The 56,971-nt window shown below is 58.7% G+C and carries 54 protein-coding genes (1 of these 54 running past the window's edge); 25 read left to right on the top strand and 29 right to left on the bottom strand.

All coding sequences use genetic code 11. The features are described 5' to 3' along the window. The 11 genes from AB6729_RS16290 to rimO form a co-directional block, all read right to left on the bottom strand. Nucleotides 1-1,435: the 5' end (the start) of a carboxypeptidase regulatory-like domain-containing protein gene (locus AB6729_RS16290; RefSeq protein WP_371082719.1), read on the bottom strand. Its footprint begins 1,649 nt before the window's first position; 1,435 of the gene's 3,084 nt are visible here — the first part of the coding sequence; it begins with the start codon at nt 1,433-1,435; its stop codon lies beyond the left edge, outside the window. Between the two features lie 49 nt (nt 1,436-1,484). Continuing rightward, a complete protein-coding gene (locus AB6729_RS16285) occupies nt 1,485-2,264 on the bottom strand; it encodes an SDR family NAD(P)-dependent oxidoreductase (protein WP_371082718.1) in 780 nt (259 codons plus the stop codon). A 107-nt stretch (nt 2,265-2,371) separates the two neighbouring features. Continuing rightward, entirely contained in the window at nt 2,372-3,952 is a 1,581-nt protein-coding gene (locus AB6729_RS16280) for an OmpA family protein (RefSeq protein WP_371082717.1), read from the bottom strand. A gap of 188 nt (nt 3,953-4,140) precedes the next feature. Beyond that, nucleotides 4,141-5,133 carry an NAD(P)H-dependent glycerol-3-phosphate dehydrogenase gene (locus AB6729_RS16275; RefSeq protein WP_371082716.1) on the bottom strand — a complete coding sequence of 331 codons (993 nt, stop codon included), beginning with the start codon at nt 5,131-5,133 and terminating at the stop codon, nt 4,141-4,143. Then, a complete protein-coding gene (plsY, locus tag AB6729_RS16270) occupies nt 5,130-5,765 on the bottom strand; it encodes a glycerol-3-phosphate 1-O-acyltransferase PlsY (protein WP_371082715.1) in 636 nt (211 codons plus the stop codon). The genes AB6729_RS16275 and plsY overlap by 4 nt, the downstream gene beginning before the upstream one ends. 361 nt (nt 5,766-6,126) lie before the next feature. After that, nucleotides 6,127-7,395, bottom strand: coding sequence for a competence/damage-inducible protein A (locus AB6729_RS16265; RefSeq protein ID WP_371082714.1), 1,269 nt, complete (start codon nt 7,393-7,395; stop codon nt 6,127-6,129). Between the two features lies 1 nt (nt 7,396). Then, nucleotides 7,397-8,440: an IPT/TIG domain-containing protein gene (locus AB6729_RS16260; RefSeq protein ID WP_371082713.1), complete on the bottom strand. Its 1,044-nt coding sequence runs from the start codon at nt 8,438-8,440 to the stop codon at nt 7,397-7,399. Nucleotides 8,441-8,482: 42 nt separating this feature from the next. Continuing rightward, complete coding sequence (locus AB6729_RS16255; RefSeq protein WP_371082712.1) at nt 8,483-9,061, bottom strand: phosphatidylglycerophosphatase A; 579 nt, start codon at nt 9,059-9,061, stop codon at nt 8,483-8,485. 7 nt (nt 9,062-9,068) lie between these two features. Then, complete coding sequence (locus AB6729_RS16250) at nt 9,069-9,272, bottom strand: DNA gyrase inhibitor YacG (protein ID WP_371082711.1); 204 nt, start codon at nt 9,270-9,272, stop codon at nt 9,069-9,071. A gap of 22 nt (nt 9,273-9,294) precedes the next feature. Then, nucleotides 9,295-9,723 (bottom strand): hypothetical protein, encoded by a 429-nt coding sequence (locus AB6729_RS16245; protein ID WP_371082710.1) that lies wholly within the window; start codon nt 9,721-9,723, stop codon nt 9,295-9,297. A gap of 152 nt (nt 9,724-9,875) precedes the next feature. Next, a complete protein-coding gene (gene rimO, locus AB6729_RS16240) occupies nt 9,876-11,744 on the bottom strand; it encodes a 30S ribosomal protein S12 methylthiotransferase RimO (protein WP_371082709.1) in 1,869 nt (622 codons plus the stop codon). Nucleotides 11,745-12,562: 818 nt separating this feature from the next. Here rimO and AB6729_RS16235 point away from each other — a divergent pair. The 3 genes from AB6729_RS16235 to AB6729_RS16225 all read left to right on the top strand — a co-directional run bounded on the left by AB6729_RS16235 (nt 12,563) and on the right by AB6729_RS16225 (nt 15,306). Continuing rightward, entirely contained in the window at nt 12,563-14,206 is a 1,644-nt protein-coding gene (locus AB6729_RS16235) for a M28 family peptidase (protein WP_371082708.1), read from the top strand. A gap of 130 nt (nt 14,207-14,336) precedes the next feature. After that, on the top strand, nt 14,337-15,059 hold the full coding sequence (locus AB6729_RS16230; protein WP_371082707.1) for a Stp1/IreP family PP2C-type Ser/Thr phosphatase: 723 nt from the start codon (nt 14,337-14,339) through the stop codon (nt 15,057-15,059). An 85-nt stretch (nt 15,060-15,144) separates the two neighbouring features. Further along, entirely contained in the window at nt 15,145-15,306 is a 162-nt protein-coding gene (locus tag AB6729_RS16225; protein WP_371082706.1) for a hypothetical protein, read from the top strand. A gap of 600 nt (nt 15,307-15,906) precedes the next feature. Here the strand turns inward: AB6729_RS16225 and AB6729_RS16220 are convergent. The 3 genes from AB6729_RS16220 to AB6729_RS16210 form a co-directional block, all read right to left on the bottom strand. Beyond that, on the bottom strand, nt 15,907-17,163 hold the full coding sequence (locus AB6729_RS16220) for a NupC/NupG family nucleoside CNT transporter (protein WP_371082705.1): 1,257 nt from the start codon (nt 17,161-17,163) through the stop codon (nt 15,907-15,909). A 91-nt stretch (nt 17,164-17,254) separates the two neighbouring features. Then, entirely contained in the window at nt 17,255-18,007 is a 753-nt protein-coding gene (locus AB6729_RS16215) for a glucose 1-dehydrogenase (protein ID WP_371082704.1), read from the bottom strand. A gap of 218 nt (nt 18,008-18,225) precedes the next feature. Then, nucleotides 18,226-18,960 carry an SDR family NAD(P)-dependent oxidoreductase gene (locus AB6729_RS16210; protein WP_371082703.1) on the bottom strand — a complete coding sequence of 245 codons (735 nt, stop codon included), beginning with the start codon at nt 18,958-18,960 and terminating at the stop codon, nt 18,226-18,228. 154 nt (nt 18,961-19,114) lie between these two features. Here AB6729_RS16210 and AB6729_RS16205 point away from each other — a divergent pair, with 154 nt between their 5' ends. The 4 genes from AB6729_RS16205 (at nt 19,115) to AB6729_RS16190 (ending at nt 22,511) form a co-directional block, all read left to right on the top strand. Then, nucleotides 19,115-19,882: a TIGR03435 family protein gene (locus AB6729_RS16205; protein WP_371082702.1), complete on the top strand. Its 768-nt coding sequence runs from the start codon at nt 19,115-19,117 to the stop codon at nt 19,880-19,882. A gap of 32 nt (nt 19,883-19,914) precedes the next feature. After that, the gene (locus AB6729_RS16200) at nt 19,915-20,910 is read left to right on the top strand and encodes an AraC family transcriptional regulator (protein WP_371082701.1); all 996 of its coding nucleotides are present in this window, start codon (nt 19,915-19,917) and stop codon (nt 20,908-20,910) included. A gap of 181 nt (nt 20,911-21,091) precedes the next feature. Next, nucleotides 21,092-21,898, top strand: a complete 807-nt coding sequence (locus AB6729_RS16195; protein WP_371082700.1) for a UDP-2,3-diacylglucosamine diphosphatase — start codon at nt 21,092-21,094, stop codon at nt 21,896-21,898. After that, the gene (locus AB6729_RS16190) at nt 21,795-22,511 is read left to right on the top strand and encodes a glycosyltransferase (RefSeq protein WP_371082699.1); all 717 of its coding nucleotides are present in this window, start codon (nt 21,795-21,797) and stop codon (nt 22,509-22,511) included. The genes AB6729_RS16195 and AB6729_RS16190 overlap by 104 nt, the downstream gene beginning before the upstream one ends. Here AB6729_RS16190 and AB6729_RS16185 read toward each other — a convergent pair. Together AB6729_RS16185 and AB6729_RS16180 are read right to left on the bottom strand one after the other, a co-directional pair. After that, nucleotides 22,508-23,842: a thymidine phosphorylase gene (locus tag AB6729_RS16185; protein WP_371082698.1), complete on the bottom strand. Its 1,335-nt coding sequence runs from the start codon at nt 23,840-23,842 to the stop codon at nt 22,508-22,510. The genes AB6729_RS16190 and AB6729_RS16185 overlap by 4 nt on opposite strands. Then, a complete protein-coding gene (locus tag AB6729_RS16180) occupies nt 23,839-24,300 on the bottom strand; it encodes a cytidine deaminase (protein WP_371082697.1) in 462 nt (153 codons plus the stop codon). The genes AB6729_RS16185 and AB6729_RS16180 overlap by 4 nt, the downstream gene beginning before the upstream one ends. 124 nt (nt 24,301-24,424) lie before the next feature. Here AB6729_RS16180 and AB6729_RS16175 point away from each other — a divergent pair, with 124 nt between their 5' ends. Next, nucleotides 24,425-29,227, top strand: coding sequence for a DNA glycosylase AlkZ-like family protein (locus AB6729_RS16175; RefSeq protein ID WP_371082696.1), 4,803 nt, complete (start codon nt 24,425-24,427; stop codon nt 29,225-29,227). After that, complete coding sequence (locus AB6729_RS16170) at nt 29,220-30,125, top strand: Fpg/Nei family DNA glycosylase (protein WP_371082695.1); 906 nt, start codon at nt 29,220-29,222, stop codon at nt 30,123-30,125. Before AB6729_RS16175 ends, AB6729_RS16170 begins: the two co-directional genes overlap by 8 nt. Before the next feature lie 493 nt (nt 30,126-30,618). Here AB6729_RS16170 and AB6729_RS16165 read toward each other — a convergent pair whose 3' ends face one another. The 4 genes from AB6729_RS16165 to gltX all read right to left on the bottom strand — a co-directional run bounded on the left by AB6729_RS16165 (nt 30,619) and on the right by gltX (nt 34,683). Next, nucleotides 30,619-31,236, bottom strand: coding sequence for an HAD family hydrolase (locus tag AB6729_RS16165; protein ID WP_371082694.1), 618 nt, complete (start codon nt 31,234-31,236; stop codon nt 30,619-30,621). A gap of 3 nt (nt 31,237-31,239) precedes the next feature. Next, entirely contained in the window at nt 31,240-32,415 is a 1,176-nt protein-coding gene (gene holA, locus AB6729_RS16160) for a DNA polymerase III subunit delta (RefSeq protein ID WP_371082693.1), read from the bottom strand. Nucleotides 32,416-32,508: 93 nt separating this feature from the next. Then, nucleotides 32,509-33,024: an LPS assembly lipoprotein LptE gene (lptE, locus tag AB6729_RS16155; RefSeq protein ID WP_371082692.1), complete on the bottom strand. Its 516-nt coding sequence runs from the start codon at nt 33,022-33,024 to the stop codon at nt 32,509-32,511. A gap of 117 nt (nt 33,025-33,141) precedes the next feature. Then, nucleotides 33,142-34,683: a glutamate--tRNA ligase gene (gene gltX / locus AB6729_RS16150; protein ID WP_371082691.1), complete on the bottom strand. Its 1,542-nt coding sequence runs from the start codon at nt 34,681-34,683 to the stop codon at nt 33,142-33,144. A 65-nt stretch (nt 34,684-34,748) separates the two neighbouring features. Between gltX and AB6729_RS16145 the strand changes: the two genes are divergently transcribed. After that, nucleotides 34,749-35,006: a type II toxin-antitoxin system Phd/YefM family antitoxin gene (locus AB6729_RS16145; protein WP_371082690.1), complete on the top strand. Its 258-nt coding sequence runs from the start codon at nt 34,749-34,751 to the stop codon at nt 35,004-35,006. Then, the gene (locus tag AB6729_RS16140; RefSeq protein ID WP_371082689.1) at nt 35,003-35,374 is read left to right on the top strand and encodes a type II toxin-antitoxin system VapC family toxin; all 372 of its coding nucleotides are present in this window, start codon (nt 35,003-35,005) and stop codon (nt 35,372-35,374) included. The genes AB6729_RS16145 and AB6729_RS16140 overlap by 4 nt, the downstream gene beginning before the upstream one ends. A gap of 7 nt (nt 35,375-35,381) precedes the next feature. Here AB6729_RS16140 and AB6729_RS16135 read toward each other — a convergent pair whose 3' ends face one another. After that, nucleotides 35,382-35,744, bottom strand: coding sequence for a hypothetical protein (locus AB6729_RS16135; protein WP_371082688.1), 363 nt, complete (start codon nt 35,742-35,744; stop codon nt 35,382-35,384). Nucleotides 35,745-35,812: 68 nt separating this feature from the next. After that, a complete protein-coding gene (ispF, locus tag AB6729_RS16130; protein WP_371082687.1) occupies nt 35,813-36,433 on the bottom strand; it encodes a 2-C-methyl-D-erythritol 2,4-cyclodiphosphate synthase in 621 nt (206 codons plus the stop codon). 135 nt (nt 36,434-36,568) lie between these two features. On the opposite strand from ispF, the gene ispD reads away from it, so the two are divergent. Continuing rightward, nucleotides 36,569-37,273, top strand: coding sequence for a 2-C-methyl-D-erythritol 4-phosphate cytidylyltransferase (gene ispD / locus AB6729_RS16125; protein WP_371082686.1), 705 nt, complete (start codon nt 36,569-36,571; stop codon nt 37,271-37,273). Between the two features lie 7 nt (nt 37,274-37,280). Here ispD and AB6729_RS16120 read toward each other — a convergent pair whose 3' ends face one another. Then, nucleotides 37,281-38,183: a TIGR03435 family protein gene (locus AB6729_RS16120; protein WP_371082685.1), complete on the bottom strand. Its 903-nt coding sequence runs from the start codon at nt 38,181-38,183 to the stop codon at nt 37,281-37,283. A 150-nt stretch (nt 38,184-38,333) separates the two neighbouring features. Then, on the bottom strand, nt 38,334-39,302 hold the full coding sequence (locus AB6729_RS16115) for an alpha/beta hydrolase (protein WP_371082684.1): 969 nt from the start codon (nt 39,300-39,302) through the stop codon (nt 38,334-38,336). A gap of 203 nt (nt 39,303-39,505) precedes the next feature. Here AB6729_RS16115 and AB6729_RS16110 point away from each other — a divergent pair, with 203 nt between their 5' ends. From AB6729_RS16110 to AB6729_RS16095, 4 genes are all read left to right on the top strand, one after another. Further along, the gene (locus tag AB6729_RS16110) at nt 39,506-39,868 is read left to right on the top strand and encodes an ArsR/SmtB family transcription factor (protein ID WP_371082683.1); all 363 of its coding nucleotides are present in this window, start codon (nt 39,506-39,508) and stop codon (nt 39,866-39,868) included. A 15-nt stretch (nt 39,869-39,883) separates the two neighbouring features. Next, nucleotides 39,884-40,336, top strand: a complete 453-nt coding sequence (locus AB6729_RS16105; protein ID WP_371082682.1) for an SRPBCC domain-containing protein — start codon at nt 39,884-39,886, stop codon at nt 40,334-40,336. Between the two features lie 123 nt (nt 40,337-40,459). Next, nucleotides 40,460-41,212: a DUF899 family protein gene (locus tag AB6729_RS16100; RefSeq protein ID WP_371082681.1), complete on the top strand. Its 753-nt coding sequence runs from the start codon at nt 40,460-40,462 to the stop codon at nt 41,210-41,212. Nucleotides 41,213-41,415: 203 nt separating this feature from the next. Continuing rightward, a complete protein-coding gene (locus tag AB6729_RS16095; RefSeq protein ID WP_371082680.1) occupies nt 41,416-42,456 on the top strand; it encodes an SGNH/GDSL hydrolase family protein in 1,041 nt (346 codons plus the stop codon). A gap of 26 nt (nt 42,457-42,482) precedes the next feature. Here the strand turns inward: AB6729_RS16095 and AB6729_RS16090 are convergent, their stop codons facing one another. The 3 genes from AB6729_RS16090 to AB6729_RS16080 all read right to left on the bottom strand — a co-directional run bounded on the left by AB6729_RS16090 (nt 42,483) and on the right by AB6729_RS16080 (nt 45,014). Then, nucleotides 42,483-42,938, bottom strand: coding sequence for an N-acetyltransferase family protein (locus AB6729_RS16090; RefSeq protein ID WP_371082679.1), 456 nt, complete (start codon nt 42,936-42,938; stop codon nt 42,483-42,485). 345 nt (nt 42,939-43,283) lie between these two features. Beyond that, nucleotides 43,284-44,456 carry a methionine adenosyltransferase gene (gene metK / locus AB6729_RS16085; protein ID WP_371082678.1) on the bottom strand — a complete coding sequence of 391 codons (1,173 nt, stop codon included), beginning with the start codon at nt 44,454-44,456 and terminating at the stop codon, nt 43,284-43,286. Nucleotides 44,457-44,552: 96 nt separating this feature from the next. After that, nucleotides 44,553-45,014, bottom strand: a complete 462-nt coding sequence (locus tag AB6729_RS16080; protein ID WP_371082677.1) for a helix-turn-helix domain-containing protein — start codon at nt 45,012-45,014, stop codon at nt 44,553-44,555. Between AB6729_RS16080 and AB6729_RS16075 the strand changes: the two genes are divergently transcribed. The 3 genes from AB6729_RS16075 to ahcY all read left to right on the top strand — a co-directional run bounded on the left by AB6729_RS16075 (nt 45,013) and on the right by ahcY (nt 47,903). After that, a complete protein-coding gene (locus tag AB6729_RS16075; RefSeq protein WP_371082676.1) occupies nt 45,013-45,225 on the top strand; it encodes a hypothetical protein in 213 nt (70 codons plus the stop codon). The genes AB6729_RS16080 and AB6729_RS16075 overlap by 2 nt on opposite strands. Nucleotides 45,226-45,236: 11 nt before the next feature. Then, nucleotides 45,237-46,337 carry a cellulase family glycosylhydrolase gene (locus AB6729_RS16070; protein ID WP_371082674.1) on the top strand — a complete coding sequence of 367 codons (1,101 nt, stop codon included), beginning with the start codon at nt 45,237-45,239 and terminating at the stop codon, nt 46,335-46,337. 132 nt (nt 46,338-46,469) lie between these two features. Then, nucleotides 46,470-47,903, top strand: a complete 1,434-nt coding sequence (gene ahcY / locus AB6729_RS16065) for an adenosylhomocysteinase (RefSeq protein WP_371082673.1) — start codon at nt 46,470-46,472, stop codon at nt 47,901-47,903. A gap of 213 nt (nt 47,904-48,116) precedes the next feature. Here ahcY and AB6729_RS16060 read toward each other — a convergent pair whose 3' ends face one another. Beyond that, nucleotides 48,117-48,542 (bottom strand): hypothetical protein, encoded by a 426-nt coding sequence (locus AB6729_RS16060; protein WP_371082672.1) that lies wholly within the window; start codon nt 48,540-48,542, stop codon nt 48,117-48,119. A 109-nt stretch (nt 48,543-48,651) separates the two neighbouring features. Between AB6729_RS16060 and AB6729_RS16055 the strand changes: the two genes are divergently transcribed. Next, nucleotides 48,652-48,933 (top strand): hypothetical protein, encoded by a 282-nt coding sequence (locus tag AB6729_RS16055; protein ID WP_371082671.1) that lies wholly within the window; start codon nt 48,652-48,654, stop codon nt 48,931-48,933. A 66-nt stretch (nt 48,934-48,999) separates the two neighbouring features. Here the strand turns inward: AB6729_RS16055 and AB6729_RS16050 are convergent, their stop codons facing one another. Then, complete coding sequence (locus AB6729_RS16050) at nt 49,000-49,692, bottom strand: DsbA family protein (protein WP_371082670.1); 693 nt, start codon at nt 49,690-49,692, stop codon at nt 49,000-49,002. Nucleotides 49,693-50,176: 484 nt separating this feature from the next. Between AB6729_RS16050 and AB6729_RS16045 the strand changes: the two genes are divergently transcribed. From AB6729_RS16045 to pyk, 5 genes are all read left to right on the top strand, one after another. Continuing rightward, nucleotides 50,177-51,706 (top strand): TolC family protein, encoded by a 1,530-nt coding sequence (locus tag AB6729_RS16045; protein WP_371082669.1) that lies wholly within the window; start codon nt 50,177-50,179, stop codon nt 51,704-51,706. 68 nt (nt 51,707-51,774) lie between these two features. Further along, nucleotides 51,775-53,124, top strand: coding sequence for an MFS transporter (locus tag AB6729_RS16040; RefSeq protein ID WP_371082668.1), 1,350 nt, complete (start codon nt 51,775-51,777; stop codon nt 53,122-53,124). Nucleotides 53,125-53,202: 78 nt separating this feature from the next. Further along, on the top strand, nt 53,203-53,976 hold the full coding sequence (locus AB6729_RS16035) for a hypothetical protein (RefSeq protein WP_371082667.1): 774 nt from the start codon (nt 53,203-53,205) through the stop codon (nt 53,974-53,976). Between the two features lie 271 nt (nt 53,977-54,247). Next, nucleotides 54,248-55,225: a YihY/virulence factor BrkB family protein gene (locus AB6729_RS16030; RefSeq protein ID WP_371082666.1), complete on the top strand. Its 978-nt coding sequence runs from the start codon at nt 54,248-54,250 to the stop codon at nt 55,223-55,225. A gap of 188 nt (nt 55,226-55,413) precedes the next feature. Next, a complete protein-coding gene (gene pyk / locus AB6729_RS16025) occupies nt 55,414-56,880 on the top strand; it encodes a pyruvate kinase (protein ID WP_371082665.1) in 1,467 nt (488 codons plus the stop codon). Nucleotides 56,881-56,971: the final 91 nt, after the last annotated feature.

The raw sequence follows: 56,971 nt of genomic DNA, 5'->3' as shown, positions 1-56,971 counted from the left end.
GCCCCGTCACGCTGATGGATCCGAAAGGCCTGCCGGAGACGAAAGACAACGAATCCGGGATGTTCTTGATGAAGGTGTATTCCAGCGTGTAGTACGAACGGTTATAAGCAACGCGTGCTGCGTTCACCAGGTGGTCGTTGAAGCTGTGCGTCATCTGGCCGGTCAGGTACTGCGTGCGCGAACGATTGTGCGCTTGAGAAATCTGCAGCGAATCCGGCGTGTATGCATTCGCGTTGTCAAACTGGTAGCGCGCGAACCAGTTGGTGCGTTCCGAATGCTGATGGTCGTAGCGCAGTACGAAAAAGTCTTCCGTGGTGCGATTGGTATTGGTGGTCTTGAAGTATCCCGTGCCATCGGTGAAGACCGTGCTGTTTGGCGTAGGGATGATCGCCAGAAACGGTTGTACGTTGGCCACGGCGGTGGCGCGTGCGGTGGCATTCGGTACCAGCGCGCTCGTGGTCACGCCCAGGTTCTGACGCAGACCTTCGTAGTTGCCAAAGTAGAAATCGCGTTTTGAAATGGGCCCACCCAGCGATCCGCCAAACTGGTTGCGGCTGAAGGACGGGATGGGCAGCGACGCAGAGTCGAAGTAGTTCTTTGCATCCATCGCGGAGTTGCGCACAAATTCAAATGCGCTGCCGTGCAGCTGCGATGTTCCGCTGCGTGTGATCTCGTCGATGACGCCACCGCCGGTGCGTCCGAATTCTGCGCCATAGCCGCTGACCAGCACACGGAACTGTCCTACGGAATCCACGCCCAGGATGGTGCCGCTGGCGCCGCCGGGTGTGTTGTTATAGGCATCGTTTACATCCGTGCCGTCCAGCAGGAATGCCACCTGGTTGGTGCGACGACCGGAGATGCTGATCTGCTTGCCCAGTCCCTGCGAATCCGGATTCAATCGGCGGGACATCACCACGCCCGGCGAAAGATACGTAAGCTGCGTTAGATCGCGGCCATTGAGCGGTAACTCGCGGATGGCGCGCGGACCTGTAACGGTGGACAGCGATGCATCCTCGCGTTCAATCTCCGTCTCCGGCGTTGTCTCTACCTGAACGCTGGCAGAGGCTTCTACCCGAAGCCCGGCATCCAGCGCTGCATGTTGTCCCACGGTCAGCGTCAGCTTCTGCTCCGTGGTGGCAAAGCCTGCGGACGTGATCTGCAGCACGTAATCGCCCGGTGCGATCTGCGGCAGCACATAAACGCCTGCATTGTTGCTGTCCACGCTGCGTACCGTGCCGCGGTTTGCATCGGTCAGCTTAATGTGAGCTCCGGGCACCACCGCACCCGTCTGATCGTGGACAATGCCGGACAGGGAAGCGTTGGCACCCTGTGCCAGGGCAGCACCGGGCAGCAGAACGCATGCAAGCGCCAGGGCAGGCGCATTCAAGCCACGCACACGGGCGGACAGTAATCTCTCATTGGTCAACATGCGCATGATATGCCGATTGGACGGTGATGGAGCCCGAAAGGACTCGTGCACTATGCTACGGATTCCGACGGTGAATTGTCACGGCATTCGCCTGGTCAATGGACGTCAGCAGGAGCGAAGAGACATTCACGTGCGCAGGCCGCGTCACGGCCCAGACAATGGCGTCCGCCACATCGTCCGGTATCAGCGGCGTGGTGTTGGCATAGACCTTGGCTGCGCGCTCTTTGTCACCGCCAAAGCGCACTTCGCTGAATCGCGTCTCCACCATGCCAGGATCAACGCTGGTAACGCGCACGGCCGTCCCCATCAGGTCAATGCGAATGCCCTCTGACAGAATCTTTTCCGCTGCCTTGGTCGCGCAATACACACTGCCGCCTGCATACGCCGTCCATCCAGCCGTGGAGCCAAGATTCACCACATGCCCGCGATTGCGTTCCACCATGCCCGGAAGAATCGCGCGCGTCACATACAACAGGCCCTTGGTGTTCGTGTCGATCATCTCTTCCCAGTGGTCAATGTTGTCGAGATAGAACTTCTCCAGGCCCCGCGCCAGTCCTGCATTGTTTACCAGGATGTCCACGGCGCGCCACGCTTCAGGAAGATGGGCAATGGCGTTTGCCACTGCGCTGCGATCGCGCACATCCAGCGCAAACGTATGCACCGCAGGCGCCCCGGCCTGCTGAAGTTCATCGCGCATGGCATCCAGTGCATTCGTGGAACGCGCGCATAGCAACAGCTTCGCGCCTTCTTTTGCGAGTGCCAATGCCGTTGACTTTCCAATACCTGCGCTGGCGCCGGTGACGAATGCAATGCGATCGCGAATGCTGATACCCATGTCCTTGAGTAAAACAGCCGTCGTGCTGCACCTGCAAGCAATCATCAGGGAATGCAAAACGGGCTACCTCCCAGGCAGCCCGTTTTGCGGTGGTTATGCGGTTGTCGTTAATGGGTGGGAGCTGGTTCTGCCTGCGTCTTCACGCCAATGGAGGGGCCGGAAACCACCATTTCAACGCGGCGATTCTGCGCTCTGCCGGCAGCGTTCGCATTATCCCCCACAGGGTTTGCCTTACCGAACCCCAGCGAGGAAACATTCTCGGGATTCACTCCATTGTTGATGAGAAATGCTTTGGTGGAATCGGCACGGTCCTCGCTCAACTTCAGGTTGTAGTTGTCGCTGCCCACGGAATCGGTGTAGCCCTCAATCTGCAGCTTCAGGTCGGGGTATTGCTGCAGGATGACGGAGACCTTCGCCAGCGATATCTGCGCGTTCTGTTTGAGCGTGCTCTTTGCCGTGTCGAAAAGAACATCGCCCAGCGTGACCACAAGTCCGCGCGGTGTCTCCTGGGTTGCCAGTACGGAATTCAGTTGCGCACGCAGTTTGCGACGCATCGCCACCACATTCTGCTGCGCTGCTGCAGCGGCTGCATTTGCTGAAGCGGCATCGGCCTCTGCGCGTGCACGTTCTGCTGCTTCACGATCTGCTGCAGTTCGAGCACGCTCTGCATTCATGGCCTGCTGCTGCGCTGCCAGAGTTGCTGCCGCAGCGGCCACTTGTGCATTCTTGCGTGCGTTCACTTCCGCAAGCTGTCGTTCTTGTTCGCGCTTCCGCAGGGTTACGACGCGGGCATCTTCGGCGCGCTGTACCGCTTCGCGCGCCAGCGTGATCAGCATTTTCTCGTCGCGCTTTTTGGCCTGATCCATCGCATCCGCGCTGTCCAGGTTCTGTTTCACCCTCGCCATAATGTCAGGTGCATACTTGTCCGCGCCGGCAAGCAGAGCAATCTGGTACGCGTTATGCGCCTCATACAGTTCCAGCGGACTATGTTCGTCGCGAGTTATCGGGCGGAAGACGGTCTTCGATCCATCTGTCTGCGCATAGATACCTTTGGGTAGCAGTGTGTAATGCGCATTCACATGTTCAATGACACCGTTGGTCTTACCTTCTATCACGTGGTTTTCCATAACCACCACGTCACTCGGAACCTTGACCGCGAAGTAAGGCTCCGCCGTCACGATGAGTCCAAACGATTGCAATGGCACGGTCACCTGCATCTGCACACGCTGCTTGCCGCCACTTGGTAGCATCTCACCCAGGTTTGCAGGAGAGCCATCCGGAGTAATGGCCCATAGAACATAAGTCAGATACTCCTGGCCAAAACCATTTGCCGGAGGAAGACGGTCCACATCCAGGTCAACGGTGATACGTCCTTTGCCGCTGCTTACCTTCGCGTTGCCTTTTGCATTCGGCAGCAGAACAGTGCCGATCATATCCAGCTTTGTGTCACCACTACGATGCAGATAATTCACCGCGTCCAGATTGCGGCGGACGACATTCACGCGATAGAGAGGCTGCCCATTGAGTTCACCTACCGGGCGACCGCCATTCTGAATGCCCGTGCGCGACGTCTGCGGGTCCCCCGTGGGATTTAATTCCTGTGCATGAACACTGAAACTGCAGGCAAAAATACCGGAAATAATGGCTGCGGCACCGAGTCGAAAGAAACGATTTCCATCGTGTTTCATAACTCTCCTAAGGAAGGGTTCTGTCTTTGGCACATAGGTCCAATGCCCGACGGATTCCTGACTAAATAGAAGAGATGCCGTGAAAACGGGGTAAGTAGTCCACGAAACGATTGTTTCCGATATCGAATTTCCGGACTTAAAAGGTTGCCTATGACGCAATAAGTCGCTTCTAAGTGGCAGCCAGTAACTTACTCGCTGCGCCCTGGTCGCGTCATCAGCATACGAATAGCATCCAGTGGCGGCCTGTCTTCATGCAGAACGGCGTACATCTGTTGCGTGATGGGCATTTCAATATTTAACTTTGCAGCCAGCCCCAGTGCGGCCCTGGTGCAGCGAACACCTTCCGCCACCTTGCCATTCAATCCTGCGATGATGTCAGGAAGTTTTCTTCCTCGGCCAAGCTCCACACCCACCGTGCGGTTTCTGGAAAGCGATCCGGTGCAGGTGAGAACAAGATCACCATAGCCTGCGAGACCTGCCATCGTTTCCGGCCTTGCTCCCGACGCAACCGCAAGCCGAGTCATCTCTGCCATGCCGCGTGTGATCAGAGCCGCGGCTGCATTGTGTCCTAATTCCAGACCCGCAACAACGCCTGCTGCCAGCGCAATAACATTTTTCAACGCGCCACCCAGCTCAACACCGGTGACATCATCGTTCACGTAAACGCGCAATGAGTCGGAGGAGAAATCGCGCTGCAACTGCTGTGCGGCTTCAGCATCTTTTGATGCCAGCACGATCGCCGTCGGCAACGCCGCGGCAACTTCTTTTGCAAAGGAAGGTCCACCCAGAGTCGCAAAGCGAACAGGCGATGCCGCTGCTACCACTTCGCTCATGCGACGAAAGGTCTCGTTCTCCAGACCTTTCGATGCAGAGACGAAGATATGATCTTCGCGCAGCACAGGCGCAATGGAACACGCCGTATCACCAACAAATTCTGATGGAGTAACGCAGAGCAGAATGTCATGCTCCTGTGCCGTTTGCAGCAGGTCTTTGGAGATGCGGAGATCCTCAGGCAACGTGTAGCCCGGAAGAAACTGCTTGTTCTCGCGCGTTGCAACCATCGCGTCCACATGCAAGGGCGTATGTGCCCACAGTGTCAGTTCATGTTTCTTTTGGCGTGCCAGCGATAGGGCCAGTGCAGTACCCCATGCACCCGCTCCCAGAATTGCAATCCTGCTCATGCTTCCTTTTTCTTTGCACCGAATCTGGGTTCGGTGCGGTTCAGCAGCCGCGAGATATTCGCGTGATGTTTCACAATGACCAGCAGCGGAATCGCAACGTAGACAACGTCCACAAGGATCTGATGCCGCGTGTCGAAGATCAGGCACAATACAGCAAGTCCTGCAGCGGAGACGATGGACGCAAGTGATACGTACTTCGTAAGTGCGAAGACAATGGCGAAAATCACCACGGCAGACAACGTCTCCGTCGGCATCAGGTATAGAAACACACCCAGGGCCGTGGCAACGCCTTTGCCGCCACGGAAGCCAAGCCACACCGTGTACATGTGGCCAAGGACGGCGAACAGGCCAGCCATCGCCTCAAGGTCATAGCCGCTCGGAAAGCCGATGCGCTGTGCCATGTGCCATGCAAATGAAACCGCGACTGCGCCCTTCAATGCATCCAGCACCAGCGTTGCAATACCAAGTCCCTTACCGCCGGAGCGTGCCACATTGGTTGCGCCAATGTTGCCGGACCCCGTAGCGCGAACATCTTCATGCCGGAAGAAGCGGACAAGCAGATAGCCTGTGGGAATCGACCCCAACAGATAGGCAACCAGCAACGTAACGATCCAAAGTACGGTCGGGGTCATGACTCGGTAGAGTGTAGCAAGACCAGAACAAACGGGCGCCCCAGGGTTCGCGAAGCTAACCTGGGTATCGCCCCATCAGGAGCGATCTGGATGCTGGTTTGAGAAACGGGCAGGAACCTGTCAAGCCCTGAACCCACCCAACCTCAACAAACCAAAAGAAATAGAGTTGGCATGTTATTTCCACCAAACCACTAAAATAGAAACAAGAGGAAAGCTAAGAGCCAAAAGCTAACAGCTAAAGGCTTTAGAAAGACGATTTTGCCCCTAAACCTAATGGACAGACGATTTTAGCGACACTCGCGCCGTAACTCCAGTAGAAAGACAATTTTAGAAAAAACAGAGGGGGAGGGGGTACCCCTGCCTACAGCAGTTTCTGCCGTAGCATCACCAGCGCATATTGCGAAGCAAACCAGCGGATGCGTTCACGGTCGCCGCTCAGGTTCAGCTCAAGCACTTCCGTGCCGTCGGCATCGGCAAGCGCAATGTAAACGCGGCCTACAGGCTTGTTCAGGGTCGCTCCGCCAGGACCTGCAATACCCGTAACACCAATCGCCAGATCCGATCCAATGCGCTCGCGAATACCCTCCGCAAGCGCCCTGGCCACGGGATCACTCACCGCACCGTGCTGCTGGATCAGTTCCTTCGGCACATCGGCGAAGAGTGTCTTCAACTCGTCGGAATACACAACCGCTCCGCCAAGGAACGAGCGTGACGATCCGGAGATGGCAGTAAGCCGTTCTGCAATCAGGCCGCCGGTGCAACTCTCCGCCGCAGACAGTGATAGGTTACGCATGCCCAGCATCAGCAGCACGACCTGCTCCAGAGATTCGCCATCTGCAGAGAAGACGAAGTCCATCATCTCGTGCTCACACTTTGAGAGCACTTCATCCACGCGTTCCTGCGCCTCTTCCAGCGTGGGTTTTGCGCACTGGAAGTGCAGTTGGATCTCGCCGCCCGTGCTGAGAATGGTGGTGCTGACATCGGGATAGGAAAGGTAGATGGGCGAGGTGCGCGCGTCCACTTCACTCTCCGGCACCACGGCCATGCGCAGCCAGCGATACGCAATGTGTAACCGCGGGATCACCTGCTGCAGCCGAGGACGCACCTGCTCCACAAACATCGGCAGCAGTTCCTTCGGCGGCCCGGGCAACAGAGCGATGTAGCGCGGTTTGCCATCGTACTCCGTGGCAATCCACTGGCCCGGGGCGGTGCCATTGGCGTTGGGCAGCAACCTGGCGCCATCGATCACGTCAGCCTGCTTGAAGTTGATCTCCTGAATGATCATGCCGCGCTTGGCAAAGCGCTGCTTCAATGCTTCTACAACGACTGCGTTGCGTGTCATCCCGACGCCAAGTGCGCCTGCGACAGCTTCGCGCGTGAGGTCATCTTCCGTTGGTCCAAGACCGCCGGAGAACAGCACGATATCGGCGCGCGTAAGTGCGATCTTCGCGGCATCCACAAGATGCTGGAAGGTATCGCCGAGGATGGTCTTGAAGGCAACGGTGACGCCGAGCTTGTTCAGCTCCGCCGTCATGGCGAGCGAGTTGGTGTCCTGCCGGTAAGGCGTGAGCATCTCGCTGCCCACGGCGATAATCTCCGCAATCATGCTGGGTGTTGGGTCAGTGGCCATGTCAGCGGCTCAACCGTCCTTCCACGCCAAGGTCCACGGTATATAACGCGCTGTTGGTAGCCAGCACCGCTTCGCCACGTTCGGTGAAGGCTAATCCCACAAGGCCCGCGCCGCTGAGTACCACCGATGCTTCCCTCTGTGGCGTGATGCGGATGATACCGCGTTCGCCATGCAGCGACGCGGCGACATACACGTTGTCCTGCGTATCGATAGCCATACCCTGCGGACGTCCCAGGCCGCGATACCACGTGCTCACCTCCCCATCCGGTGAGATGGCGTGGATCGCCTCATTGCTGCTGGTGGTGGGGCCGGTGACCAGCAGCGTCCCGTCACTCAGGAAGGCGAGATGGTAAGCCGATACGGACGGTTCCAGCGTGGCGAAGACGAACACGCTGCCCTGCGTATCCAGCTTGAAGATGGTGCCGCTGCGATCGCCCACGTAGAGGTTGCCGCTGTCGTCAAAGGCCAGTCCAGTGGCGATGCCCATGCCTTCGGCGAACTGCACCGACGCGCCGTCGGGATTGATGCGGTAGACCGTGCCCTCCGAGCGCGAGGAGCAGTACAGGTGGCCATTGGGACCGAAGGCGAGTGCGCTGGCGTTCTGCAGACCGCGCACGAAGGGGCGCATCTGGTAGTCGCGGTCGATGCGGAAGATGGACACCGGTACGTCCTGCCCACGTGTACCGGAGAAGGTGGCGTAGATGTTGCCTTCGCTGTCCACGGCGGGGCTGGCGATGGGGTGCAGGTTGTCCGCGATCGGCACCGCGACGTTCAGCGGCAGGGAGTTGCTGTGGTGATCGTGGATACGCACGACCACATCACCGGAGATGGAGCCATCCGGTACGCGGATGCTGACGCGCGAGGGTGAGGTGAAGCTTAGTGCGGCGGGGGTGTCGCCGATGGTGATGAGGGGACGTGTGGTGTCGGCCAGATGCGCACCGTAGATGTCCACGACACCGTCCGGCATCGCTGCGGCGGGGGTTATCCGGTCAAGGTGCGGTGCGTTGGGGTCGGCGTGGCTGCGGAGATGGGAGAGCAACGTCATCACTCTTCAGGGTATGCCGCGATGGTGGCACTTGCAACGTAGCTAGTGCTTCGGTGTGCTCTGGATTAGGTGGTAGATGATGAAACCCTGCTGCAGGAGTGTCTGGACGATCAGTCCGTAGACGCCGGCGGCAAGGTCATCCACCACGATGCCGGTGCCTTCGGGAAGACGCTCCAGGCGGCGTACCGGTGGTGGCTTGAGGATGTCGAACACGCGGAAGCAGAGCAGCCCCAGCAGCGCGAACGGCATGGAGGGCAGGCAGAAGACCAGCGTGAGCCACTGGCCTGCGACCTCGTCGATGACCACGATCTGCGGGTCCTTGCGGCCACTCTCGCGGGCTACACGGGTGGCTGCTGGAATGCCGATAGCGGTTGCCGCTGCGGCCATGGCCAGTGTGATGAGCGGCAGCCAGTGGAAGGGCACATGCCGCGCCACCACGAACCAGAGGATGACAGCGGCGACGGAGCCGTAGGTTCCCGGACCGGGTTTGAGGAAGCCTGCGCCGAAGAAGGTGCCTACGATCCATGCCCAGCGTGTGCGCTTCACACCGGGAAGGTGTGCGGCGGACAGGACCTCGTCGCGGGTGATGGTGTCGTGCTGTGCGTCGGGAATGTCGCTCACTTGGGCCTTAGTTCTCGTACTTGCGCTGCTGTTCGCGTTCCAGGTCTTCCAGCAGGTCGGGGTCAAGGATGGGCGAGGTGATCTTGTAGTCTCCGCTGGCCCACTTGCCCAGGTCAATGCGGCGGCAGCGGTCACTGCAGAAGGGGAAGTCATCGCCCTTCTCGGTGATCAGTGTTCTACAGGTGGGACAGCGGAGTGTTTTGGTTGCCATAACAAGTATTGGATGCTGCGGGTTATGCCTTGGCTGCGACGACCTGCGCACGGCGTGCGAGAAGCTGCTTCCTGACGGCCTCAAACTGCGCCTGCGCCTTCTCGCTGCTGTCGATCAGCTTCTTGGTGTTGGGCATGAAGGTGTTGCCGGTGGCTTCCTCGGAGACCTCGGCGAACTTGGCGCGCAGGAAGACGCCTTCGCCCTGCGTGGCGAGGAAGAGTTCGGTATCGACCGCTCCGTGGAGAGGAAGCTGCGCGATCATCTCGTAGAAGCTGATGACCTGGCGCCAGAAGACGTTGTTGGGGTTCGTGGGCTTGTGGATCTCGCGGAACTCGTCCACGTTCGCGGGCCAGAACTCCATACCGACGTAGTTGCGCGCCTTGCGCATTACCTCTTCGCGGCGGAGGTCGTAGAGCTTGAGAACGATATCTGCGTCTGCGGGTGTTGCCATGTGGTGGTGATCCTTTAGCGCGGGCCTTCAGCCCTTCGTAGTCTTGGTGAGGTCGTGAACCTAGGGCTTCGCCCTAGGCTAAGATAGCTCGGGCCTTTGGCCCGATGTCAGTCGAGGATACGCGGTTCACCCGCGCTCCTTCAGCGCAATAATTACTCGATGATCCTGGCGACGACGTCGTAGTCGTGGGCTTCGGTAATTTCGGCTTGGTAGAAGGTGCCGGGTATCAGGGCTTCGTGGTCGCCGAAGTCGTTGAGCAGGACGTGGCCGTCGATCTCGGGGGCTTGCTGGAGGGTGCGGGCCTGCCAGAGGAGGTCTGTCTCCTCGGAGGGGCCTTCCACCAGCACTTCCACTACCTGGCCGACCTGCGCGGCGCGGGCCTTGGCACTGAGCTTGAGCTGGGTGCGCATCAGCTTACGGCGGCGGGATTCGATGGTGCGCTTGGGCACCTTGTCGCCGAGGTCGAAGGCGGGTGAGCCTTCCTCGTCGGAGTAGGAGAAGACGCCGAGCCAGTCGATCTTAGCGGCCTTGATGAAGGACTCCAGTTCGGCAAACTCCTCGTCCGTTTCGCCGGGGAAGCCGACGATGAAGCTGGTGCGGATGGCGATGTCCGGAACGATGGTGCGTGCCTTGTCGAGCATACGGAGGAAGATGTCGCCGCTGCCGCCGCGCTTCATCCGCTTGAGGACGGTTGGCGAAGCGTGCTGCAGGGGAACGTCGAGATACCTGGCGATGTTGTCGTGCGCCGCGATGGTCTCCAGCAGTTTGGTAGTGACCTTGTTCGGGTAGGCGTAGAGGAAGCGGAGCCACTTGATGGGGCCGATGCCTTCGACCTCCAGCGTCGCGAGGGCTTCGAGGAGCATCGCGAGGCCGTCCTTCATGCCGAGGTCTTCACCGTAGCAGGTGGTGTCCTGGCCGATGAGGGTGATCTCGCGGACGCCCTGCTTCACCAGGTTCTCCGCCTCGTTGAGGATGGAGGAGATGCGTCGCGAGCGGAACTTGCCGCGTAGCTGCGGGATGATGCAGAAGCCGCAGGGATGATCGCAGCCCTCGGCGATCTTGATGTAGGCCGAGGCGCGCGGTGTGCTGAGGATGCGCGGTGTCTCGTCGGAGTAGAGGTAGCTGGGCAGCTCGGCGGTTGCGCCGTCCCAGTCGTCGCGGCGAAAGCGGCCCTGCTTCTCACGGAGGTCGCCTTCGGGACGGGAGATTTGTTCTGGGACTTCGAGCTGGCTGTGCTTGCGGACTGCGCTGGAGGCGCGGTCGACCAGAATACCCTCAGGGGCTAAAGCCCCGTCTTGCTGGGCGGGGTTTACGGCAGGGCTGAAGCCCTGCCCTTCCGAAGGCGTGGACTGGCCGTGAGGCTCTGTTGCCGTGTCCAGCGTCGGGATCGCGCTGTTGCGCGATGAACCCAGGTTAGCTTCGCGAACCTGGGGCACCCGATTTGTGGCTGGAAGGGTTTGAACGGCTTGCTGCTGCGCGGCGTCGCCGGGATTCTTCGCTCCGCTCAGAATGACAGGCGAAGAGGTGTTGCGCGCTGACTCACTCAGAATGGCCGGAGCCGAAGCGGTTAAGCCGGAGAGGATGTTGAAGGGGCTGTTGTTCGGGACTGGCTTTGGTGTGAGACCTGCGGCGGCGAGGATGTCGTCGAGTTCGCCGGTACCGAGGACGGCGTCGACTTCGGGGATGTTCTTCTGGATCTCGTCGCGGTAGCGTTCGACCAAGCAGCCGGTGACGATGAGGCGCTTGGCGCGGCCTTCGGTCTTGTGCTGCACCATCTCGAGGATGGTGTTGACGCTCTCCTGCTTGGCGGAGTCGATGAAGGAGCAGGTGTTGACGACGATGATGTCGGCGTCTTCCGCGGCGGGTGTGAGCTGCGCGCCTGCGTGGTGAACCATGCCCATCATGACCTCGGAGTCGACGAGGTTCTTGGGGCAGCCGAGCGAGACGAAGCCGATTTTTGGCCTATGAATGGTTTCGCTGGTGAGGTTCGTTTTGATTTCTGCTTCGGTGATGGTTGGCACGCAGTGTCCCTGCCGGGGTGAGTGGTGGGGTACCCCCCTCCCCCCTCAAATTTCTAAAATCGTCATGCGGAAGGACTTAGCGCGCTGGTGTCCCTAAAATCGTCATACGATTGGGGTTATACGCAAAATCGTCATTCTGCTGGAGTTAGCAGCCGCCCGCCAAGGCCTATGCGCGCTCCTGCATGTCACCCTCTATTGTAGCGGTTTTTGGGGAAATTATCGGCACGCGGAAGTGATTTGGATTGTTTGGGTTATGAAGGGTGGGGCTTGACAGGTTTTCTCAGCGTGACGGTTTTTGGCCATGAGAGCTTTGCTGGTTCACGCTTCGCGTGAATGGAGCAGCTTCGCTGCTCGGCCCACATCTCAGAATCGAGATGTGGGGCACCCGGCCTCGGTTTGTGGGTGCTGGTTGTTTGGGTTTCCTGGTGCGTTGTAGAGGGTGTGGAGGAATGCAGGTCCTTCAGCTACGCTTCGCTTCGTTCAGGATGACGGTCTTCGACCGTTCGAGCTTCGCTGGATGATGTCTTCGACGTTGAGCTTCGCGGGATGACGGTCTGCGACCGTTTGAGCTTCGCTGAGATACAGGGTGATGAACTTCGCTCGTGGGAGTTTCGCGGGTTCACGCTTTCGCGTGGATGGAGTGGCTTTACCGCTCGGCCCAGGTTAGCTTCGCGAACCTGGGGCACCCGGGTTTGTTTCCGAGAGGAATTGGCTGGTGTTGCCAGCAAAAAGAAAACGCAATTCGCGGGACAGGGATTGGCATACACTGATTTCGTTTGTCATCCATCCTTCACTTTCCCCTGGGAGATTCTGTGCTGATGCGTTTTGCTTCTGCTGTGGCCTTTGCGTCGTTGTTGGTGGTTCCTTCGATAGTGGCGCAGGCGAATCTGACTTTGCCGGATGCAGCGCAACAGGAAGAAAAAAGTGTTGATGCGGAACGGCTGCGGCTGCATGTGAAGACGCTGGCCAGCGATGCCTTTGAAGGCCGTGCGCCAGGGCAGCCCGGTGGTGAGAAGGCCGCGCAGTACATTGCGGACCAGTTCAAGGCTGCGGGGCTGGAGCCTGCGGGTGATCATGGCACTTACTTCCAGAAGGTGCCGCTGGTGGGAGTGAAAACCGATCCTTCGACAACGTTTGCGCTGGTGCCGGAGAAAGGTGAGGCTTTGAAGCTGACCTTTGGCACGGACTATGTTGCGAACAACCAGACGCACACGCCGACGGCGGAGATTGATGCTCCGCTAGTGTTTGTGGGGCATGGCATTGTGGCGCCCGAGTATGGCTGGGATGACTACAAGAATGTTGATGTGAAGGGCAAGGTTGCGGTGGTGATTGTGAACGAACCCACCAGCGACGATCCGAAGTTCTTCAATGGCAAGAGCATGACCTATTACGGCCGTTGGACGTACAAGTTTGAAGAGGCTGGGCGGCATGGCGCGGTGGCTTGCCTGATTGTGCATCGCTCGGACCTGGCGAGCTATGGCTGGCAGGTGGTGCAGAACTCTTGGAGCGGCGAGCACAGCTATCTGCGCGACGATCCGGATACGAAGCTGAAGGCAGCAAGCTGGATCACGCACGACGTTGCGGACAAGTTGTTCGCGACGGTTGGTATGACGGCAGATGAGGCGATTACTGCGGCGGGCAAACGTGGTTTTGAGGCGAAGCCGCTGCCGGTGCGGCTGAAGGCGCATGTGATTACGCATGTCCATGAATACGAGTCTGCGAACGTGGTGGGCAAGATCACGGGAGCGAAGCCGGGGCGCACGGTGCTGTACACAGCGCACTATGACCACTTCGGTATTGATCGCACGCGCAAGGGTGATCCGGTGTTTCACGGCGCTGCGGACAACGCAACTGGGACCGCGATCGTGATGGAGCTGGCGCGGGCGTTTGGACAGAAGAAGATTCAGCCACCGTCGACGGTGATTTTTGCAGCGGTGACGGCGGAAGAGCAGGGGCTGCTGGGTTCGCAGTATCTGGGAATGCATCCGCCGGTTCCGGCGAAGGATATTTCGCTGGACATCAACTATGACGAACTGTTGCCGCTGGGCGATGTGACAGGTGTGGGCGCGGGTGGAGCGCAGAGGACGACGGCTTATCCGCTGCTGGAGGCACTGGCTGCGCATGACAACCTGACGCTGCGCAAGGGCGGTGTGGATGCGGGCGGCGGGTACTATCGCAGCGATCACTTCTCGCTGGCGCGCGTGGGGATTCCGGCGTTCTCGCTGGGGCAGGGCGGCATGTTTGTAGGTCATGACGAGGCATGGGGACGCGAGCAGTCGCGCGATTTTGGGCAGAACAAATATCACACGCCCGCCGATGTGTACTCTGACTCGATGGACTTCACGGGCAATGCGCACATGGCGCGTTTTGGGTTTGAGTTGGGATGGATTGTGATGAGTCAGCCGGAGCGCATGGAGTGGTTGCCGGGCGACGAGTTTGAAGCGGCACGGAAACGGCAGTAAGATTTCCGGGTTGCTCGGGATGGCAGTAGACCGCACGCAGAGCATTTGCCGCGGATTCGCGCAGTACGGAAGGTACCTCCAGCGGGACATGCTCAGGGATTGGATTGCGGGATTGAGCCGGAGGCCACACGTGGAATACGCGATGCTGACGGACGTGGGCCGCAGCCGCGGACACAATGAAGATGCCTGCGCCGCAGATGAGATGGCGGGGCTGTTCGTGGTGTGCGATGGCATGGGCGGAGCCGCGGGCGGTGAAGTGGCGTCGCACATGGCGGCTCGCGTGTTTCTGGAAAAAGCGCGGATTGAGCGCGATACACGTCCTGCACGCTGGCGGCTGGAGAGAGCGGCCATCGAAGCCAATAGTGAGGTCTTCCTGGAGTCGCATCGGGATATGTCGCTACGCGGCATGGGAACGACGCTGGTGGGACTGGAGATTGGCCGCGACCTGCAGGAAGCGTGGGTGGTGAATGTGGGCGATTCACGCTGTTATCGGCTGCGGCAGGCTGTGCTGGAGCAGCTTACGAACGACCACTCGTTTGTGGATGAACAGGTGCGCGCGGGGTTGATGACGGAGGATGAGGCTTCCGTGTCACATCTGCGGAACATTATTACGCGCGCCGTGGGTTCGCATGGGGAAGTGCAACCGGATGTGATGCGGTGTGAACTGATGCAGGGCGATTTGTTTCTGCTGTGTTCGGATGGATTGATTCGCGAGCTGGATGATGAGGCGATTGCGCGGGTGCTGAACGAGGGCGGTCACAGCGAGTTGCAGGTTTGCGCCGATGCACTGGTGGATCTGGCGAATGAGCGCGGTGGGTGCGACAACATCACCGTGGTGCTGGTGAGGGTGTAATAACTGCCGCATCGCGCCATGAAACTGCCTGCAGGACAACGGCGGTGTTGTGATGGGCCTCCAACAAAAAGGTTGGAGGTGCGCGATGGTTTACTACCTCGGATTGATGTTGCTTCCGCTGTTCCTGCTGGTCGCGCTGGGATGGATGTTTTTTTCCGGACGCAGAGAGAAGAGCGATGAGACGGGCAGGATTCAGGCACAGGCGGCACCACCACCACGGCCTCGTGCTGAAGGGCGCGAGCCTTGATTGGCTTTGGTTATATTCCTTCAGCGGCTGAAGCCGCTTTGTTCAGGCGGATCTTACGGCAGGGCTGAAGCCCTGCCCTTCCCCTTCCGAGAGAAGACGACCTTCGGTCGTTTGATCGCTCCTTTGGAGCGATGCCCAGGTTAGCTTCGCGAACCTGGGGCACTCGGTTTTGGCTGATGGTTCGTTTTGGGTTTCCTTGTGCGTTGTAGCGGGTGTGTAGGAAAGCAGGTCCTTCAGCTCCGCTTCGCTTCGTTCAGGATGACGGTCTTCGACCGTTTGAGCTTCGCTGAGATACAGGGTGATGAACTTCGTTCGTGGGAGTTTCGCTGGTTCACGCTTTCGCGTGAATGGAGCGGCGTTGCCGCTCGGCCCAGGTTAGCTTCGCGAACCTGGGGCACCCGGGTTTGTGGTCGGAAAGAATGGGGCGGCTGTGGTGATGCGAAGTGCGGGGAGATTCTTCGCTTTGCTCAGAATGATCATCGCCCTATGCGTGGCCCCATTGCTTCACCTACGCGAGGCCTATTGCTTCGCCTATGCGAGGCCCTTGCCTATCGCGTGACTATCGTCCCCCAGCGTTGTGATTGTCTTTGTGTTTTTCTCTTAGCGGATCAACATGCTTACGATGGAGGCGCTCATCAGGTTGGCGATGGTGCCTGCGAGGAGGGCTCGCATGCCGAGGCGGGCGAGTTCGTTGCGGCGGTTGGGGATCAGTGCACCTATGCCGCCGATCTGCATACCTACGGAACCAAGGTTCGCGAAACCGCAGAGCGCGAAGGTGGCGATGGCGAGGGTGCGCGTGCTGATCTGATGCGCGTTGGCTAGCTGGCCGAGTTGGGTGTAGGCGATGAACTCGTTCAGTACAGCGCGGGTGCCGATGAGGTTGCCGACGATGGGCGCGTCGTGCCACGGGATGCCGATGAGCCACGCGATGGGTGCGCAGAAGAAGCCGAGGATGGAGTTCAGTGTGGATGGGAAGCTGACGTTGTGGCCCGCGACCTGATGCACGCCGATGATGTTGTGGATGCCGGTAAGGATACCGTTCAGCAGTCCCACGAGTGCAAGGAAGCTGATGAGCATGATGGCGACGTTGAAGGCGAGTTGACCGCCATCGATGGTGCCGCGCGCGATGGCGCCGATGAGGTTTTCGTTTTTGTGTTCGTCTTCGCTCTTGATGTGGACGGTGCCGAGAGTTTCGGGGACTTCGGTTTCAGGCACGAGCATCTTTGCGATGAGGATGGTGCCGGGCGCGGTCATGATGACGGCGCTGAGCAGGTCCTGCGCGCGGATGCCGAACGAGATGTAAGCCGCCATGATGCCGCCGGAGACGTGCGCCATGCCGCTGGTCATGATGGTCATGAGTTCGGAGCGGGTGGCGTTGTTCAGGAAGGGGCGGATGGTGAGCGGAGCTTCCGTCTGGCCCATGAAGATGGAGGCCGCGACGTTGGTGGATTCCGCGCCGCTGGTGCCCATGGTGCGCTGCATGACCCATGCCATGCCACGGATGACGACCTGCATGATGCCGAGGTGATACAGCACGGCGAACAATGCCGACACGAAAATGATGGTGGGTAGAACGGCGAAGGCGAAGACTTGTAGCGGGCTGGTGGGATCGCCGAGTTTGCCAAAGACCATGGAAGAGCCGTCGACCGAATGCGCGAGCAGACCAGCTACCGCGCCCGCGCCCTTGGCGAGGATGAGCTGTCCGAAGCTCCACTTGATGACGAGGAAGGCGAAGAAGATTTGCAGGGAGAGGCCCCAGGCGACGGTGCGCCAACGGATGGCACGGCGGTCGGTGGAGAGGGCGTAAGCGACGCCAAGTAAAACGACAAGACCAATGAGTCCGGTAAAGCGGGCCAATGCGGGCCCTCCTCTGCTGCAAATCAGGTGCGTTGCAGAAAGAGTGTACCGGAGGCGAAGGGGAAACCGCCTCCGGCTTTTCACGGATTGTTTACACGGCTACGAAGCCGCCGTCGACGAAGAGCTCCACGCCGGCGACAAAGCTGCTGTCGTCAGAGGCGAGGAAGACGACGGCCTTGGCGATCTCGTCGGATTCGCCCATACGGCCAAGAGGCACGCCTGCCGTGATTTGCGTCTTGAATGCTTCTTCCGCAGCTGGATCGTTGCCGGTGATGGCGGCGATGGCGGGTGTGTCAATGGGGCCCGGGCTGACGACGTTGACGCGGATTTTGCGGTCTTTCAGCTCGTTGGTCCATGTGCGCGCGAAGGAGCGGACGGCTGCCTTGGTGGCGTTGTAGACACCGAATGCGGGGAAGCCTTTGATGGAGACGATGGATGCGTTCAGCACGATGGTGGCTCCGTCCGGCAGCAACGGCAACGCTTTCTGCACGGTGAAGACGAGGCCCTTCACATTGATATTGAAGGTTTTGTCGAAGTGCTCTTCCGTGTAGTTTTCGAGCGTCACGAATTCGCCGCCGCCTGCGTTGGCGAAGAGGATGTCGAGTTTGCCTTTTTCGGATTTGATCTGAGCGAAGAGTCGATCGAGGTCGGCGAGATTGGAGACATCGCCCTGAACGGCGGTGACATTTTTGCCGATGGTCTTTACAGCTTCATCCAGCGAGTTCTGACGTCGGCCAGTGATGAACACATATGCGCCTTCATCCACAAAGCGCTTTGCCGTTGCGAGGCCGATGCCACTGTTGCCGCCGGTGACGAGTGCGATTTTTCCGTCGAGTTTGCCCATGATTTTCTGATCCTTTTGACATTTCAATAACTATTGAAATGTTCTCAATCGGAATAGATTGCTGAGCGCGTGACGGGATTCATAAGTTTTTTAGGTGGATTTTTTTCGAAAGCCTGCTGGCGGAAAGAAAGCTCGTCTACAGACGCTTAAAGACTTGTTACCTATCGGATCCCGGTGAGTGCATTGGCAATGATGCATTCACCGAGATCCGCTGATTATCAGATAGCCGAGAAGCCTCCATCGACATTCAACTCCACGCCATTCACGAAGCTCGAATCGTCGGAAGCAAGAAACAGCGCAACCGTCGCGATTTCTTCCGGTTGCCCCATCGTTCCCCGCGGGATCAGCGATTCAAACATCTTCTTCGCCTCCGGGGTGAGGACTTCTTCCTGCATGGGCGTGGCGATTGGCCCCGGGCCCAGCACGTTGACACGGATATTCCTGCCCTTCAGTTCGTTGAGCCATGTGCGTGCGAAGGAGCGCAATGCTGCCTTGCTGGCGGCATAGACGCCGAAACCGGGAAACCCCTTAATCGAAGCAACGGAGCCGGTCATGATGATCGATCCGCCATCGTTGAACAGCGGCAACGCCTTCTGCACCGTAAACAGCGTTCCGCGCGCATTCAGGCCGAAGGTCGCATCGAAGTGCTGCTCGGTAATCTCGCCCAGGGGTAGGGCCTCGCCCGTGCCAGCACTTGCGAACAGGACGTCGATCTTGCCCTTTTCGCGCTTGACCGTGTCGAACAGCCGGTCGAGGTCGTCGAGGTTGGCCGCGTCACCGCGCACGCCGGTCACATTCCGGCCAATCAGCTTGACAGCCTCATCAAGCTGCTCCTGTCTCCTGCCCGTGATGAAAACGTAGGCACCTTCTTCAACAAAGCGCCTGGCGCTCGCCAGCGCCATGCCGCTTGATCCACCTGTGACGACTGCGACCTTACCTTCCAGCTTTCCCATACTTGCTCCTTCGGTGGATGTCCGGCATCCACTGCTGAGGAGTAGAGTTCTTTTGTGGTGGACGAGAACTGCTTGATAGTCCTAAATTTTTGTCTATTCGTCCAAAGAACAGGATGATTGCACTACAGCTAAATCGTGATAAGGTGCGTACCAAATGCGCTATTTTTCGGCTTTCACGCTCTCAGTAATCGCCTGTATAGGGATAATGCCTATGCTGAACGCACAGAGCATCCTCGAGGTTTCTGCAGTCAAACCGCATCCTGAAAATGCGCCGTGCGGAGAATCCCGCGTGCTTGGCGGGGGCCATGTCGAAATCGCATGCTTCACTCTCGAGCTCATGATTCGCGAAGGTTTCAATGTCCTTCCGTTTCAGGTAACGGGTGGCCCTCAATGGGTCCGGCATGACATGTGGGATATCGTCGCGAAGGATAACAACGCGGCAGGGAAACGCGACGATGACGTGTATCGAGAGGTGCTTCTTGCAGTTGCCCGTGAGAGCTTTAGTCTGAAGCTTCATACGGAAAAACGACGAGCAAAGGGCTTTGCGCTGACCGTGGCGACCGCTGGGACACTCGGACCTCGGCTGACGCCTGCCAGCGGGCAGCCGTACTTGTTTGAGATGAAGCCAGGACCATCCGTGATTGCTCACGGCATCACCATGAGCGAATTCGCAGAGTGGCTGAAGTGGCCGGCGGGCGCAGGAAGAGTTGTGGAAGACAGGACCGGCTTGTCCGGCCGGTATGACGTGACTCTTCGCTGGACACCGCTACGAACCGATCAAATGAAAGATCCATCCACCGACAACGACGGGCCAGTGATCTTTACGGCGTTGCGAGAGCAACTGGGCCTGAAACTCGTCACCACACAAGTAGAGCAGGACAATTACGAGATTCAGTCTGCGGAACGTCCCGGCTCAAACTGAATGTTTCTGGAGAATTTCCTGGTGAGGCTGAGTTGGATCCGATAACAGACATCTTCCGAACGATGCACGTAACCGCCTTTGGCCTGCACAGGCTGGAAGCCACAGCGCCGTGGGGCATAAAACAGGAAAATCAGGCCGAAGAAGCAGTCACGTCTTCCGGCAAGAAGACTTCGCCCACAGACTTGGCGCATTTCGCCATGCTTTCGCGCGGCAACTGCTGGCTGAGTGTGGAAGGGATTGCAGAGCCGATTCCCCTCACCGGTGGTGATTGCTTTTTGCTGGCTAAGGGGACTTCGATTGTGTTGCGCGATAGTCCGCGAACAGGTCCCAGGTGGACTTTCCGCGAGATCGGCGCCAGCGCCAACGGCAATATCGCTCACTGTGGAGGCGGTGGTACACCCACGACCATCGTCTGCGGATCCCTGAGTTTCGATCACGCCAGCCTGAAGCCAATCACGCAATTACTGCCGAGCTTCATTTTGATGAAGGCTGATGAGGCACGCACGCTTGCTCTTCACAACACAGTGCAGGCGCTTGCTTCGGAAATGGCAGAACAGGCGCCGGGATCGGAAGTCGTTGCGACTCGGCTTGCCGAGGTGCTGTTTATCCAGGTGCTCCGGGCGCACATCGCGTCAGGACCGGAACGCAATAAAGGATGGCTTCGCGCGATTTTCGATCCTCAAATGGGCACTGCCCTGAGTGCCATTCATGACAGAGTGAATACACCCTGGACGGTGGAATCCCTGGCCACAACGGCTGGCATGTCTCGCTCCGCATTTGCAGCACGTTTTAAACAGCTGCTTGGACAAACACCATTGGAGTATGTAAGCGAGTGGCGGATGCAGAAGGCGATGCAGCTACTCCAGAAGCGTGACAAGAAGCTCATCGACGTCGCTCGGTTGATTGGTTACGAATCCGACGCTGCGTTCAGTAAGGCGTTCAAGCGAATTGTCGGGGTCAACCCCGGTGAATACCTCAAACGTGGTTTTGAAGGCCACGTTAATGCCGGAATGGCGGAAGATGTTTGAAGCGTAGGGTTCTGACTTTGGTGGCGGGCTCAAGTGCCAGTGGAAGTGTGTTCTTCCACTGTGCTCTATGTGGTTACAGCTCTTATGCAATGCAGGAGGTATTTGGAGAGTAACCCTTCGTCATGGATAGTTCACACTGCGGTCATGGTGTAGCAATGAGCGTGCGGAAAGATGGTGGGGTATGGTGCGGACCTGCGATACGCTCATCCTCTCCGACGTCCACCTGGGCTCTGATGTTAGCCGGGCGGAAGAAGCCATGGAAGTGCTGGAAGGCGTGGACTTCCGGCAATTGATCCTGTTGGGTGATATTTTCAGCGGTCTTGATTTTGCGCGATTGAAGCGACAGCACTGGGATTTTCTGTCGTGTATCCGCAGGCTCTCCAACCCGAAGCAGCGTCGCACGATTGTGTGGGTGGAAGGAAATCACGATCACGGGTTGTCGCAACTGATGTCACACATGGTGGGCGTGCCGGTGTATCAGCGGTATGTGTGGGAGTATGCAGGCAAACGGCACCTGGCGGTGCATGGGCACCAGTTCGATCGTTTTATTAATCGCAATATCCTGTTGAGCCGATTCTTTGAAGGCTTCTATGAGATGTCGCAGCGGATGGATGGCGAGGAGCAGCGGATGTCACGTTGGTTTGATCGCTTCAGCACACGCTGGTTGCGGTTGACGGACAAGGTAGCGGAAGGGGCGCTGGCGTATGCGAAGGATGGCCACGCAGACCGCGTGTTCTGCGGGCATACGCATGAAGCGATGCAACGTACGGAAGGCAGCATTGAGTATTTCAACTCCGGGTGCTGGACAGATACACGCGCCACGTTTTTGACTATTGACCGCAAGGGGGTCCAGATCCATGAATATCAACCCGGAACTGTCTATCGTGATCCCGGCAAAGAACGAATCGAAGCACCTGCCTTCGCTGCTGAGCTCGTTGGCGAAACAGGACTATCCGGCTATCGCGGATACGGAAGTATTCGTTGCTGATGCGGGTTCGACCGATGGTACCGCTGCGATTGCACGCAGCTATGACAACCTGTTGAGCATTCGCGTGATTGAGGGCGGATTGCCGTCAGTGGGACGGAATCGCGGCGCGGCGCAGAGCACGTCGCGCTATGTGTTGTTTCTGGATGCGGATGTGGAGTTGCGCGATCGTACGCTGTTGCGCCGTGCAGTGGCTGCGATGCAGAAGCAGCGTTTGCACTGCCAGACGGTGGACATTGCGTGTGCGGAAGGCACGTGGGCGGATCGGTTGCTGTATTGGGGTAACAGCCGGATGCAGCGGTTGAGCGCATGGGGTATGCCGTTTGGCACAGGGATGTTTCTGATGTTTGAGCGCGGACGTTTTCATGAGCTGCGCGGCTTTGCGGAAGATGCTGTTTTTGCTGAGGATTTTCTGCTGACGAAGCAGGTTTCACCGCTGCGCTTTTCCGTGGTGGATGGATGCATCTATACGTCGAACCGCCGGTTCCGCAGAACGGGACATGCGCGCATGGTGTTTCTATTTTTCTGGACGCTGCTGAACTGCAGAAACCGCAGCCACTTTGTACGTGACCACGGTTACTGGGATGGCGCTACGGAGACTGTCAGCAAAGCTTAGTGCGTGTGGTCTGCAACGATGACCTGGCGGATGAGCGGCTGCTTCAGGTGAAGCTTCTGCTCAATCTGGATGGTCTCTCGCAGCATTTTTTCCGGCGTGTCGAGTAAGTCGGCGTCTTCCGAAAATAGTGTGACGAGTGGTTGTCCCCTGGTGATGCGATCACCGATCTTTGCGTGCATCTCAATGCCTGCGTGGGCTGAGACGGGATCGCCTGGTTTTTCGCGACCTGCGCCGAGACGCTGCACTGCCCAGCCGACCTGGGTGCAATCCATGCAGGCGAGATAACCGGCGGATTCCGCGTAAAGAACGCGTGTGGCCTTGGGTTTGTGAAAGGCTGCGGGATCGTCGAAGGGCTTGATGTCGCCGCCTTGTAGCTTTGTCATCTCAATCCATTTTGCGTAGGCAGAGCCGTCGTGGAGCAGAGCGAGGGATTTTATTTTGCCCTCTTCCGGGCTGCTGCTGATGCCGCCGAGATAGAGCATCCATCCGGAGAGAGTGACGGAGAGTTCGATCAGGTCAGCATACATGGGGTGATGGATGCCCTTCATGATGTCGATGCACTCCCACACTTCAATCCAGTTGCCGGAGAAGCGTCCGAGTGGCTCGTCCATGGTGGTGAGCAGGGCAACAGTGCGTGTGCCGTTGCCTTCGCCTGTGCTGACCATGAGGCGTGCGAGATGTTCGCTGTCCTCGTACTTTTTCATGAACGCGCCGCTGCCTGTTTTCACGTCGAGCACGAGGCCGTTGAGGCCTTCCGCGAGCTTCTTGCTCATGATGCTGGCGGTGATGAGGTACGGCGATTCCACGGTGCCGGTGTGGTCACGGAGTGCGTAGAGAATGCGGTCGGCGGGGACTAGATTTTTCGTCTGGCCGATCATGCTGAAGCCGCACTTTGCGATGATTTCGCCGAACTGTTCGAGCGAGAGTTGCGTGTTGAAACCGGGGATGGTTTCGAGCTTGTCGAGTGTGCCGCCGGTGTGTCCAAGCGAACGGCCGCTGATCATGGGGTCAGCGAGGCCTGCTGCAGCGACGATGGGTGCGATGAGTAAGGAACTCTTGTCGCCGACGCCGCCGGTGGAGTGCTTGTCTACCGTGAACTTGTTGAGGAAGGCAGAGTCGAAGACTTCGCCGCTGCGGCGCATGGCATCGGTTAGCGTGGCGAGTTCGCGCGAGCTGAGGCCTTTCTGAAAGATGGCCATGAGCAACGATGCGATGCGCGCGGGTGTGATGGCTTCATCGACGACACCGGCGATGAAGCTGCGGATTTCAGCTTCGGAGAGTTCGTGGCCGTCGCGTTTGTGCAGGATGACGTCGATGGGATGAATGCTCATGATGATTTGGATGCTGCCTGTTGCAGGCTTTGTGCGTTGAAGGATGCAGGAAGGAGGTCGGCGAGGGTGCATTCACCGGGCTCGCCGTGTTCTGCGGGGAAAAAGATACGGCATGTGGGCGCTGCGAATTCTGCGATGGTTTGACGGCAGGCGCCACAGGGCTGGCAGGCGATGGTGGCGTCTTCATTGGCGACGGCAACGGCGACGATGCGGACGTGCGAACCGCGCTCCACCACGGCACGTGCGATGGCGGCCTGTTCGGCGCAGGTGGTCAGGCGATAGCTGGCGTTTTCCACGTTGCAACCGGTGATGACGTGGCCGTCCTCTAACAGGAGCGCCGCGCCGACGTGGAAGTGGCTGTAGGGCGCGTAGGCGTGTTTTGCGGCGTGGGCGGCCTGTTCGCGCAGGCTGCGGATGCGGCTTTCGTCCAGGTTTGCGGATTTGTTTTCCAGCGACATAGATTGCTGAGGCTAAACCTCCACGCGAAAGGTTGCAAGCCATGCGTCGCAAAGGGGCACCTTCACGTCTAACATGCTGCCAGATATGCCTGCTAAAAAAACAGCGACGAAACGAAAGCAGCCGATGAAGCCGGAGCGTGTGGACGCTACTGTGCAGGTGGTGGATCCTGCCGAGACGAGCGCGGACGACTCGGTGTTGGATCTATTTCATCCAGTGACGGCGGGCTGGTTTCGTGCAGTGTTTGAAGGGCCAACCGTGCCTCAGCGCGAAGGCTGGCCAGCGATTTCGCGTGGGGATTCCACGTTGATCCTTGCGCCTACTGGTACAGGCAAAACGCTGACGGCATTTCTCTGGTGTCTGGATCGGTTGATGTTGCAGCCTCGTGCTTCTGTCTCTGAGCCCGAGAAACCGAAGCGTGGGCGCAAGGCTATTGCCACTTCTGTTTTGCAGGGAGTGCGTGTTGTTTATATTTCACCGTTGAAAGCGCTGGCGGTGGATGTGGAACGCAACCTGCGCTCGCCTTTGCAGGGCATTGCGAATATGGCGCAACGTATGAGTGTCTCTGTGCATATACCGGAGATCAGCGTTCGTACGGGTGATACGCCTGCGAATGAACGCGCGCGGTTCAGCAAACATCCCGGCGAGATTTTGATCACTACGCCGGAGTCATTGTATTTGTTGCTGACTTCGAATGCGGGCGAGGCACTGCGCAGTGTTGAGACGGTGATCATTGATGAGATTCATGCGCTGGTGCCGACGAAGCGCGGCGCGCACATGGTGTTGTCGTTGGAACGGCTGGAGGCACTTGCTGGACGCAAAGTGCAGAGGATTGGATTGTCTGCAACGCAGAGGCCACTGGAGGAGGTGGCGCGGTTCCTTGGTGGTGCGGAGCAACAGGTCAGCGAGTCAGTAAGTCAGCGAGACAGCGATGTGGTGGACGATGGTTCTATTCGCGGTGAGGATGCGAATGAGGCCGGCGGGATTCGTTATCGGCCTGTGGCGATTGTGAATGCGGGGGCGCGGAAGCGGTTGGAGTTGACCGTGGAAGTGCCGGTGGAAGACATGGCGAAGCTTGGCATGATTCAGGAGATGCCGAGCGGGCCGGCTTCGCAGGGGCCGAAGCGAACGAGTATCTGGCAGAGTATCCATCCACGTTTGCTGGATCTGATTCGCGCACATCAATCGACGATTCTGTTTGTGAATGCGCGGCGCATTGCAGAGCGTCTGGCGGGTGCGATCAATGAGCTTGCGGGTGAGCCGATTGCGCGTGCGCATCATGGTTCGCTTGCGGCATCGCAACGCAGTGAGATTGAAGAGTTGTTGAAGGCTGGTGAGATTCGTGCGCTGGTGGCGACGTCTTCGCTTGAGCTTGGCATTGATATGGGCGCGGTCGATCTGGTGATTCAGATTGAAGCGCCACCTTCGGTTGCGAGTGGGATGCAGCGCATTGGGCGTGCAGGGCACCAGGTAGGCGCGCCTTCGAAGGGCATTATTTTTCCGAAGTATCGTGCTGACCTGATTGCGTGTGCTGCCGTCACGCGCGCGATGCATGAAGGGCATGTGGAGAGTACGCGCTATCAACGCAATGCGCTGGATGTGCTGGCGCAGCAGATGGTGGCGATCATTGCACATCCACCGCTGCCTGTTGCGGAGGCGGAGCGCAGGATGAAGCGGTTCCGCAGCGATGAAGAGGATGCTCCGGGTATTGCGTATGACGAGTTGCTGCGCATGGTGCGTTCGTGCAGTGGATATGCGGGTTTAAGCACGCAGATGTTTGATGGTGTGCTGGACATGCTGGCGGGGCGGTATCCGTCGGATGAGTTTGGTGAACTGCGTCCGCGCATCACGTGGGACAGAACGAAGCAGTGGTTGACGCCTCGGCAGGGTGTGAAGCGGATTGCGATTCTGAATGGCGGTACGATTCCGGATCGCGGTTTGTATGGTGTGTTTCTTTCCGGTGAGCGATCGAAGCCGATTCGCGTGGGCGAGTTGGATGAAGAGATGGTGTTTGAAGCGCGCACGGGTGAGATGTTTGTTCTGGGCGCGAGTACGTGGCGCATTGATGAGATTACGCATGATCGCGTGTTGGTTTCGCCTGCTCCGGGTGAGCCGGGGAAGATGCCTTTCTGGCATGGCGATCAAGCGGGTAGGCCATTGGAGTTTGGTCGGCGCATTGGTGCATTGATTCGTGAACTGCGCGATATGCCGCGTGCCGCTGCTGTGTCGCGATTGACGCGTGAGCATGACCTGGATCAGCTTGCTGCCGAGAATGTGATGCGCTACCTGGCGGATCAGGAGGTGGCGACGGAACAGGTGCCGGATGATCGCACCATCGTTGTTGAGCGCGTGCGCGATGAGCTTGGCGACTGGCGTGTGTGCGTGATGACGCCGTTTGGTTCGCGTGTTCATGCGCCTTGGGCCATGGCAGTGCAGGGACGGATTCGCGCTGCAGGTGCGCTGGATGTAGAGACGATGTGGAGCGAGGATGGCTTCGTTGTTCGCTTTCCTGAGGCGGATAATGCGCCGGATGTAGAGCCGTTCTTTCCTGGGGCGCAGGAGGCAGTGGAGTCTGTGCAGCGGCAGTTGGGGTCGACTGCGTTGTTTGCTGCGAAGTTTCGTGAGGCTGCTGCGCGTGCGTTGTTGTTGCCTCGTCGTCGTGCGGATGGTCGTGCACCCTTGTGGCAGCAACGCAAACGTGCGTATGACTTGTTGGCTGTTGCTGCGCGTTATCCGGAGTTTCCGATGTTGCTGGAGGCGTATCGCGAGTGTTTGCGCGATGTGTTCGATATGCCTGCGCTTGCCGAAATTCTTAGGAGTATTGAGCAGCGACAGATTCGCGTGCATACCGTGGATTCGCGTACGCCGTCTCCGTTTGCTTCTGCGTTGTTGTTCTCTTACGTTGCGAATTACATCTATGACGGCGATGCTCCTTTAGCCGAGCGCCGTGCGCAGGCGTTGGCGATTGATCAGGACCAGTTGCGTGAGTTGATGGGCGATGCCGATCTGCGCGAGTTGCTGGATCGTAATGCGATTGAGGAGACGGAAGAACAGTTGCAAATGCTGGCCGATGACTATCGCGCGCGCACGATGGATGGCGTGCATGACATGCTGCTGCGGCTGGGTGATCTGAGTCGTGCGGAGTTGTTGCGGCGGTGTGTCACGCCAGAGGTTGCGATTACGCTGGATCGTTTGGCGAAGGCGCGACGTGCGCTGGAATTGCGCATTTGTGGTGAGAAGCGATGGATTGCTGTGGAGGATGCGGCGCGGTATCGCGATGCGCTGGGCATCCCATTGCCTCCGGGATTGCCGACGGCGTTTCTGGAGCCTTCTGCGGATGCGATTACGGATTTGATTCGGCGCTATGGGCGTACGCATGGGCCGTTTACAACGGCGAAGGTGGCAGCGCGGTTTGAAGTGCCGGTGCAGACTGTTGAGGCGGTGTTGCAAAAGCTGGTGGGCATGGGGCGCGTGGTGGAGGGCGCCTTCTGTCCTGGTGGGCAGGAGCGTGAATGGTGCGATGTGGAGGTGCTGCGCACTATTCGGCGGAGATCGTTAGCCAGGTTACGCAAAGAGGTTGAGCCGGTGGAGCAGCAGACACTGGCGCGTTTGTTTACGCATTGGCAGGGCGTGTTGACGCCGCGGCGTGGACTGGATGCACTGCTGGATGCGATTGAGAATCTGCAGGGCGCGCCGCTGCCCGCCTCGTTGCTGGAGACGGAGATACTGCCTGCGCGTATTGCGAATTATCGACCTGCCGATCTGGATACGTTGATTGCTGCGGGTGAGGTAACGTGGGCGGGATTTGAACCGATTGGCGAGCGCGATGGGCGCGTGAGTTTGTATCTTACGGAGAAACTGCCGGTGCTGTGGCCTGTTGTGAATACGCAGCAGGCTGCTGCTGCCATTGAGAGTGGAAGCAATACGCGTGAGCGTGAGGAGAGGATCGTTGCGTATCTGCGCGCTCATGGTGCTTCGTTCTTTCAGAATGTGCATGACGGCACGGGTGGTGGATTTCAGAACGAGACGATTGAAGCGCTGTGGAACCTGGTGTGGCGTGGTGCGATTACGAATGATTCGTTGCAGGCGCTGCGGGCTTATACGAATCGTGAATCGTCGAGTGCAAGGAAGCCTGCGCGGCGTGTGCATAATCAGCAGGCTGCGTTTCGTTCGCGCAGGACGACGCCGCCAACAGCGCAGGGACGTTGGGTGTTGCATCCTGCGTTTGGTGTGGTGAACCGCAATGCGACGGAGTGGTCGCATGCAGAGGCGCAGCAGTTGTTGCAGCGATACGGCGTAGTGTTTCGTGAGACAGCACATGCGGAGAATCTGCCGGGTGGTTTCTCTGCGGTGTATGACGTGTTGAAGGCGCTGGAAGAAAGTGGCAAGGTGCGTCGCGGATACTTTGCTGCAGAGCTGGGAGCGACGCAGTTTGCTTTGCCGTCTGCGCTGGATCTATTGCGGTCGTTGCGCAATAAACGGCTGGATAGCGATCCGGAGATGGTGGTGTTGGCGGCGACCGATCCTGCGAATCCTTATGGTGTTTTGTTGCGTTGGCCTGCGGTGGGTGAGGGCGTTTCGTTGCAGCGGAGCGTGGGTGCGCGCGTTGTTTTAGCGGATGGTGCGCTGGTGGCTTACATGCGGCGTGGCAACCCGAATATCCAGGTGTTTCTGCCGGAAGAAGAACCGCAGCGTGGACACGTGATGCGCGCGCTGGCTCGGTACTTTGTGGTGATGGCGCAGATGCATGAATCTGAACGCGCGGGTGCTGGGATGTTTGTGCAGACGATCAATGGTGTGAATGTTGCTGAGCACCCCATGGCGCGGATGCTGTTGGATGCTGGATTTTTGGCGGCTCCGATGGGGTTTAATTTGAGACGGAATCTGCCCGTGCCAGGTGTAACCGAACGGTCGGTGGGCAATGCCTGAAGGGGATACCATCTATCGTTCTGCGCGGGCGCTTGCGAAGGTGCTGGTGGGGAAGCATGTCACAAAGTTTGATACGGGATACGCGCATCTGGCTGCGGTGGATGATGACCGGCCTGTGGTGGGCCGTTTGATTGAGAAGGTGGAGGCGCGGGGGAAGTGGCTGCTTATCTATTTCTCTGGCGATCTGATTCTTGTTTCGCACATGCTGATGAATGGTTCATGGCATATCTATCGCACGGGTGAGAAATGGTGGTCGCCGAAGAAGGCGATGCGTGTGTTGCTTGAGGTGGAGGGGTGGCAGGCGGTTGCTTTCAATGTGCCTGTTGCGGAGTTTCATACCGCGGCTTCACTTGCGCGTAAAAGCAATGTGCCGAAGCTTGGGCCGGATATTTTGTCCGAGAGCTATAACGCAGATGTTGGTTATGCCGCATTGAAGGCGCGTGCGGCTTCACATCCTGAGGATGAGATTGCGAATGTGTTGCTGAATCAACATGTGATTGTCGGGTTGGGCAATGTCTATAAGAGCGAGGTTTGTTTTGCTGCGCGGGTGCATCCGTTTCGTTTGATGAAGACGATTAGCGATGATGAGATGTGGCAGATGGCCGATGTTGCGCAACGGTATATGAAGGCCAATGTGGTTGAAGGCAGCAGTGAAGGCATTGTGACCTATACCGGGAAGCGGCGCACGACGTATCAGACTCGCAGGGAGGATCGACTTTGGGTGTATGGGCGGCGTGGGTTAGAGTGTCGGCGTTGCGGTGGGGTGATTGCGTATCGCAAGCAGGGGACAGGGGCACGGTCGACTTATTGGTGTATGGAGTGTCAGCCGTGGGTTGGGGATGGTGCGGCGGTCGCGGGGTTAAGTACACCTGTGCGTAGGGTTCGGATGAGTTGCTGAGGTTTGCATTCCCTCCGGGGCTAAAGCCCCTTTGCTTTCGTGGGCGTTTACGGCAGGGCTGAAGCCCTTCCCTTCCGAGAGAAGAGGGCGCACTTTGCTCGTATGGAACAACGTATGAGTTGCTCGTATGGAGCGGCGTATGAATTGTTGATGCTTTCTTGTCTTCCTGCAAAATCGTAGTGGTGCGAGAGGAATGCAGATCCTTCGGCTTCGCTCAGGATGACGAACTTCGTTCGTATGAGCTTCGCTGGTTCGCGCTTCCAGCGCGAATGGAGCGGCTTTGCCGCTCGGCCCAGGTTAGCTTCGCGAACCTGGGGCACCCGGAGTTTGTGGCTGGAAGCTTCGAGCGATTGTGGTGAGTTGGAGTCTGTTGGGATTTCCGTTCGCTTCGCTCAGGGCATGCTTCGCTTTGCTCAGAATGACAGATGGATGATTGCTGGATGACGCTGAGTGGCGGATATATTGCAGGTGTTGAGATGCCCGTCCTGGGAAGCTACTTACGCTTCCAGCGTGGGGTCCAGTGGTTGCGGATGTCGATGTGTTGCATGCCTGCGCGGCTGGCTGCTGTGAGGCCTTCGTGTGAGTCTTCGAGGACGAGGCAGCGGGCTGCGGCGATATTGAGGCGCTCGGCGGCTTTGAGGTAGATGTCCGGTTCGGGCTTGCCGTGCTTCACGTCTTCAATGCTGACGATGGTGTTGAAATATCCGATGAGATTGGTGGCGGTGAGTGCGCCGTTGACGGCTACTCGTTGCGCGTTGGTGACGACGGCCATGGGGACTTGGCCCTGCCATGCGCGTGCTACGTCTGCAACGATGGTGACTTCTTCCAGTGCGTGTGCGGCTTCGGTGTAGCCCACGGTGCAGCGGTGGAAGAACTCTTCCCGTGTGATATTGAGCGCGCCGATGGCGGCTTCGTAATTATCCATGAGGTCTACAGGGGAGAGGCCGAGACGTTCGAAGTACCAGTCGCGCGGCATGGGTGCTGAGTGCGGATGCAGCGCGTTGGTGATGGCGAGATGCCATGCGGGCGCGGATTCGACGAGTGTACCGTCGCAGTCAAAGAGGATGGCGTCGAAGGTGTCCGCTTCCAATTCAATTGGCTTTTCGTGCAACGTTTACATCTCCAGTGCGAACTGCGCGGATTCTGCGAAGACACCATTGCGGGGTTCGGTGGCGAGGTCGAGGATGAGGCGTTCGAGTACGAGTGTCTTGTCGACGGGGCCGCTGCGCAGTTCGATGTCGGCACGTGCGATGAGGCGCATGGCGCGTGAGATTTCGCGGCGCGATTTGTAGCGGCGTGCCTGCTGGATCAAAACGTCGGCAGCGAAGGGAGGCATGCGAAAGCCCTGCCAGAGAACCTGCCAGATGGCGCGTGAGTCACGCACGTTTTTCTCGTGGATGATGAGCATCTGGCGATAGGTGCGCGCCAGCATGTAGAGATGGCCGATGGCGGAATCTTCGCCGCCATCGCTGGCGTGCAGAAGGCCATGCAGCAGTGAGAGTGCGCGTGGGCGGTCGCGTTGCGAGAGCGCGTCGGTCAGTTCGTAGAGCGAACGCTGCTTGGCTGCGAGCACCATCGTTTCGACGTCGCCGAGTGTGATGTGACCGAACTGTGTGGCGTCGAGGTTGTTTTCGCGGACGGGCGCGCTGACGTAGAGCAGCAGCTTTTCCAGTTCGCTGCGGATGATCATCATGTCCACGGCGAGTGCGTCGACGAGTTCGCGTGCGGCATCGGGATCGCACTTGACGCCACGTTCTTCCGCAGTGCCGATGACCCAGCGTGCGGCGTCGCTCTCTTCTACTTTTTGCAGTTCCACGATGCCGCAGTATTCACCGAGTGTTTCCTTGATGCGGTCGTAGCGGTCCTTGTCTTCGCGCTCCATGCGGCGAAGGTCAGTGGGCAGCGTGAGGTGGTCTGCGACGAAGAGAATGAGTGCCTGCGGGTTGGGCGACTGGAAGTAGCGGTCGAGTGCTGCGAACTCTTCCTTCTTTGCGCCGCGTCCGTAGAGGCTCTTGAGGCCGCGGATAAAGATGACCTGGAAGGGCGCCATGAGTGATGGCGTCTGTGCGAGGTCGAGCGCTTCAAAGATGGTGGTTTCGCTGCCGAGTTCGAGGTCGTGCAGACAGAAGTCGCGGAGGTCGGTGGGGACGAGCTTTTCGAGGATGCCCTGGCGCGCGCGTTCGTAGAGGAATATCTCATCGCCCAGAAGGACGTAGGCCGGTCGCATCTCGGCGGTGCCGAGTTGGGCGAGGAAGCGGTCTGTGGATGCGAACGAACGTAACGGCGGCACTGGTATCTATTTTCGACGAGATGTGGGGCTGTGTGTGCCCTGAATGCGGTGCAGGAATCAACTGCGCAACACTGTGGAAGACGTGGGACAAAACTAAAAGCTATTCAGGATGTCGGCAACGATCTCGCTGGCCATGTCGCGCGAGAGGCGTCGGACGGCGGCGCTGTCTTCCTGAATGAAGGCGCTGAGGTCCTGCGTGGACTGGTATTGCTCGCGGAAGCTGAGTTTGTCGTTTTGGTAGAGGACGTGGCCATCGCGGGCGGTGAGCATGATCTTTGCCGTGATCTGGATGAGGTAACTGGATGTGGAGCCGGTGCTGGGATCGTAGGTGAGCGGTGCGATGGTTTCCGTGAGGACGGTGCCCGTGAGCGTGGCGTCGGCAGATTCAGGATCGTCGGACGCGGTGATGTGATAACGCGTGCGGGTGTTGAGTTCGCGGATAGTCGCGTCGGTCAGGGCGACTTCCGTACGGTATTGCACCACGTTGGTTTTGAAGATGGGGACAGCCAGGGTGCGGACGTTGGCCGGAACGTGCGCGGCCGAGCCTGCTACGTGGTAACCGCAGCCGGTGAGGGCTGTGAATGCAAGAAGCAGAAAAGACCGTAGCATGGGCTGCTTTCGCTTTCCCCCTACGTTGGAGTAAGGGGAAAGGAATGCAGGTCCTTCGGCTTCGCACTTCGTGCTTCGCTCAGGATGACGACGTGTTGTGGTGACCGGCTTCAGCATTTACTTTCCGCGGTTGGCCAGCGCTGCGGCCTTCTTCTGTGCTTCCATGAAGCGGCGGAAACGATCCAGAGACCGCGCTTTGCCGAAGACGACCAGCGATTCCAACAGCGGCGGCGATGCGGTGCTGCCAGTGAGGATGGCGCGGAGGAGCATGAAGCCTTCCTTGACGCTCCACTCCTTTGCGGTAAGAACTCCGCGGACGGAGGCGTCGATGGCTTCGGTAGTCCAGTCGCTGGTTTCGAGTGCGGCGAGCAGGTCCGTGGCGAAGGTGAGTGTCTCTTCCAGCGTGCGCTTCTTGGGAACGAAGAGTTCCGGTGTGGGCAGGATGTTGTCCGCGAAGAAGAAGCCGGTCATGTCGCCGAACTGGCCGAGCGTTTCAATGCGCGTCTGCACCAGCGGCGCGATGGCCTTGATGTAGTCGTCGGAAAGGATGGTCTGGCGCAGTGCGGTGAAGAACTCGTCTGACGACAGCTTGCGGAGGTATTCGCCGTTCATCCACTTGAGCTTGACCAGATCGAAGACCGGGCCTCCGAGCGAGATGCGCTGGAAGTCGAACTTCTCCTTCATGTCCTCAATCGAGAAGATGTCGGAGAGCTTCATGTCGAGGCCCTTGCTGACGATCTCCTGCTCGGTGGGCTGAGCCATGCCGCCGCCCATCAGGCCGAGGTAGTTCAGCAGAGCGTTCGGCAGGAAGCCAGCCTGACGATAGTAGATGAGCGAGACGGGGTTCTTGCGCTTGCTGATCTTGCTCTTGTCGATGTTGCGCAGCAGGGGCATGTGCCAGAAGCGCGGCAGCTCCCAGCCGAAGGCCTGGTAGAGCAACACGTGCTTGGGCGTGGAGCTGATCCACTCTTCGGCGCGGATGACGTCGGTGATGCCCATCAGGTGGTCGTCGACGACGTTGGCGAGGTGGTAGGTGGGGTAGCCGTCTGACTTGAGCAGCACCTGGTCGTCCACGTTGTGGTGGTCAAAGGTGATGTCGCCGCGGAGTTCGTCGCGGAAGGTGGTTGACGAGATGCCAGGGCCCTTTTCGCCGTTGGGCACGCGCAGGCGTACGGTGTAGGGCTTGCCTGCTGCGATTGCAGCTTCGGCCTGTTCCGCGGTGTAGTAGCGGCTGGGGCCGTTGTACTTGGGCGCAGTCTTGGCGGCCATCTGGGCCTTGCGCTCTTCTTCCAGCGCTTCCGGCGTTTCGAAGGCGCGGTAGGCGTGACCGCTGTCGATGAGCTTCTGGCAGTATTCGCGGTAGATTTCGGTGCGTTCGCTCTGGCGATAGGGGCCGACGGGGCCGCCGACATCTGGGCCCTCGTCCCACTGGAGGCCGACCCAACGCAGGGAGTCGAAGATCATCTGCTCGCTGGTGGAGACGAAGCGGGTGCGGTCGGTGTCCTCAATGCGGAGGATGAATTTGCCGCCACGCTGCTGAGCGAAGACGTAGTTGAGCAGGCCGATGTAGGCCGTGCCGACGTGCGGGTCACCCGTGGGTGACGGTGCGATACGGACGCGAACGGGCGCCGTCGCCTTATTGATAAATTCGGAAGTCATGCCACCGTTGATTCTACCGTTTCGGTGAGGTTGACCAAGTTGACCAACAGGGTTAGTCTGGCGGCATGGCGGCTTACAACATCTACGAGGCGAAGACGAAGTTTTCCGCGCTGGTGGAGAAGGCGAGCCACGGAGAAGAAGTGGTTATCTCCAGAGCCGGGAAGCCACTGCTGAAACTGGTTCCGATTGATGAACCGAAGATGGGAAAAAAGCCACGCAGGCCTGCACCCGGTTTCGCAAAGGGCGACTTCAAAGACCTGATCGAAGAACTTGACAAGCCTTGGCCAGAAGACGTTCAGCGCGCCCTTGGAATGATCGATTGAACCTTCTTCTGGATAGCCACATCCTGCTTTGGTATGCAGATGCTGATCTGCGCCTTACTGAAACTGCTATATCGTCCATCCAAGACGCGCGAGAGCTTTATTTCAGCGCTGCCGGCATTTGGGAGCTGTCACTCAAAATGCATGGAGGCAAATTGCCACAGCGAGATGTTCAGGCCCTGGCACTGCATCTCGGTTGTACGCTTCTATCGATTGCTCCTGAACACGCTGCTGCCGTAGTTGAACTGCCGCGTTTGCATAACGATCCCTTTGACCATCTGTTGCTGGCACAGGCCAGGATGGAAGGTCTGACGCTGGTGACGCATGACCGCATTCTGAGTGAATACGGCGTGCCTGTTCTGTTGGTCTAAACGAAACTCAGGCCTTAGGGTCGGGGTCGGATGGTGGCGGTACGTACGGCGGCGGCGGTGGTGGAGCGGCGTAGGCCGTGGGCGGTACATAGCCGGGCTGCGGCGGGTACGGCGGCGGATACGGTGGGTATTCCGGGCCAGCCGGGATCACGTTCCAGCGGGAGAAGCCCAGCACATACAGCATGATGACGTTCACCAGCGGCAGGATCATCAGCAGTGAAAGCGCGGGTGTCATGCCTGCTTTTTTGAAGATCTGCCAGAAGGGCACGATGATGATTGCCCAGACAATGAACATGCCAAAGAAAATGAAGGGAATCATCGCCATCATCGTGGCGTGAATCTGTGCTGGATCGGGCGGCGTGTGCTGCATGCGCGTTTTGCCTCCGGGTGTTGGCTGAAAGCGTACACCCGGAGGCCGGATTTTTAGCAGGAATAAATCTAAGTCAGATCGTCGGTGTCGAAGGTGGGTTTGCGGCCCAGGCGTGCCATGTTGTGCGGCTCTTCTTCGCCCATGAGCGTGCGGACCACGACGTCGACTTCGGTGGGGTCGTCGATTTCTGCTACCAGCTTTTTTGGCTCTTCTAATCCGGGGATGGATTCCAGTAGCACTGTGACGTGGGAGACGGCGGTGCCTTCCTGCGGCAGGCCTTCTGGTGTCTTGGCCTTGATGCTGACGTCGCGTTCAGAGATGTGCAGCAGCTCGGCTACGCGGGCGCGCATTTCGCCTGCAATGGGCACCAGCTTGGGGCGCATCATGATGAGCACGCAGTCGAGATTGACGATGCGGTAGCCAGCGGTGGCAATCTCTTCCAGCGCGGTTTCGAGGAAGATGGTGGAGTCGGCGTTCTTCCAGCGCATGTCGCTGGGCGGGAAAAAGGTGCCGATGTCGCCTGCGGAGACGGCTCCGAGCAGGGCGTCGGTGATGGCGTGGAGGAGCAGGTCGCCGTCCGAATGGCCTGCGAGACCTTCGGGATGATCGATCTTCATGCCGCCGATCACCAGCGGTACGCCCGGCTTGAACGCGTGCGAATCAAAGCCGTACCCAATCCTCATGCCCATCGTGCTGCCTGCTTTCTTTTTTGCCGCGGTGTGGTCACGCAGCGGGAGACTTGTCGCTTTCCAGCATAAACGGCATTGCCTTTGAGAATACGCGCCGATGCGCAATGCGGCGCAACCCGATATACTTCACTCCCTATGGTTGTTCACGCAATTCTTCCGGCAGCGGGGTTGGGCACGCGCATGGCTGTGCCCGGTGTCAGCGCCAAGCAGTTTCTTTCACTCGGCGGTGTGCCGATCCTGATCCACAGTGTTCGCGCGTTTGTGGATAAGGCGAATGTCACCACGGTGACGCTGGCAGTGCGGGCCACGGAGATGGATCACGTTCGCGCGCAGCTTGTGCAATATGGGCTTGGCGATAAGGTACGCGTGGTGACCGGAGGCGAGACACGGCAGGAGTCGGTCGCTGCTGCGCTGCGGTCACTGGATGCCGGTGACGACGACATTGTGCTGGTGCATGACGCAGTGCGTCCGTTGATTGAGCCTGCGGTGATTGAACGCACCATTGAGGCGATTGCAAAGCATGGCGCGGCGATTGTAGGTGTGGGTGCGATTGACACCATCAAGCTGGTGGAACGCACTGCGGATGGCGCCATCATCACCGGCACCGTGCCGCGCGAACGTGTGGTGCAGGCGCAGACGCCGCAGGGCGCTCGCTTTGCTGATCTGTGGCGTGCGTTTGATGAGGCTGAAGCGGATAGCTTCTCGGGGACCGATGAAGCAAGTCTGCTGGAGCGCGCGGGCATCACGGTTGCCGTGGTGCAGGGTTCGTCGACGAACCTGAAGATCACGCAGCCGGGCGATCTGGAGCTGGCGGAGTTTTATCTGAAGGCTCGGGGATAAGTTCTCATTAGTTCGGCGTCGGATGCTCAATGTGGTCGAGGATCACGAAATCGATTGATGCCTTGTCGGCAATGAGCTTCAGTCCCAGTTGTGATCGGACGGCTGCAACAAAGCGTGGGCCACTGGCATCGGCAGGCTCTTCGGATCCCGGCGGAGGGTCTGGCAAGAAATCCAGAACAAAATCATATTTACCGGCGAGGCCAGTTCTGTCCACGACGGGATGCCCAAGATTGCCGACGCCAGTGAAGGAACTAAGGATTTGGGACATAGCGAGATCGCCACCCCCAATGCGCCGGTGGTGCGCTTGTAGCGTCTTGATTGCATTGACAAAACGGCCACAAACGAGCGGAAATCCCTGGGGATCAAAGGACGGAGTGAAGCGCTTCGTGTCCTCATTATCTCCCCCTTCCCGTTGGCACGGAGTATCTATGGGATGCGGACGCAGTTGAATTCCGAGCTTTCCCGGATGGTCCAGTTCCGCAGCATACACGCGCGTCTCTCGTGATTCCGTATGCGCGTAAAGATGAAAACGCTCCTTCAAAAGTGACTGCATCATCTGGCGCATCTCGTCCTTAGTGACACTCTTGCGATCCGTGCGCGCTTCTATGTTGTAGAACTCCGAGTTAACCCAGGGAGGTGCAGAGTCGATCAACGCCTGCCGATTGTTGTTCGTGATTTTGTAGGCAAAGATCAGATATGAGATAAGCGGCAGATTCGTCGCGGAGAAAACGCCGCCCGTGTTGTAATACGCATCGTCGGAGCCAATGGGAAAGTTCATGCGCGGCTTGTCTGCTCCCTGGCCGTTCTCCCCTGCAAGATTCCGACGGACGGATGCAACGTCGAATGCTAAGGTATCGCCCTGCGCCTGTTCTGGAAACTCAGCGCGAAAGATGGGAAGTGCAACCGGCATTCCAGAAAGGGAGCGTGTAACGCACACGAAAGCTATGAAAGCAAGACATGCTCCCGGAATGACACTTCCTCGCAGATGCATATGTTCCCCCTATAGAAAGCGTGTCCAGTGTATCCAAAGCAAACTCTCACGAGAGACTTGCTTTGGAGGTTACTGATTCAACATGCCGATGGTGTGCAGCCATATCTCCACGAGATGTGGCCAGCTGGTGACGGGATACTTCGTTGGGCGGAGGCCGAAGGCGTGGGCGCCTTCGGCGTAGGAGTGGAACTCCACCGGGACCTTTGCTTTGATCAGCGCGGCTTCGTAGCTGAGCGCGTCCCAGATGCTGTCTACGTTGTCGTTCTCGTTCTGGAGAAGGAAGGTGGGCGGCGTCTGCGCGGTGATGTGGCTTGCGATATCGGGGTTCAGTTCGAGCGTGCCGCGTTTGAAGCCCAGGTGTCCGGGGTACAGAGCAACGGCAAAGTCGGGGCGGCAGCTTTGGTCGTCTGCGGCGTCCACGCGCGGGTAGATGCGCTTGTCAAAGTGAACGCTCATTGCTGCAACCATGTGGCCGCCTGCTGAGAAGCCAAGTACGCCGATTTTGTGTGGGTTGATCTTCCATTCGGCAGCGTGTTGACGGACGAGCCCCATGGTTCGCTGCGCGTCTTCCAGTGCCATGGGAGATTCGGGATAGGCTCCCCAATAGGGGTGTGAACGTGGCGCTGGCACGCGGTACTTCAGCACGATACAGGTGATGCCGCGTGCAGTGAGCCAGTCGCAGACCTCGGTACCTTCGAGGTCGATGGCGAGTTCCATAAAGCCGCCACCCGGAAACACGACCACTGCAACGCCAGTGTTGTTGCCTTTAGGCGAGTAGATCGTCATGGTGGGGCGGGAGACGTTCTCGATGCCGGTCGATGGCTTGCCCGCAATGAAGTGCTTCGGATCGGAGGTAACCTCCATGTGTTCCGGGCCTTTGGCGGGGCGTGCATCCGGGATATTGCCGGGCCAGATAGGAATCTGCATGTGCCCCGGCGATGGTTGCCAGGTGGTGGCCTGTGCCATGAGCGTGGGCAGGCATCCGAAGAAGACGAAGAGGCAAAGGAGCAACAGACGCGCGGGACGCAGACGGCTCATGGGTAGACCTGATGTGTGGAGTAGTGCGGCAGCGGGAAGCGCGCGGCGGCACGAGCACAGGCTACGCCTGCAGCCTGTGCATCAACACCTGAGGTAGCTGTGTAGTTAACGCTACGGCTTGAGTTTCGTTGGATGAAAAGCTGCCCAAAATATTTCGGGTAAGGTGACTTGAAGATATTCCCATATAGGAATATATTTTCGCCATGACACGAAGATCGCATTCCGCGGATGTCTTCAGCGCCATCGCCGAGCCGCGGCGGAGGGAAGTTGTCGCGGTTCTCGCGGATGGCCAGGAGTATGCCGTCAATGAGATTGTGCTTCGCATGAAGATGGCCCAACCTGCCGTCTCCAAGCATCTGAACGCCCTACGCAAGGCCGGGGTGGTGACGGTGGTCAAACGCGGCCAACATCGCATCTATCGCCTGGACGCGCGGGCTCTTAAACCGGTGCATGACTGGGTGAAGGGCTTCGAACGTTACTGGACGCATCAGGTGGATCAGATCAAGCAGCGTGCCGAGCAAAAGGCGCTGGAAAGATTGATTCGTCTGGACAAAGACACGAAGTAAACCCAAGGGGGAGCAATGGCAGCCACAGTTATGGAAGGCGTTTTGCATGCCTTCGAAGTTGTTAAGGAAGAGCGGATCGCGGCTCCGGCTGAGATCGTCTTCGAAACTATTCTGGAGCAGATGGGACCGCTTAATTCCACTCCGGAAAAGCCGATGCCGATGGTATTGGAAGCATGGCCCGGAGGACGCTGGTATCGCGATCTGGGCAATGATTCCGGCCACTTCTGGGGTCATGTGCAGGCCATCAGAGCTCCCGTGTTGCTGGAAATCTCGGGTCCTTTGTTTATGTCCGATCCTGCTGTTTCGAATCTGCAGTATCGGCTGACAGAAGAAGATGGCGAAACCGTTATGCGCTTTCGTCATCGTGCGATGGGCTGGGTGGGTGAGCAGGAGCGTGCCGTGGATTCCGGTTGGAGCCAATTGATCGGACGGATCCGTGCGGCGGCTGCGGAACGGGCAGGGAAATAGTCATGTGCCCCTTTTGCATTTCGACTGCGGTATGGATTGCGGCGGGTGCTGTATCAGCGGGAGGGGTTTCCGCTTTTGCCGTAAAGGTTTGGAACTCAAAGACGCACAAACAGGAGGTGAACAATGACGACGAATGAGCAGATTGCGCAGATGAAGAAGCCATCCGTGGTTTCCGCCGAGGAGTGGCAGAACGCATGGCAGGAGATGCTGGTGAAAGAGAAGGAACTTACTCGCGCGCGCGACGCGCTGGCAGCGGCACGTCGACGGATGCCCTGGTTTGCAGTGGAGAAGGAGTATGTCTTTGATGGGCCGCAGGGCAAGGCTTCGCTGCTGGACCTATTCGATGGACGGCGGCAGCTTGTGCTGTATCGCGCCTTTTACGACTCGAACGTTTACGGGTGGCCGGAGCACGCCTGCGTTGGTTGTTCGATGTGCGCAGACCAGGTTTCGCACCTGTCACATCTTCATGCGCGCGACACAACGTTGGTTTATGCATCGCGTGGATCGCAGGAAAACATCGCTACTCTGAAGCAGCGTATGGGATGGGATGCGATTCCCTGGTACACCATCACAGATGATTTCGATAAAGATTTCGGTGTGGACGAGTGGCATGGGCACAACGTGTTCTTCCGCGACGAACACGATAAGGTCTTCCGCACATACTGGGTGAATAGTCGCGGCGATGAAGCGATGGGAAGTGTGTGGAGCTATCTTGACGTGACTCCGCTAGGACGGCAGGAACGCTGGGAAGATTCGCCTGAGGGCTATCCGCAAACGGAACCGTATAAGTGGTGGCGTTGGCACGATGCATATGGCAAAGAAGATGCGAAGTGGTCAAACGTTGTCGACAACGCGACGGTGCTTCTCAACCTTTAAGAGTTACAGTGAGCAACATCGTTTCTTCTTAGTCAGGTAACTCGATTCATCTGGGGCCAGATGGGAGTGAGGCGATTCCTCTTCTCCCTGGCCTGCGAAGTTACGTCGGCGGAAATAATTTTCCGTGTTGTGCTTCTTTTTTGTTTTCCGCTTACGCCTCTCTGATAGAAAGCGTCTGTGCAAATACAGACAGGAGAGCGGGAATGGCTACGAGACACAGTAAGAAATCAGTAGCAGGGAAGAAAGCCTCGAAGCACGCGACATCTCGCGGGAAAGCTCCTGTCATCGAGGCCAGCTCCCCGGAGCTATTGTCGCTTGCGAGGAAGAATGCAAAGCAGGTGCTGGCGCGCCGCAAGGTTTCTCGTGCTTCCCGAGAGGCGGCGCTTGCGAAGCATGCCGCCCCATTTACCGTTCATACGGAAGTCACCAGCATGAGTCTTGTTGCGGCAGCAGACCCTGTTGCAACGGTAAAGAGTTCTTCAACGGCCGGATATCTGTTAGCAGTGGGCGACTCGTGGTTTGACTATCCAATCCACGATGTTCTGACCAAGCTGGACGATTTATTTGGTTACAACATCGAATCGGCGGCGCACAAAGGTGATCCCATTGAAGCGATGGTGTCGCACGTGGGTCAGTTGGATAAGTTCAGCCGCTGCCTGGATAAGATAGTTGCCCTGGGCGCGATGCCGAAGGCGATCCTGGTGTCGGGCGGTGGCGATGACATTGCCGGCGAAGAATTCGGCATGTTGATTAATGACAAAGACCTTCCCATTGCGGGGTGGAATGAACAGGTCCTGGCGGGAGTGATCGACACGCGCATCGCAGCGGCCTACCGGCTGATGATCAGTTCCATCAAGCAATATTGCCAGATGGATTTAGGCCGCACCTTCCCGATTCTGGTGCATGGTTATGACTATCCGGTGCCGGACGGACGAGGCTTTCTGGGCGGCTGGGGCCCTTTGCCGGGGCCGTGGTTAAAGCCCGGATTCGATGAGAAGCTGTTCCTTAATCTTCCGGAAACGACGGCGATGATGGTCGTAGCGATAGATCGCTTCAACGCCATGTTGCAGAGGCTGGTGCAGGAGCCGGAGTTTGCAGGTGTCCATTATGTCGACTTACGCGGGACGCTTTCGAACAAACCAGCGAACTATAAGTCCTTGTGGGCAAATGAACTGCATCCTAGCGGCGATGGATTTGCCGCGGTCGCGCAGAAATTTCAGGCAGTGCTGGCGACCCTTCCCTGAAGTAATTTCGTGGCGGCTCTGAGGTATCAGAGCTTGAGCATCATCTCGTTCGTTTGAGCAAAATTGGCTTTCTCGTAGATAGGTTTGCCGAAGGGTGAGGCGTGCAGCGTGATGACCTTGTAGCCGCGTTCGCGGCATAGGTCGATGCTGGCCTGCAGGATGCGCTTCGCGTAACCTTTGCCGCGCGCTTCCTCTGCTGTGTAGAAGTTCAGCAGGTAGGGGCGGCCCGGTTCGGTGTGGAGATAGTGCGGTGGAAAGTCCATGAAGAAGATGCCGCCGCTGGCCATCACTTTGCCATCTTCTTCGAGGAGCAGACCCACGTAGCGTCCATCGGCGAGCCGTTCGTGCACCCACGGCAGGAAGTTTGCGTCCATGGCGGCTAGCTGCTCTTCCGTGGCGAACTCATTGGCAATGAACATGGCATGGCGATGCTCGCCGATGAGTGTTGCGTCGTCGATGGTGGCGTGGCGGAGGGTTGGCATTGTTTTCTTTCCTTCGGCATTGCAGTGGTGTGAGAAGAAAGCAGGTCCTTCGGCTTCGTTCAGGATGACGGTCTTCGACCGTATGAGCTTCGCTGGTCGTGCTTTCGCACGATGGGAGCGGCTTTGCCGCTCGGCCCAGGTTAGCTTCGCGAACCTGGGGCACCCGGTTTTTGTGGTCGGAAGGGTTCGATAGTTTCGCTACTGCGAGAGTTCGTCGGGATTCTTCGCTTCGCTCAGGATGACGGCTCATGTGAATCGAGTGAGGGAAAGAGGAAGGGCGGCCTGTGGGCCGCCCTTCTTAGCTTGGTGGGCGGCTTTGCTGCCGCCCGATTGGGTGACAGCGGTTTAGCGGGCTGCTCCTGCGAGTTGCTCTGCACCGGCTTTGAGGGCTGCGGCCTTGTCGGTCTTCTCCCAGGTGAAGCCTTCGCCCGTGCGGCCGAAGTGGCCGTACGCTGCGGTGGCCTGGAACTTGGGCTTGCGCAGGTCGAGGGTTTCGATGATTGCCTTCGGCGTGAGCGAGAAGTTCTCGCGGACGAGCTTGGTGATTTCGCCTTCGGAGATTTTGCCGGTGCCGAAGGTGTCAACGAGGACGCTGACCGGCTCGGCCACGCCGATGGCGTAGGCAAGCTGGACTTCTGCGCGGTCTGCGAGGCCGGCTGCGACGATGTTCTTGGCGATGTAGCGCGCCATGTACGCAGCGGAACGGTCAACCTTGGTGCTGTCCTTGCCGGAGAAGGCACCGCCGCCGTGACGGCCCATGCCACCGTAGGTGTCCACGATGATCTTGCGGCCGGTGAGGCCGGAGTCGCCCATGGGGCCACCGACGACGAAGCGGCCGGTCGGGTTGATGTGGTACTTGGTGTCGGCATCGAGAAGCTCTGCGGGCAGGACGGCTTGGATCACGTGCTCCAGGATGTCTGCGCGAAGCTGTTCCGTGGTGACGGCTTCGTCATGCTGCGAGGAGATGACGACGGCGTCGATGCGGACGGGCTTGTGGTTCGCGTCGTATTCGACGGTGACCTGGCTCTTGCCGTCGGGGCGGAGGTAAGCGAGCTTGCCGTTCTTGCGCACTTCCGTGAGGCGCGCAGCGAGCTTGTGCGCCAGCGAGATGGGGGTGGGCATCAGCTCCGGGGTCTCGTTGGTGGCATAGCCGAACATCATGCCCTGATCGCCCGCGCCACCCGTGTCCACGCCCATGGCGATGTCCGGCGACTGCGAGTTGATGGAGGAGATGACGGCGCAGGTGTTGCTATCAAAACCGTACTCAGAGTGGGTGTAGCCAATGCCTGCAACCGTCTCGCGGACCAGCTTCTGGAAGTCAACGTAGGCCTTGGTGGTGATTTCGCCAGCAACTACGACGAGGCCGGTGCAGGTGAGGGTCTCGCAGGCAACGCGGCTATAGGGGTCCTGTGCCAGGCAGGCATCGAGGATGGCGTCGGAGATCTGGTCGGCAATCTTGTCGGGATGGCCTTCGGTGACGGACTCAGAAGTAAAGAGGAAACGATCGCGTGTGGACAAAAACTGCTCCTTGAGGCGCTTGCAGCGAGTAATGGATATTCGATCCATTTTAACGCGTCATGGATGCAGAAAAGGCTGTTTCAGAAAGGAATCGGTCTAATGCGTCCTGTAAATGGACGGAACCCATGTCTTTTCGGGCAGATGCACGATACCACGATGCACCAGGACCCACAGGACACCGGCGGCAAGGCCAAAGACGATGAGCAGCATTGCCACCACGCCGAGCCAGCGCAGACGGCGGGCTGGAGCGTCGGTGATGCGGCTGCGATGGACGGCTTCGGCGAGTTCGCGCCAGTCATCTTCGCGTCCTTCTGCGTCAAGACCTCTGGCGCGCATGGCGTCCTGGAAGCGACGCACGGTTTCGTCTATATCGAGCCCGCAGAAATTGGCGTAGGAACGGACGATGCCGCGATTGAAGACGCCACCGGGCAGGTCAGTGTAGCGGTCTCCCTCAAGCGCCTGAAGATGGCGCAGGGAAACACGCGTGGAAACCGAGACTTCGTCCAGCGAGATGCCGCGGGCTTCTCGCTGCTCCCTGAGTTCCTGACCGAATGGCATGCGTTCCGATGCTCGTAAATGTGCTCTGGCAGAGTTTGCGACGCTGACGCTACGCCGTCATGCTACATGCAAGTGGTTAAAAACCAAAGATACCGGCAAAGAAAAAGACTATTGCCGAACCCGAAACGGAACGGTTGATATTGCCAGCGGTGGCAAAACAGGTTGCGGTATAAGGGGTGGCCAGGAAATTTCTGCTTGGAGAATGCTGTGAAAACTTGCCGTTTGTCTTTCGTTGTTCTGGTTGCCGTATTTGTTTCGGTGATCACGTTGCGCGCCCAGGAGCGCTGGTCCGCCGAGAAGGCAAAGGACTGGTATGCGAAGCAGCCGTGGCTGGTGGGTGCGAACTACGTTCCGTCGGACGCTATCAATCAGTTTGAGATGTTTCAGGCGGCTACGTGGAACCCGGCGCTGAACGACAAAGAGCTGGGATGGGCCGAAGGGATTGGCATGAACACCATGCGCGTGTTCCTGCATGACCAGTTGTGGGCGCAGGATCCTGAAGGATTCAAGAAGAGGCTGAATGAGTTCCTGGCGATCTGCGCGAAACATCACATCAAGCCCATGCTGGTGTTGTTTGATTCTGTGTGGGACCCGGAGCCGAAGCTGGGGCCGCAGCATCCTCCGATTCCCGGCGTGCACAACTCAGGTTGGGTGCAGAGCCCGGGGCGCAAGGGGCTGACCGATCCTGCGTATGAGTCGAAGCTGGAAGCGTATGTGAAGGGTGTGGTCGGTGCGTTCGCGAAGGATGATCGCATCCTGGCATGGGACATCTGGAACGAGCCGGATAACGACACGCCTCAGTATGGTGTGATTGCCAACAAGACCGCACGTATCGACTACTACTTGCCGAAGGCATTTGCGTGGGCGCGCAGCACGCATCCTGTGCAGCCGTTGACCAGCGGTGTATGGCATGACGAGTGGAGCGATCCGAAGAAGTTGAAGTCGACGGTGAAGATTCAGATTGAAGAGTCCGACGTGATCAGCTTCCACAACTATGGATGGCCTGAGGAGTTTGAGGCGAAGATCAAGGAACTGCAACAGTATGGGCGACCCATCATCTGCACGGAATACATGGCGCGTGGTGCAGGCAGCACGTTTGATAACAGCCTGCCCGTTGCGAAGCAGTATCACGTAGGCGCTATCAACTGGGGTCTTGTCGATGGCAAGACGCAGACGCGCTATCCGTGGGATTCATGGAAGAAGCCTTATGTGATGGATCAGCCGGTGCTTTGGTTCCATGATGTGTTTCATGCGGATGGCACGCCGTATCGACAGCATGAGGCGGATCTGATCCGTCAGTTAACCGGGCGCGGATTGCAGTAAAGAGCAAGCACGAACGCCGCGACCGCAGCCCCTTCTGCAACGGTCGCGGCGGTTGTTCTTTACAGAGCCTGCGGGGCATGCAGTGTTAATCTTGACGGTAACGCATCATCTTTTCACGAGGTTTCACGACGCATGGCCACAGCCGTAATCGCACCCGAAGAAGTTCTCCCGTACAAGGTCGCTGACTTATCTCTCGCTTCATGGGGACGTAAGGAAATCGACATTGCTGAGCAGGAGATGCCCGGCCTGATGAGCATCCGCGCGAAGTATGCCGCAGGCAAGCCGCTGGCGGGTGTGCGTGTGACCGGTTCGCTGCACATGACGATCCAGACGGCTGTGCTGATCGAGACGTTGAAAGACCTTGGTGCCGATGTTCGCTGGGCAAGCTGCAATATCTTCTCCACGCAGGACCATGCGGCTGCTGCCATTGCCGAGACGGGCACGCCCGTTTTCGCATGGAAGGGCGAGACGCTGGAAGAATACTGGTGGTGCACGTACCAGGCACTGACGTTCCCCGGCGGTCTGGGACCGCAGCTTGTGGTGGATGACGGCGGCGATGTGACGCTGCTGATCCACAAGGGCGTTGAGCTGGAGAATGGAGATCGCAGCTTTGTGGATGGTAAGGCCGGAAGCGAAGAAGAGGCTGTGATCCAGAAGCTGTTGCTGAAGGTGCTTGCAGAAGATCCGCAGCACTGGCACAAGCTGGCGAAGGAGTGGCGCGGAGTTTCGGAAGAGACGACGACCGGTGTGCATCGCCTGTACGAGATGATGCGCAAGGGTACGCTGCTGGTGCCGGCCATCAACGTGAACGACTCCGTGACGAAGAGCAAGTTCGACAACCTGTATGGCTGCCGCGAATCGCTGGCCGACGGCATCAAGCGTGCCACGGATGTGATGATGGGTGGCAAGGTTGCGGTCGTCTGCGGTTATGGCGATGTGGGCAAGGGTTCGGCGCATTCGCTGCGTGGCATGGGCGCTCGCGTGGTGGTTACGGAGATCGATCCCATCAATGCTCTGCAGGCTGCGATGGAAGGTTTCGAAGTTGCCACGCTGGAAGACACGCTGGGCCGCGGCGATATCTATGTCACCTGCACCGGCAACCTGGACATCATCACGCTGGAGCACATGCAGCAGATGAAGGACCAGGCCATCGTCTGCAACATTGGCCACTTCGATAATGAAATCCAGATGGAGCGCCTGAACAACTCTGACGCGGTCAAACTGGAGATCAAGCCGCAGGTGCATAAGTACACGTTTGCGAATGGCAATGCGATCTTCATCCTTGCGGAAGGCCGACTGGTGAACCTGGGCTGCGCCACGGGCCATCCTTCGTTCGTAATGTCGAACAGCTTCAGCAACCAGACGCTGGCGCAGCTTGACCTGTGGAAGAACAAGGACACCTACAAGGTGGGTGTGTATGTTCTGCCGAAACAGCTGGATGAGGAAGTGGCGCGTCTGCATCTGGAGAAGATTGGCGTGAAGCTGACGACACTTTCGCAGAAGCAGGCAGACTACCTTGGCGTGAAGGTGGAAGGCCCTTATAAGGCCGAGACTTACCGCTACTAGTTAAGTTGGTTTCCTTTTCAGAAGGCGCGGCTTCGGTCGCGCCTTCTGCGTTTTCGTGTCATGAATACGGCGCATTCAGGCGCAGGGCGGCGCGGCAAGGCAGGATGCCTCGCGTGGAGTGGACGCATCCTAGCCTGCCGTGAGGTGAACTGCCATGCGCCTAAGCATTGCGTTGTTCGTTTCCAGTTTTCTTGTGGCCGGGGCCGGCATGGCTCAGACGACCATGACGCCGCCTACTTCCGCAACTCCTTCGCAACCGGTTTCGCCAGCAACCCCACCCAATGGCACTAGCAGTCCGAGTCCGGGTTCGCCGGCTTTGCCAGCGGTTCCGGGCACATTGCCGGAACAGCCTGTGCCGGCGCCGATGGCACCGAGCCCATCGCAGTCCACGCCTTCGACCGCGCCGGGCCGGTCGCCCACGCCAAGCCTGTCACCTACTCCTGGCATGGCGCCGACGCCTTCAACGCCTTCAACGCCGTCAACGCCGTCAACGCCGCCATCGGGCGCTTCGGTATCAGGAACAACACAGACCACACCGTCTGGTAGCTCTACCCAAACGCGTACCAGCGGACGGACCGGGCGAACGGGGACTAATTCCTCCACATCCACTACGACGACCACACCCGCAACCCCTGGCACGATTCCGAGCTCGCAGCCCGGCGCGCCGGGATCGAACGTTGCGCCTCATTAGCTCATAAACGTGAGAGGCATCCTTTTTCTTTCTTCATCATTCAGGAGGTGAAACCGAATGAAGCACACAACGATGACCACCGCGCTGCTGGCACTTACGCTGACGTTTGCGGGCAGTCTGGCGGCACAGCAGACGAATGAACAGGCTCGTCAGGATGCAGCGGCGCAGGCAAATACGGACCAGCATGCGTCGAAGCAGCAGAAGAAGGCAGCCAAGGCGCAGGAAAAGGCCGACCAGAAGCGCGAGAAGGCACTGAATACCGGCGAAGCCAAGGATGCGGCCAAAGCGCAGGACAAGGCGGATAGCCAGGCGGTGAAGGCGGGCGAAAATCCTCGATAAGGTCGTTTCATGGAAATGAAAAGCCCACCCGTGAAGGGTGGGCTTTTCTGTTGCTTCCGGAAGAGGTTACTTCTTGTGTGTTGCGGTGTTGGCGACGGCGGGTGCGCCCTGTGTCTGGTGGAGCGCGCCTTCCACCATGGCGAAGATGCGGTTGGGATCGTTCGATCCGCTTTCGCTGCCGGAGACGATCTGCCACTTGTTCGCTGTGGCCACCACAATGGTGGGGGTACGAGTGACGTTCAGCTTCAGGCCCAGGTTGTAGTCTGCCTGCACTTCGGCGGCGAATTTGGGATCCATCGAAAAGGGCATGGCCTGGCCGTGCTGCTGCATCCAGCGACGGGTGAAGTTCTGCAGGTCGTCCTTGCTGTTCAGGGCGGGCTGCTGCTGGAAGACGTCGTCGCGGTACTTGTTCGCCAGTTCCGGGCTGACGCGGTCCTGCAGGTAGCGGGCAAAGATAGCGGCGTCCTTGCTCCAGACGTGCATCTGGAGGGGGAAGTCATAACGGATCAGCGGCACGTGATACTGCGCGGCAGCGCGCTCCACAATGGGGTTGGCGGTGCGGCAGGCAGGGCATTCCAGGTCGAAGAATTCGATAATCGCCACCTTGTGACCGGCGGGTGGCTTCAGCATGGAGGTGTCACGGAAGGTGGAAGGGTCGGGCGTTCCGGCGAACTGCGCGTGGGCAGCAGGCACGGCGGCAAGGCCGATGGAAAGCAGGGAAGCGGCCAGGGTACGGCGGATCGAACTGCGATGGAGCATGGGTGTCGGGTCTCCGGGCGCGGGCTCGCGGGCCACACATGCGCCATGTTCTGCATTCTATGACGTATGGCCCGGTAGAAAGTCGCCGGCACTAGAGCCAGTTATACCTTTTGTGTGAGCTTCCGTTGCGGGTGGAGCGTGTTCCGGCGCGGCGGAGGACGCAGACATTGGTAATTCCAAGGCAAGGACGACAACAAAGCCGGAGCGCGCTCCACTCGCAACCCTCCGGGCTGGGCCGGCGTTTCCGATCCCGGCGTCACTCCTCGCTAAGATACACCCGGTATCCCGCGCAACTCGCTCCTTGGCCTCGAAAACGCCGAATCCCAGCGGAAGCACTCACAAAAGGCATAACTGGCTCTAAGTAGCGCACGATAAACTTTCCGCAACCGCCGGGCGGTTCCGGGAATCGAATGAAATGTCTGCCCCTTCCGGGGCCAAGAGTCAGAAAGCCTTGAGCCAAAGCGTTTCTTCCAAAAGATTGCCGATGTGGGCCGCCGTGGTACTGGCGGCGCCGATGGTTGCCTCCGCGCAAACCCAACCGGTTGCGCCTGTACAGGAGCCCGCTATCCAGACTGCGGTCGCGCCGCAGAAGCAGCCACCCGTAGCCGATGCAATGAACCTGCCGGAGGCTCCCGCACCGCAGGCTGTGTCGCAACCGGTGCAGGCGGCCCTGGATGCGGCCAGGCCGCAGGACCTGGGGCATGGTGTGACGACGCCGGTTTCCACTGGTCAGCCACTGTCGCTGTCGCTGGATGATGCCGTGCGGATTGCCCTGGAACATAATCTGACGATTTCGGTTGACCTGCAGAATCAGCGACAGATCAGTGGATTGCAGAAGACGGCGTTCAGCGCGCTGATTCCGACAATGACCGCTGTTGCCAAGACGAATACACAGCAAGTGAACCTGGCGGCGATGGGCTTCAAGCCCAGCTCACTGGGTGCGTTGCTGCCTCCGGGAACGACATTCGACACGATCGTGAAATATGACACGACCGGTGCACAGTTGAATGTGTCACAGCAGTTGTTCAATCTGCCTGCATACGAGGTGTACAAGGCCTCGAAGTCCGTAGGTGACGTGGCGAAGTGGCAGCTCTACCTGGACCGCGGTGACGTGGTGAATAAGGTGGCCTCACAGTACATCCTGGTGCTATCAGACGTGGCTTCCATTGAGAATGCGAAGTCGCAGGTGGCCAGCGATCTGGAGCTGGAGCGGCAGTCGCAGGCACGCAAGGATGCTGGTACGGGAACCAATCTGGACCTGATCCGCGCACGCGTGGAGCGGCAGACTCGGCAACAGGAACTGATTGCCGATGAAGCGACATTCGCGAAAGACAAGATTCAGTTGAACCGGTTGATGGGGCTGGCAGCGGACCAGCCGCTGGTGCTGACCGATGCGGTTCCGTATCACGAACTGGAAGCTCTGCCGCTGGAAACTGCGAATCAGGTGGCGCTGAAGCGTCGCAAGGACCTGCTGTCGTTGCAGGCGCAGATGAAGACCGCCGAGTTGCAGCGCAAGGCTGTGAAGTATGAACGTCTGCCTGCGGTAACACTGGGCGGCTTCTATGGTGTTCTGGGCCAGACGCGCGGTTTGTATCACGGTGTGTTCTCCGCGCAGGGTGGTATCAACTTCCCCATCTTTGAGGAAGCACGGATTCGCGGCGATCGCGAAGTGGCCGATGCGCGGCTGGTTCATCTGCGTAAGGAAGTGGACAGCCTGAAGGCTTACATTGAGGCGCAGATCCGTTCGGCGTTGCTGGATGTGAACACGTCTGACGAGTTGGTGAAGGACGCTACGAGCAATGTGGACCTGGCTGCGGAAGCGCTGGACGAAACGCGGCAGCGTTATCGCGCGGGCATTGATGACAACCTGCCCGTTGTGCGCGCGCAGGCTACGCTGGCCAATGCACAGGCACAGCTTGTGAGTGCGCTGTACCAGTTCAATACGGCGAAGCTGCAACTGGCACGCAACACAGGTGTGGTGGAGTCGCAGTACAACTCTTACCTGGGCGACTAAAGTTTCTGTACTCTGCTAACGGCAGATGCAATGGGTACGTCCTTGCTATGTCACCATAGAAGACAGGGATGCCCGACTCCGCCTATTCCAGTGAAGTGCATCACGGCAAACGCCCGTTAGATTCGGAAGGCAAGGAAGGTGCGGCGTTCTCGTCGCGCAACTTTCGCCGTTATCAACTGGCGCGCATGCTGGCGATCATGGGTGCGGAGGCGCAGTCTGTCGCCGTTGCATGGCAGATTTATCAACTGACACACAATGCATTTCTGCTGGGCTGCACTGGCCTGGCGTTGTTTCTGCCTGGCATCTTCTTTGTTCTGCCAGCGGGCCATGCTGCGGATCGGTATGACCGTCAGCGCATTATTGTTTCCTGTTATGCCATGCAGGCTATATGTACTGCGGTTTTGCTGTACATGTCGCTGGTGGGTGTGCGGCATGTTCTGTACATCTACGTGATGCTGTTCTTCATTGGTGCAGGGCGCGCGTTCAGCGGGCCTGCTTCCGCAGCCATTCAGCCGCAGCTTGTACCCAGGGGTGCGTTTGTGAACGCGATGACGTGGGGCTCGGCGATCTTTCAGATTGCGAACATCAGCGGACCTGCGGTGGGTGGGTTGCTGTTCACCTTTCAATTCTCTGGTGCGATGGCGAAGTGGACCGGCGCTCCGATTGTGTATGCGCTGACGATATTGACCATGCTGACGTTTGTGGTGCTGGTGAGTACGCTGCGGCCACGCAAAGAGCAGACGGAGAGCCGCGCCATGTCGTTGCAGACGATGATGGAAGGCGCGCGGTATGTGCGGAAGGCAAAACTGCTGCTGGGATCGATCTCGCTGGATATGTTCGCCGTGCTGCTGGGCGGCGCGGTGTCTCTGATGCCGATCTTTGCGCAGGACATTCTTCATGCGGGGCCTCGTGGACTGGGTATCCTGCGTGCCGCACCGGCGCTGGGTGCGTTGTGTACTTCCATCACACTTTCGTTACGACCAATACGGCATAGCGCGGGCAAGCTGATGCTGGTGGCGGTGGGTGTGTTCGGCGTGGCCACGGTGGTGTTCGGGTTGTCGAAGTCGCTGCCATTGTCGCTGGCGGCGTTGTTTGTGCTGGGGGCCAGTGACAATATCTCAGTCATTGTGCGGCAGACGGTTCTGCAGCTTGGAACGCCGCCCGCGATGCGTGGCCGCGTGTCGGCCATTAACTGGCTGTTTCTGGGCGCTTCGAATGAGTTTGGAGAGTTTGAAAGTGGCTTGACGGCGCAGTGGTTTGGCGCGGTGCGCGCCGTGGTGTTTGGCGGCATCGGGTCGGTGATGGTGACGGTGCTGTGGAGCATCTTCTTTCCCACGCTGCGGAATGTGAATACGCTGAATGCGGAAGAGTTGTTGGAGGCAAACGCCGCTTACGCTGTGAGCGAGCCGGTGGATTAGTTTTCGCAGGGAACAGTTTTGTGTCGCTCAGGGTAGGTCGTGCTTCGGGTTCTGCGGTAATCTGCTTGCGATATGGGCATGTTCGATACTCCTGCTGCTAACGGTTCCGGGAATGATGTTCCTGAGAGCAAAGGGCCTTCCCTTAAGAAATTGATTCTGTGGTTCACCTTGCTGCTGGTGGTGGTGACTGCGGTGCGGGTGTACCTGATCTGGCGCACGCGGCATGAGGCTGCGAAGCCCGTTGCAGCCGTGGAAGAGAGCTACACCGCAGATGAGATGGTATTGCCGCGGCGGTTGCACCAGAGCGATCTGAAAGACGCGCGTGAGTTGAATGGCAAGCGCGTGTGGGTGTGGGCTGCGGGTCAGATGAATGCCTATCCCGCAACGACTGCGCGCATGGACTACGCGCGTCCCGGGCCGCTGCTACTGGGCGCGGAGCCATTGGACGTGGTGAATTTCATTGAGCAGAAGGCGCCTGCGTCGGTGTATAGCCGCGTTCCCAAGGGCGATGCCCAGGTGGTCATGCTATTCCACCGCAAGGATGATCCCTCGAAGTTATGGGGCGTTCCGGTGGGCGATCGTGAGGGCAAGTTTTATAACTTCTTCCTCGACGAATGCTTCTTCTATGACGATCCGCATGTGTTGTACAAGCACTGGAAGCCCGAGGTGTGGAAGGCGGTTGACGAACACCGCGTAGAGAAGGGCATGAACGAGTTGCAGACCGATCTGGCGCTGGGGCAGGTGAGCAAGCCCGGGCCGGGGCAGGTGGGCGACCGCACCGTGTTGTTTGATAACGATGGCAAGCCGGTAAGTGTGACGTTTGTGAAGAACAAGGCGGTCAGCATCAATTAGCGGTGCTTTGGCTTGCGTGCAAATCGTAGCGGCTTGAAGGAAAGCAGGTCCTTCGACTTCACTTCGTTTCGCTCAGGATGACGCGCTTTCGCGCGATGAGCCTCGGTGTATGAACTTCGCTGGATGGCGCACTTTCGCTCCAGGAGTTGTGTGACGCTTTTGTTTGTATGAGCTTAGCTTGCACCGTCGCTGTGTGGGGCGCATCCTTATTCAAGCACGACGCGATTGCTTGTGAAGGAGATAGGGACTGGAGCCCGCAGATCCAATCGAAGTGGACCAGACGACGCGACGTACGAATCGCGCCGCAGAGGCCGTGCTGCAACACGCGCGCTCGGCGCATCGTCATGCAATGGAGATGGGCGTAGGCCTGGGCAGTGAAGGCCTGCGCTTCACGGATAAGGTGCGGCTGGCCTATTGGAATGCCTTTCAGCATGACTGCCTGAACACGGCCAAGGCGACGGCGTATTCCGCGATCTTTGCCATCTTTCCCATGATTGCGGTGCTGGCCGCGATGATTGCGCTGGTCCCGTACACAGGGCCGTTGCGTTCGCAGATTGAAGTGTTTGCCATCCGCGTTCTGCCGGAGAGTGTGTGGCCGCTGTTTTCCGGGTTCTTTAACACCACGCATAGCAAGCCGCAGTCCGCAACGGTTCTGCTGGCGGCGACCTTTGTGAGCATTGGCGGTGCGGCGGGCGTGCTAGCCACGTTGATGGAAGGATTTCGCCGTGCGTATGGTCTGACGGAGGCCTGCTGGGGCGGCGGGTGGCGCGGATTGCTGCGGCGGCAGTTGCAGTCGTATCTGATGGTGCCGATTGCAGCGGTGCCGATGGCGGTGGCAAGCCTGCTGGTGATCTTCGGGCATTACGGTTTGCTGGGATTGATGCGGTACTCGCCCACGGGGTGGGATTCAGGGCTGTACTGGACGGCGAACGCTGTTCGCTGGGTAGCTTCGTTGGGCGCTACGGCTGCCGTGCTGGCGGTGATTTATCGCTTTGGGATTCCGATACGCCCAAGCTGGCGCGAGGTTATGCCGGGAGCGGCGTTTGCCACGGCAACATGGTTCGTCTCTACCGTGGCGTTTGGTTTTTATGTCACGCGGTTCACACACTATTCCAAGGTGTATGGACCGCTGGGAACGGGCGTAGTGCTGCTGGTGTGGCTCTTTCTGACGTCGTTGACGGTGCTGTGTGGTGCGGAGTTGAATGCCGAACTGGCACGGGACGCAGGGCCGGCGGTGTTTGATATTTGAGTCGGCGGATGAATTTTTAAACAGCGCGGTGGCTGCACCCGGGAGTGAGCGATATTCGCCCCGGTTTGCCGGAATCCGCATAGTTACCGATAATGCGAGAGGCCCCATGTACAGATTGTTTCCCTTTCTTCGGGAGGAAAACTTAAGCTGTGCCGACGGGAATTTTCACACGTCCGGTCTGGAGAACGATGAGCGAAGGTAATTTTCTGCTGGGCGGCACAGGCCGCAGCGCCAAGATTGTAGGAACGCTGGGACCGGCTTCGTCTTCACCGGAGGTCTTCCGGCAACTGGTGCGCGCGGGCCTGGATGTGGCGCGTTTGAACTTTTCGCATGGCTCGCATGAACAGAAGGCGGAACTGATCCGCATGGTGCGCGAGGTCAGCGAGAGCGAAGGTAAGCCGATCTGCCTGCTGGCCGACCTGCAGGGGCCGAAGATTCGTACGGGCAAGCTGGTAGACGGCAAACCGGTGCTGCTGGAAGCCGGGAAGCAGCTCATCATTACGCCGCATGAGATGAAGGGAACCGCCGAGAAGGTGAGCACCGTGTTCCCGACGCTGGCGGAGAACCTGGGACCGGGCGATACGATCCTGCTGTCCGACGGCCTGATTGAGCTGCGTGTGGCGCGTGTCGATGGTCTGGATGTGGTCTGTGACATCGTCAACGGCGGCTACCTGGGTGAGAACAAGGGCATCAACCTGCCGGGCATCCCGGTGAAGGTGCCTGCGCTGACGGAGAAGGACGAGGAAGATCTCGAATTCATCGCGAAGCAGGGCGTGCATGCGCTGGCGTTGTCGTTTGTGCGTACGGCGGAGGACATCCGTTACACGCGCCGCCGCATGAAGGAACTGAACTTCGACGCGTGGATTGTGGCGAAGCTGGAAAAGCCGCAGGCGATTGAGAACCTGGAAGAGATTCTGGAAGAGACGGATGCGCTGATGGTGGCGCGAGGCGATCTGGGCGTGGAAGTGCCACCGGAGAAAGTGCCTGCGATTCAGAAGCACATCATCCGCCGCGCGCTGGCGTATCGCAAGCCGGTGATCACGGCAACCCAGATGCTGGAGAGCATGATCGACAATCCGCGTCCGACACGCGCGGAAGCCAGCGACGTGGCCAACGCCGTGTATGACGGTACGGATGCAGTGATGCTTTCCGCAGAGTCCGCGGCAGGTAAGTATCCTGTGCAGTCCGTGGCTATGATGGCAAAGATCATTGTGGAGACAGAGGCGCAGATGGTGCTGGATCCTGCGACGGCTCCGCAGCTTCCCATGCATGCGAAGGGCGCGAAGTTGAGTGTGGCCGAGACGATCTGCGAGAGCATGGCGCACTCTGCAGAGGACCTGGATCTGAAGGCGATTGCCGTCTTCACGGAGTCGGGAACTTCCGCGCGTTTGCTATCGAAGTACCGCCCGAATGTACAGATCTATGCGCTGTCCACGGAGACGGATGTCATTGGCAAGTGCATGATGCTGTGGGGCGTGTATCCGCTGCAGGTGGACCGCTTTGGCGGTGGCGATCTGCAGGTGGAGATGGCCGTGGAGAAACTGCGTGGCCTGGGGCTGGCGGCACCGCGCGAGGTGCTGGGCATTGTGGGTGGAACAGCCAGCCGCATCGGTGGCACGAACTTCATGAAGCTGCATGAGATTCCGGACGCTTAGGATTTTAGGGAACAGGGAACAGGGAACAGGGAACAGGGAACAGGGAACAGGGAACAGGGAACAGGGAACAGGGAACAGGGAACAGGGAACA

Source organism: Terriglobus sp. RCC_193 (genome assembly GCF_041355105.1).
In the GTDB taxonomy this organism is placed as follows: domain Bacteria; phylum Acidobacteriota; class Terriglobia; order Terriglobales; family Acidobacteriaceae; genus Terriglobus.
Note: the sequence above shows the minus strand (reverse complement) of the source record. Positions and strands in the feature narration are given on the sequence as shown.

Bases quoted from the DNA above. Each gene is read 5' to 3' on its own strand.
- AB6729_RS16105 (WP_371082682.1), top strand. From the start codon at position 39,884: ATGGCAGCCACAGTTATGGAAGGCGTTTTGCATGCCTTCGAAGTTGTT.
- AB6729_RS16250 (WP_371082711.1), bottom strand. From the start codon at position 9,272: ATGGCAACCAAAACACTCCGCTGTCCCACCTGTAGAACACTGATCACC.
- pyk (WP_371082665.1), top strand. From the start codon at position 55,414: ATGAGCGAAGGTAATTTTCTGCTGGGCGGCACAGGCCGCAGCGCCAAG.
- AB6729_RS16050 (WP_371082670.1), bottom strand. From the start codon at position 49,692: ATGCTCCATCGCAGTTCGATCCGCCGTACCCTGGCCGCTTCCCTGCTT.
- AB6729_RS16110 (WP_371082683.1), top strand. From the start codon at position 39,506: ATGACACGAAGATCGCATTCCGCGGATGTCTTCAGCGCCATCGCCGAG.
- gltX (WP_371082691.1), bottom strand. From the start codon at position 34,683: ATGACTTCCGAATTTATCAATAAGGCGACGGCGCCCGTTCGCGTCCGT.
- AB6729_RS16080 (WP_371082677.1), bottom strand. From the start codon at position 45,014: ATGCCATTCGGTCAGGAACTCAGGGAGCAGCGAGAAGCCCGCGGCATC.
- AB6729_RS16045 (WP_371082669.1), top strand. From the start codon at position 50,177: ATGTGGGCCGCCGTGGTACTGGCGGCGCCGATGGTTGCCTCCGCGCAA.
- AB6729_RS16195 (WP_371082700.1), top strand. From the start codon at position 21,092: ATGGTGCGGACCTGCGATACGCTCATCCTCTCCGACGTCCACCTGGGC.
- AB6729_RS16280 (WP_371082717.1), bottom strand. From the start codon at position 3,952: ATGAAACACGATGGAAATCGTTTCTTTCGACTCGGTGCCGCAGCCATT.
- AB6729_RS16120 (WP_371082685.1), bottom strand. From the start codon at position 38,183: ATGCCGGTTGCACTTCCCATCTTTCGCGCTGAGTTTCCAGAACAGGCG.
- AB6729_RS16145 (WP_371082690.1), top strand. From the start codon at position 34,749: ATGGCGGCTTACAACATCTACGAGGCGAAGACGAAGTTTTCCGCGCTG.
- AB6729_RS16175 (WP_371082696.1), top strand. From the start codon at position 24,425: ATGAAGCCGGAGCGTGTGGACGCTACTGTGCAGGTGGTGGATCCTGCC.
- AB6729_RS16265 (WP_371082714.1), bottom strand. From the start codon at position 7,395: ATGGCCACTGACCCAACACCCAGCATGATTGCGGAGATTATCGCCGTG.
- AB6729_RS16210 (WP_371082703.1), bottom strand. From the start codon at position 18,960: ATGGGAAAGCTGGAAGGTAAGGTCGCAGTCGTCACAGGTGGATCAAGC.
- AB6729_RS16185 (WP_371082698.1), bottom strand. From the start codon at position 23,842: ATGAGCATTCATCCCATCGACGTCATCCTGCACAAACGCGACGGCCAC.
- AB6729_RS16095 (WP_371082680.1), top strand. From the start codon at position 41,416: ATGGCTACGAGACACAGTAAGAAATCAGTAGCAGGGAAGAAAGCCTCG.
- AB6729_RS16215 (WP_371082704.1), bottom strand. From the start codon at position 18,007: ATGGGCAAACTCGACGGAAAAATCGCACTCGTCACCGGCGGCAACAGT.
- AB6729_RS16035 (WP_371082667.1), top strand. From the start codon at position 53,203: ATGTTCGATACTCCTGCTGCTAACGGTTCCGGGAATGATGTTCCTGAG.
- AB6729_RS16260 (WP_371082713.1), bottom strand. From the start codon at position 8,440: ATGACGTTGCTCTCCCATCTCCGCAGCCACGCCGACCCCAACGCACCG.
- AB6729_RS16055 (WP_371082671.1), top strand. From the start codon at position 48,652: ATGAAGCACACAACGATGACCACCGCGCTGCTGGCACTTACGCTGACG.
- ispF (WP_371082687.1), bottom strand. From the start codon at position 36,433: ATGGGCATGAGGATTGGGTACGGCTTTGATTCGCACGCGTTCAAGCCG.
- plsY (WP_371082715.1), bottom strand. From the start codon at position 5,765: ATGACCCCGACCGTACTTTGGATCGTTACGTTGCTGGTTGCCTATCTG.
- AB6729_RS16170 (WP_371082695.1), top strand. From the start codon at position 29,220: ATGCCTGAAGGGGATACCATCTATCGTTCTGCGCGGGCGCTTGCGAAG.
- lptE (WP_371082692.1), bottom strand. From the start codon at position 33,024: ATGCTACGGTCTTTTCTGCTTCTTGCATTCACAGCCCTCACCGGCTGC.
- ahcY (WP_371082673.1), top strand. From the start codon at position 46,470: ATGGCCACAGCCGTAATCGCACCCGAAGAAGTTCTCCCGTACAAGGTC.
- AB6729_RS16040 (WP_371082668.1), top strand. From the start codon at position 51,775: ATGCCCGACTCCGCCTATTCCAGTGAAGTGCATCACGGCAAACGCCCG.
- AB6729_RS16135 (WP_371082688.1), bottom strand. From the start codon at position 35,744: ATGCAGCACACGCCGCCCGATCCAGCACAGATTCACGCCACGATGATG.
- AB6729_RS16275 (WP_371082716.1), bottom strand. From the start codon at position 5,133: ATGAGCAGGATTGCAATTCTGGGAGCGGGTGCATGGGGTACTGCACTG.
- AB6729_RS16100 (WP_371082681.1), top strand. From the start codon at position 40,460: ATGACGACGAATGAGCAGATTGCGCAGATGAAGAAGCCATCCGTGGTT.
- AB6729_RS16205 (WP_371082702.1), top strand. From the start codon at position 19,115: ATGCGCTATTTTTCGGCTTTCACGCTCTCAGTAATCGCCTGTATAGGG.
- AB6729_RS16180 (WP_371082697.1), bottom strand. From the start codon at position 24,300: ATGTCGCTGGAAAACAAATCCGCAAACCTGGACGAAAGCCGCATCCGC.
- AB6729_RS16075 (WP_371082676.1), top strand. From the start codon at position 45,013: ATGCGTTCCGATGCTCGTAAATGTGCTCTGGCAGAGTTTGCGACGCTG.
- AB6729_RS16115 (WP_371082684.1), bottom strand. From the start codon at position 39,302: ATGAGCCGTCTGCGTCCCGCGCGTCTGTTGCTCCTTTGCCTCTTCGTC.
- AB6729_RS16225 (WP_371082706.1), top strand. From the start codon at position 15,145: ATGGTTTACTACCTCGGATTGATGTTGCTTCCGCTGTTCCTGCTGGTC.
- AB6729_RS16090 (WP_371082679.1), bottom strand. From the start codon at position 42,938: ATGCCAACCCTCCGCCACGCCACCATCGACGACGCAACACTCATCGGC.
- AB6729_RS16235 (WP_371082708.1), top strand. From the start codon at position 12,563: ATGCGTTTTGCTTCTGCTGTGGCCTTTGCGTCGTTGTTGGTGGTTCCT.
- AB6729_RS16245 (WP_371082710.1), bottom strand. From the start codon at position 9,723: ATGGCAACACCCGCAGACGCAGATATCGTTCTCAAGCTCTACGACCTC.
- AB6729_RS16285 (WP_371082718.1), bottom strand. From the start codon at position 2,264: ATGGGTATCAGCATTCGCGATCGCATTGCATTCGTCACCGGCGCCAGC.
- ispD (WP_371082686.1), top strand. From the start codon at position 36,569: ATGGTTGTTCACGCAATTCTTCCGGCAGCGGGGTTGGGCACGCGCATG.